Source organism: Rhodococcus sp. 15-649-2-2 (assembly GCF_002258645.1).
Classification (GTDB): domain Bacteria; phylum Actinomycetota; class Actinomycetes; order Mycobacteriales; family Mycobacteriaceae; genus Rhodococcoides.
The window spans coordinates 171,516-228,743 of record NZ_NPFM01000017.1 but is presented as its reverse complement, the minus strand read 5'-3'; the positions used below and the strand labels follow the sequence as shown (position 1 = coordinate 228,743).

Here is a 57,228-nt window from a genome sequence, read left to right as displayed (position 1 = left end):
TGCCCCGAATCCACTCGCAGTCGATTCGCCTCCAGCTGCCGGACGGTCCAGGTGGCGTGAGTGGTGAAACGGCCGAGCGCTGCCACCTCCTCGGTGTAGACACCGCCCGTGCGTGCAGTGCCGTGATGGGTGGTGACCGACCGGACGTCGGTGACCCACTCCGCATAACGACTGGTGTCACTGGTCAGTGCCCACACCTCTTCCGGGCTCACCGAAAGTGTGCGATGGGCCGAAACTACGAAGCGTTGTTCCACGAGAGTTCTCCTTCGGTCGACAGTATTTCTGCTGCTGCGTGTTCACCCGACCGCACGGCGCCGTCCATGTATCCGTTCCAGTAGTCGGAGTGTTCGGCGCCTGCCCAATGCACTCGTCCGAACACGGTGTCTCGCCACCGGCCGAGCTCGGTCAGCACTCCGGGGGCCAGCACCGCGGTGGGCCCGCCGCGGGTCCATTGCTCGCGAGTCCAGTCCAGCTCGATCCATTCGGTCGGTTCCAGGGCGCGCGGCCCCACCGCGGAGGCGAATGCGCGAAGAACCTCACCGCGTCGTTCGGCGTCGTTACCGTCCGACCAGTTCCGGCCGCCCCGGTGGCGTGCACCCCAGGTGCCCACGAATCCCATCAGTACTCCCTGACTTCCGTCGGGCGGCGAGTTGTCGAACATCGAGGACACCGGAATAGTGCTGTCGCGAAAGAGGGCTTGACCGGAGAGCCCACTCGCGCGCCAGAACGGTTCGGGGTACACGGCCTCGCACTTGGCCAGGCCGCCGAAGTTCATCCGCTGGAACAGCGCCTCCTGGGCTGCGGGAAGTGTTGGACTCCAGTCGATTCTGGATGCCAGAACCGGAGGAATCGCGACGACGACCGATCCGGCGATCCACGATTCGGTATCGGTCCGTACCACCACGCGATCCGGATACTGCTCCACCCGGCGCACCGGGCTGTCGAGCCGGACGGCGTCACCGAGTTGCTCGGCCAGTGCGATCGAGATCGCGTGGGAGCCACCGACGAAGCGCCATTGTTGCGCTCCCCCAGCCACACTCATCAATCGGTCCACCGTGCCGGGGGTGTACTCGTTACCCGCCCCGGCCACGTACGCCAAGCCGAAGAGCGCGGACACGTCGGCGGCCGTGCCGCCGAACACCGAGCCGAGCAGGATGTCGAGTAGCTCCACTCCACCGTCGGTGGCCGCGTGGCGACGAGCCCAGGTGGCCAGAGTTTGGGTGTCCCACTCGTGCGCACGGGGTGCATCCCACGGTCTGTCCACGGGAATCTGCCTGGCGGCTCGATCCATTCGTGCAACGAGTATCCCGACGTCGGGTAGCGAGAGGGGGTCGGGTGGGACACCACCGGCGAAGCGTCGGGCGCGTCCGTTCTTGACGTAGACGCTCGATCCGATGTCGTGGGCAGGAAACGTGGCGACGCCGACCGAGGCGGCAAGGCGAAGGATGTGATCCTGCGTCGGACCGACGAACTGCCCACCGGTCTCGACCACAGCGTCTCTGCCGATCGTGTGGTTGACCGTCCTCCCGCCGACCCGATCTCGGGCTTCGAGAACCTGGACGGTCAGGCCCGCTGCTGACAGCTCCCTGGCGGCAGTCAGACCCGCGAGCCCTGCACCGACGACCACTACGTCCACACGCGAGGCTTCCGAACTTTCGGTCATGGGTTCCCCCTTTCAGGGCTGTTCGATGTAGCGGCGACAGTAGCCCAATATTGGCCACTAGGCCAGGATTGACGAAAAGCGCCTGCTGGAGAGCAGTGCGATGGGGGTAGATGACGGCACCCCGGCTACGTTGTATCGATGACCGAAGAGCGCCGTAAGACTCGATACGCGCGTGGCCAGGAGCGCCGCGACGCCCTCGTCGACGCGGCCATCGGCGTGATCGGCACCCGCGGACTCGAACGCGTCTCGTTTCGGTCCGTGGCCGACTCCGCCGGCTTTCCGCCGTCGACCACCAGCTATTTCTTCGGCTCGGTCGGTGAGCTGATCGATGCCGCGATCACTCGAATTGCCGAGAACGTGACGACGAAGGTCACCGCGCTCCTCGAGGTGGCGCATACCGGCGGCCTCACGCGCGACGATCTCGCCGACGCGATCATGGACCTGGTCTCGCTGCTCTCCTCCCCCGAGGACGACGACTCCCTCGTCCAGTTCGAGGCATACCTCGCCGTGCGCAGACGGCCCGAGCTGGCGGATTCGGTGCACCGAATCATGCGGATGATCGAAGAGGCGGCCGAGGCGGCGCTCGGGGCGTTCGGCATCAAAGAACCACATCTACCGGCTCGGCATTTCCTGGCCTTGATCGACGGCTACACCCTGCACGAGATCGCCAGGCCCACACCGGGTGGCAATCGGGCCGAACTGAAGGATGTACTGCTGCGCGTGCTCGACTCGTACGTGCCGCAAGCCTGAGGCCGGAGCTCGCTAGCCAGCACCTACAAGAAGCGGCACGATGCTGCGGTGCGCGAAGGCGAGCAAGTCGTCGTACGTCTCGAGGGCAGCGCCGGCAGCAGGCGTCAACAGAATCGAATGCACAACGCGAACCACGATTTCGGGGGCATCAGGTACTGCGAAACTGTCCGAGTCCACCTCTCCCCGGGCGATCTGCGCGGCAGCGTCTATCGCGGACGCGAGCAATGTCGACGCATTGGTCGTCAACTGTTCGAGCACCAACGCACTCTCGGAATCGAACATCTTGAGCAGAACGGGGTTGGTTCGCACCGAATCGATCGTCGTCGCGAATCCGTGCGCGGCTCGATCCGCACGCGACGACTGTTCGGCGGCCGCTGCCGCCACCGCGACGAACAGCCTCGTCGATTCACGCGCCATGACCGCCCGGACCAGCTCATCCTTGGAGCCGATGCGGCGATAGACCGTCACCCGGTTGATCTTGGCGCGCTTGGCCACGTCGCCGATGGTCGTTCTGGGAATGCCGACCTCGCCGAACAACTCCAACGCGGCATCGAGGATCGGCCCGTCGTCACCGTCTGGATGCATCGTCCGATCCTAACGTCACCCTGGGTCACTGAATGTAACATTGCAACAGTGTTTGTTGCTATGTAGCATCACCGCATCAGCATCTCGACGAATGGAGCTCGAATGTCTCGCGACAGAGCAATCGACCCGAACGCGCGCCACACGGACGAGTCCTACGCGATCGTGGCCCGTGCGGTGACGTTCGACTGGACCGGCGTTCCGCTGCAATACATTCCGCACGAGTGGTACGCCACGCACTTCTGGAACGTGATGCATCTGGTTCTGCCCGAAGGAGAACGGGCGATGGCCGACGTGTTCGCCCTCGCGCTTCCCTACATCGACGACCGCAGACTGCACGAGGAAGTGGTGGGATTCGTCGGGCAGGAGGCCACTCACGCGTCCTCCCACGAAGGCTTCCGCACCTACCTCGTTGCCCACGGAGTCGACATCGAACCGATCCTGCAGCGGATTCGATTCGCGGTGGGCGTGGTGTTCGGCGACCACGGCCTCACCGGCCGGGCAGCCAAGGCATGGCTCAACGAGAGGCTCGGAATCTACGCAGCGGCAGAGCACTTCACCGCCGTGGTAGGTGAATGGCTCTTGGACAACACCGAATTCGACCGCATCGGCGTCGACCCCACGATGCTGGACCTGCTCCGCTGGCACGGTGCCGAGGAACTCGAACACCGCAACGTGGCATTCGACGCATTCCAGTACGTCGACGGTGGTGGATTTCGCCGCGCCCGCACCGCAGTGATAGCCAGCGCGGGGTTGGCGGTGTTGTGGTTCAGCACCGCCGCGTACCTGTACAAGAATTCGGTCGCCACCCCGCGCACCGGGAAACGCCGACTCCGCGCCCCGTGGCCTTTCGCCTTCGCGCGAGCGTCTCGCAAGCAACTCATCCCGGGCCTGTCGTTCCTGTTCGTCCAACTCGCCCTGTACATCCGACCGGGTTTTCACCCATCGAAGATGGGCGACATCGACAAGGCCGTGCGATACCTCGCACAGTCACCCGCTGCACTGGCTGCCCAGCAGTGACGACTACAGCAGTGACGACTACAGCAGTGACGACTACAGCAGTGACGACTACAGCGCCTCCGGTGCACAGCCATCTGGGCGAGGTCACCGTGACCGCACCCGGCCTCGGACTGCGGGCCGTCGGTGCCGCGTCCCGTTTCTACGCCAAGTTGGTCACCGACTCGTCCCTCGTGACCGCCCTGTCCCCGGCCCGACCGCGGCGATGCGTCGGCTACGAATTCGAGACCACCATCGACGAGATCGTCGACGAGGCCGAGGACGTGCGCTCACTGTTGCTCCGTCGCAGCGACGGTGCTGCATTGCCGACCTGGTTGCCCGGTGCACACATCGACGTCACCACCCCGTCCGGTTCGGTGCGGCAGTACTCGCTCGCCGGACATCCCAGCGCAGGTGATCGCTACCGCATCAGCGTCCGCAAGATACCCGGCGGCACGGCCTCCGCAGAGATCCACACCCTCTCCCGCGGCGATGTTCTGCGAGTTCGCGGACCCCGCAACGCTTTTCCTATGGCAGCCGCCGAGCACTACCTCTTCGTGGCCGCCGGCATCGGCATCACCCCCATCCGGTCCATGATCGAACGCGCAGTCGCCGAGGGCACACGGTGGACGCTCTACTACCACGGAAGATCGCGTGCGAGTCTGCCGTTCGTCGCCGAACTGCAACAGATGGCGCTCGCCTCACATGGTCACGTGATCGTCAGAACCGATGACGTCGAGGGACTTCCCATTCCTGCGGACATCGTCGATCTCGGAACGGGATCCTCGGCCCTGTACGTCTGCGGACCCGCGGCTCTCTCGCGCAGATTGCGCGCGGAGGCCGCCGGCAGCACCGCGGTTCGGGAATTCCACACCGAATTGTTCGCGCCTGCACCGGTGGTCGACGGCACCCCATTCGTACTGAAGCTCGACGGCTCCGGCGACACCATCGAGGTCGGTGCGCAGGAGACTGCTCTCGACGCGCTCCGAAAAATTCGGCCGGATCAACCGTTCTCGTGCCGCCAGGGCTTCTGCGGGGCCTGCGTCGTGGGGCTCGTCGGCGGCCGCGTCGAGCACCGCGACCGCGTGCTGAGCACCACCGAGCGCGAGAATTCACTCACCCTGTGCGTCTCACGTGGCGCGGTCGACGGCGAAGTTCTCGTCCTCGATCTGTAGAAGGAGACCCCCATGACTGCAACATATTCCACTGCCGACACGGCCGTGCCGCACATCGACATCGCTATCGTCGGCGCGGGCTTCGGAGGTCTCGGGGCCGCGATCAGGCTCGAGCAGGAAGGCCGCAGCGACTTCTTGATCTTCGAGCGTGATACCGCCGTCGGTGGAACCTGGCATGTCAACACCTATCCCGGTGCCCAATGCGACATTCCATCGGCGCTGTATTCGTTCTCGTTCGCGCCCAATCCCAACTGGACGCGCTTGTATCCGCTGCAGCCCGAGATCGAGCAGTACCTCGACGACTGCACCGACCGGTTCGGAATCCGGAATCGAATCCGCTTCGGACACGAGGTACTCGACGCGACGTGGGACGACGAGCGAGCGCAGTGGGTGGTTCGCACGAGCGGCGGGACATGGACTTCTCGGATCCTGATCGGAGCCCTCGGCCCGTTCAGTGAACCGGCCACTCCCGCTATCGCAGGGCTGGATTCGTTCTCGGGCTCGGTGTTCCACTCCGCGAACTGGGACCACGACTATTGCGTGAAGGGTCGACGCCTCGCCGTCATCGGCACCGGTGCTTCGGCGGTGCAGTTCGTCCCTCGTCTGGCCCCCGAGGCCGGGCATCTCACGTTGTTCCAGCGGACACCGACGTGGATTCTTCCGCACCCCGACCGGCCCATCTCCGACTCCGCCAAATCCGTATTCGAGAAGTTCCCACCGGCTCAGCGCGCCATGCGTCGCATGTTCGATCTGTTCCAGGAAGCGTTGGTGCCGGGATTGATTCGGCACCGTTCTCTGCTGGCCCCACTGACCGCACTCGGGCGCGCGCACCTGCGGCGTCAGGTGAAGGATCCGATTCTTCGCGAGAAGCTCACGCCCTCCTATGCATTCGGTTGCAAACGGCCGACCTTCTCCAACAAGTTCTACCCGGCTCTGTGCCGGAAGAACGTCACCGTCGAGACCACAGGCATCGACGCAATCGTGCCCGAGGGAATCGTCACGACCGACGGAACGGTGCACGAGGTGGATGCGATCGTTCTCGGAACCGGCTTCACCGTCGCCGGCCACTCGGGCTTTCGACGCATCGTCGGGCGAGGCGGAACGTCGCTGGCGGACACGTGGCCGGGCGGCGAGATGTCGTCGTATCGAGGGACCACGGTGCACGGTTTTCCGAACTTCTTCATGCTGCTCGGCCCCAATTCGGTGGTGTACACCTCGCAGGTCGTCACCATCGAAGCACAGGTGAACTACATCCTGGCGGCCCTGCGCGCCATGGACTCCCACGCGATCTCGGCGCTCGAAGTGAGCAGGCGCGCGCAGACCGAGTTCGCCGATCACACCGATGAACTACTGGCAGGGTCGGTGTGGAACTCGGGCGGATGCAGCAGCTACTACCTGAGCCCCTCGGGCCGAAACGTCACCTATTGGCCGGGTTCGGTCCGCAACTTCACTCGACGCATGTCCACCATCGAGCTCGACCATTATCACTGTCGGAGTGCGGCGGCCGGTGTGGATCCGACGCTCGTGACGACGAAGGACCTCGTATGAACAAGTCCATGAACCTCACCGGCAAGGTCGCGTTGGTGACGGGTGGGGCACGCGGCATCGGAGCTGCGACCGTGGCGTCACTACTGTCCGCGGGAGTCCGAGTGGCGGTGGTGGATCGAGACTTTCCACCCGGGACGACCGGTTCCGGCAGGACACTTCACCTCGTCGGTGACGTCACCGATCCGGCAGCGATGGTGGACTGCGTCGCGGCAACGATCGACACGTTCGGCCGCCTCGACATCGTGATCGCCAATGCCGGAATCACGCCGCCGCCCGCCACGATTCGGTCGATCGACCGCGCCGTCTTCGACTCGGTGATGGCAGTGAACTTCGGCGGCGTCCTCAACATCGTGCGCGCCGCTGCCGACGAGATCGTGGCGAGCGGCGGCCACATACTGCTCGTATCGTCCTGTGCTGCATTCACTCCCGGCATGGGCGGGTCTGCGTACATGGTGAGCAAGGCTGCCGTGGAACAGTTGGGACGCGCTCTGCGTATCGAATTCGCTGCCGTCGGCGCATCGGCCGGTCTTGCGTACTTCGGAGTGGTGGACACCGACCTGGCGCGTCACACCCTCGACGACGACCCGATCGGTCAGCGAATCGGTGGATTTCTCCCATGGCCGCTCAGCCGACGTCTGCCGTCTCGGCGGGCCGCAGAGTTGCTCGTCCGCGCGGTCCGCACCCGTCGGGCACGACTGATAGCCCCTGCTGTGTGGACGCCGTACTTCTGGTTCCGCGGAATACTCAACCCGATTCTGGAACGTCGACTCGTCCACGACCGCGCGATCGCGCAGATCATTCGCGATCTGGAAGATGTTCAGGCACTCTGAAGTTGACGGAGTTGGGCGTCGACGATCTTGCTGGCGCGGGGCACGGCAAGCAGGCGTACTGCGGCGAAGTAGGCGACGAAGAGGATGACCGCCGGGATCTGCGATGTGAGCGAAGTTTCGGCGATAGCGTCGGCGGGGGCACGGTAGACGAGGACGATGCGCAGAATGGCCTCGGCCAGGAGCACGGCACCGAACCCGGCCGTCATCACCCGCTGAATCGAGCGGAACTGTGCCGACGCGTGCCAGGAGAGGTCGAATGCTCGCGCGCGGTCGGGATCACCAGCAACGGCCATGGGCCTGCTGGCCTCCATCATGAACGGACGGCTGGTCGGTACGCTGGTCAACGCGACTACTGCAGCCACTAGTGCGTAGAACGCCGGGCGGACGAGGATGAATCGTGGATCGTCGCTGATTGCTACCAGAGCAACGCTGGCAGCAATCTCGGCGAGGACGAGAATCGATATCCCATCCATACCCGTTCTGCTACGTCGACGTGTGACGAGATCGCCGACGAACAGCACGGCGAGCGTCACTGCGCCGACAACCGCTGCGATGACGTCCGACGCACCCAGCGCGACTGCCGCGAGTATCGCGACGCTCGGCAATGTCGCCCCGAATAGCGCTTGAGACCAAAGGAATTCGCCACTGTCGATGCGTCCACCCAGCGCCTTGCCGCCGGCGACTGCACCGCCGATGGACAGCGCCACCGTCGCCGACATTCCGACGTGCGACAGCAACAGGAAGGCGACCGTCGGGAGCAACAGATCGATGGCAATGTTGGCAATGGACGATGCCAGAATCCGAGTCTTGATGCTGTTCGACATGATGTCAGGCTCCAGTTCGCGAGTAGTTCTTGGACCGCGTAAGCGTTTGCTTCGCACGGTTTCTCATCGATTCGCCATAGGCGGCGAGAGCGGACTGCACGTCGCCGGCGGCGGCAATACGGTTCCGAAGATCGTGTGCATCGATGAACGCGGTGTTGGCTCCCTCGCCACCGGCGGGGGACATCGCATGGATGGCGTCGCCGAGAAAAGCGACGGGCGCAACAGAGTCGAACGTCAGCTCCGGCACCCTCTCCATCGCGCGCAGGTCGATGCGGATGGTGTCGTCGACAATGGCGTCGTGCAGAACCGTCGTTGCCCGGGGGTCCCAGGTGGACAATCGTTCTCGGGCGAAGTCCACCAACTCAGCGGGACACTGCGCGCGGGTCGGCAGTTCGTCCACCGGACCGAGAAGCACCCACATCATGTACGGCTCGCTGACCGCGCTCGGCACGTCGTAGGCCCCGAGTGCCAAGGTCGTGGCACCGTCGGTGACCCCGGTGAACCTGCTGTCGAGTACGGTCTTGCCGATCCAGGAACGGTTGCTGTCGGTAAGACGGCTACGCCCGTACAGCGCAGTGATTCCCAATGGCTGCGGATCGTGTCCGGGCAATAATTCGCGACGCAACGCCGAGCCCACACCGTCCGCGGCCACGACCAGATCGAATCCCGCGAGGTCGTCGACCGAGCCGACGGGCGAAGTCCAATGAATCGGAGCGTCCAGCGTTGTCGACAACAGCGTCAGCAACGTGCCGCGATCGATGGCACCGGGAGCTCCGGGAACTTCGCGACGCAGGATCAGTTCCAGGCTCGGTGAGTAGATGTCCACCAACGCAGTCGGCTGCCTATGCACGGTGGCTCGATACTCGGCGAAGTTCTCGGGTGAAAGGCACCCGCGGAGCGCACGGTCTCCGGCCACCGAGACATTGATTCGATAGCCCAGCCCACTCGAGTCGTACTCCTGCCTGGCCTCGAAAACCTCGACGTCCACCCCGATCGACCTCAGACCGTGCGCCGCGACCAGGCCTCCGAGTCCTGCACCCACCACCGCTGCCCTCATCGTTGACCCTTTCTCTTGGTAACTAAGATACTTAGACCGTAAGCTATGCTCGGGGCATGTCGCAACAGGAAGCGGAAACGAGGTCGACACCGGGCGAACTACTCGGCCGGGAGTTCATCACGTCGGTAGTCGTGTTTCACGAGGTCGTGGGCAGAGCAATGGGCCTGAGCCCGGTGGAGCGAAAGTGCATGGACGTGCTCAAGAGGCTCGGACCGGTAACGGCCGGGGAGATTGCCGACCACACCGGGCTGACGAGCGGTGCCGTCACAGGTTTGATCGATCGCCTCGTCAAAGCCGGCTTCGCAGAGCGCACGCGGGACGAGCACGATCGCCGAAGGGTCGTTGTACAGCTCACCACGAACGACGAGATGGACCGCCGCACAGCGTCGATATTCGGTCCACTCGGAGCCGACATGCACGAGCTGATGTCGGCCTATTCGGCCGAGGAGTTGGCGGTGATAGCAGACTTCCAGCGCCGCACAACCGACGTTCTCGTAGCCAACACCCGTCGGCTACAGGAACACCCCACCGACCACGAGGCCTAGTCCAGTTCGTCCCCCACGCTGGGAACGTCACTCATCGGCGGCAGCGGCCGCGAGCACAGGTCCTGGGCATCGCCGTCGGACACTCCCAGCGCGAGCAACACGGTGTACGCCATCCGGTCCACGGCCTCGGCGTCGTCACGATCGGGTTGCTCGAGCAATAACTGGCCCAGACCGAGTAGAGCGCCTGCCACCAGTGCCAGCGCCAGCTGCATGTCTTCTATCCGAAAATATCCCGCACCGATTCCGGCCACGATGTCTCTCGCTGCGCGTGGACCCAAACCGTGCTGCGAGGTGATCAACTCCGGACCGGAGTGGATGAGCACCCGGCTCAGTTCCGGTTGCAGCCGAAAGAGTCGGCCGGCAATACGGAACGATCGAGTGAATGCTTCGGAGGGATCTGCGTCGGCGTCGGTCAGCGAGTCCAGGTAGCGGCCCAGCTGTTCCAATGCACCGTCGACCGCCGACTGGAACAGCTGCTCGCGGCTGACGAAGTGGTTGTAGAAGGAACCCATCCCCACGTCGGCTGCCTGGGTGATTTCCGCAATCGGAGCATTCAGCTCGCCCCGAGCGATGAAGCCTTGCGCCGCCGCAATCAGCGCGCCACGGGTGCGCGCCTTCCGCCGCTCGAGGCGATTCTGGGTCTCCACCATGTTCCCTACCTCTGTCTGCGCTGGCCTACCCCCTGACCCTTCCTCACCGCTGACGAATTTGTCAATTCTCTTGACTGACTCAGTAGTCATAGGTGACGATAGTGTCAACAACGAGGGAGGGCTGATGGGACACGACGTCGACGGCCACAAGAACATGCATGTGGATCAGGGCGCGCTATCAGGCGAACACCCAGGGAAAGCCACCGACCCGATCATCAAGGTGCGCGATATCGCCTGGCTCGAGTTCCGCAAACCAGATCTGGCCAAGGCCGAGGCGTTCGCCGTGGCGTTCGGATTCTCCGTCTCACTGCGGACGTCCGAGGAGATTCACCTTCGTGGCACCCACATCGGCTCACCGTGCGTGATCATCCGACGCGGTAAGCGAACGCGATTCGTCGGTGCAGCGTTCGCCGCCGCCGAGGATGCCGACGTCGTCCGACTCGCCGAGGCCACCGGGCAGCGCGTACACCGACTGCCCGACACCCTCGGCGGTATCGCCGTCACTCTGACCGATCCGGGCGGTCAGCCCGTTCAGGTGGTCTCGGGATACACCGAACACCCGGAGCTTCCGGGCCAGGACACACACACCTACAACTTCGGCGATCCCCGCAACCGGGTGAACGCCACTCAGCGCCCACCGCATCAGCCCGCACGAGTACAACGACTCGGGCATGTGGTGCTGCAGCGAGTGGACTACCTGGAGAACCTGAACTGGTACCTGCATCACCTGGGACTGATCGTCAGCGATTTCCTCTACTACGACGGCCAACGCGATCGAGGCCCGGTGATGAGCTTCATCCGCTGCGATCGCGGCAGCATCCCGTCCGATCATCACACGCTCGCCATGACTCTCGGTCCGTCGAATCGGTACGTGCACTCGGCGTATCAGGTGACCGACATCGATGCCATCGCCGCCGGTGGCGAATTCCTCACCGAGCGTGGGTACAAGCATTCCTGGGGTATCGGCAGACACATCCAGGGCAGCCAGATCTTCGACTACTGGCGTGATCCCGACGGTTTCCTGGTGGAGCATTTCAGCGACGGCGACATGTTCGACAGTTCGCTCGAACCCGGCTGGGCACCGATGACGGCGTCGGGCCTCGCACAGTGGGGCCCACCGGCATCCAAGGACTTTCTCGGAATCGCGCCGAGCAAAGCGTCTCTGCACGAACTGAAATCGATCCTCTCCTCGCTACGCAACAACAACGAATTCGACACCGAACGCCTTCGCGGCCTGATGAAAGTGGCTTCCTCATGAGCATCGCTGTACTACGCACCGCCGACGCCTGGTGGGTCGAGACCCCGAACGGAGCGTCGCGCATCGACACTTCGGCAACCACCACTGCCGAGCTTCTCGCCGATCGCGCGGCCGTGGACGCAGCGCGTGCCGGCACCGATGTTGTTGCGGTGGAGACACTGTCGCTGCTCTCGCCGGTCACCGCACCGTGCCGCGTGATGGCGAACATGACCAATTTCGTCTCGCACGTCAAGGATTCGGGCATGAACCCCGAGACGGTGCCGCTGACGTTCTTCCGGAAGACCTCGGGTTCGATCAGCGGCCCCACCGACGACGTCGTCAAGCCGCCGCACGTGAAACTTCTCGACTACGAGATCGAGATCGGTCTGGTGTTCGGCAAGACTCTGACCGTCGGCACCAAGATCGATGCCACCAATGTGGCCGAGTACGTGGCGGGACTCGTACTCACCAACGACGTCTCGGCGCGTGACGTGCAGCTGCCGAAAACGCAGTTCTACGAGGGCAAGTCGTACCCCACCTTCACTCCTGTAGGCCCACGATTGGTACTGCTGGAGCAGGGCGAGTTCGATCGATTCGGCGAGCTGGCCATGACGCTCCGAGTGAACGGCACTGTCCGACAGGACAGTACGGTCGCAGACATGATCTTCCGGCCGGTCGAATCACTGAAGGCGCTGAGCAAGTTCCAGCGCATCGATCCCGGCGACCTTCTGCTCACCGGCACACCCGGCGGTACCGCCCTCAAGGCTCCCGCCAAGCCGATCGAGATGATCGGTGCTCTGATTCCGCCGTCGGTCAAGTGGAAGGTCTTCTTCAAGAAGCAGGCCAAGAATCCCGACTTCCTGCAGGACGGCGACGTGCTCGAACTGACGAGCTCGACTCCCGACGGAGCCCTGGATCTGGGGGTTCAGCGCACCCGGGTCTCCTACCGATGAGCGAACACGAGCCCGACGGCGCGCACCACCGGGTGGTGATCGTCGGCGCTGGGCCGACGGGGATGACCGCCGCGCTCCAGCTGGCCCGGTACGGCGTACCCACTCTCGTCCTCGACCGCTGGGCAGATGTCTATCCCCAGCCGCGCGCGGTCCACCTCGACGACGAGGTGTACCGAATTCTCCACGACATCGGTGTGGCACAGGATTTCGCCGCCATCTCACGTCCGGCGCGCGGGCTACGACTGTGCACCAAGGACCTGCGGACCCTGGCCGAGTTCGAGCGCGATCCCGACGACAGACCGCACGGCTATCCGCAGGCCAACATGTTCGATCAACCCGAACTCGAGCGTCTGATGCGTTCTCACATTGCTCGCTACGACGGCATTGCGATGCGCGGAGGATGCGAGATCACCGATGTACAGAATCTGAAAGACAGTGTCCGGGTCTCGTACACGTCCACCGAGGACGGAACGCCGCACTGGGTGACCGCCGACTACGTTCTCGGGTGCGACGGTGCCAACAGTGTGGTGCGCAGGTCCATCGGCTCGAAAATGGAGGATCTCGGTTTCGAGCAGCGCTGGCTGGTCGTCGATATCGAGACCGATGTCGACCTCGACCAGTGGGACGGTGTGCATCAGGTGTGCGATTCCGAGAGATCGGCGACGTACATGCGTATCGGAACCACGCGCTACCGCTGGGAGTTCCAGATGCTCGAGGGCGAAACCCTCGACGAGTTCACCGATCTCTCGGCAGTACACCCACTGATCGCACCGTGGTTCGTTGCGGCGGAGATCCCTGAGATGAAGCTGATTCGCAGTGCCGAGTACACCTTCAAGGCACAGATTGCCGATCGGTGGCGTGATCGCCGGGTCTTCGTCCTGGGCGACGCCGCGCATCTGACGCCGCCGTTCATCGGTCAGGGAATGGGAGCAGGATTGCGCGACGCCCGCAACCTGGTGTGGAAGTTGGTCGGCGCACTCGACGGACACGTGCCCCAGTCCGCGTTGGACAGCTACGAGACCGAACGAAAGACGCACGCCAAGGCCATGATCAGGCTGGCCGTGATGATAGGGCGGGCCATGACCGGCGGGAGCAAGCTCACCGGCATCATGCGAACCAACATCGCGCCCGTCCTCGGACATCTTCCGGTCATCGGCGACAAGGTCACCGCGAGCACTACGCCCTCCCTCGTCGGGTCGCAGTACGTTCTGCGATCGCCGATGCAGCCTCGCTCACTCGCCGGACAACTCTGCCCGAACAGCCTGTTGGACAATGGGATGCGACTCGATGATCGCGCACCTGGGCAGTTCCTGTTTCTCGCGTCGACACCCCTGACCGTGGAGCAGCGACGCGAGGTCCAGCGGCGCGGTGCCGCAGTGGTGGAAGTAGCGGCCTCGTCCGATCTCGGCTTGTGGCTGCGGCGCGGTCGCGCTGTTGCAGCGATCGTTCGTCCGGACCGGACGGTGATGTCGGCCGGCAAGTCGGTGCCGTCCCTGCACACAGTGGTGCCGAGCACCACACTGTGCACCGAAGATCGCCCCTCGCCCAACGCGGCGAAACCTGTTCACACAATTAGTTCCACGCGCACAGCAACCAAGAGGCGTAGATGAATACTGCAATTGTCACCGGAGCGACCTCCGGAATCGGCGAGGCGATCGCCGAACTTCTCATCGCTCGCGGCTTTCGCGTCATCGGGACGAGCCGCAACAGCTCGAAGGTGTCCGACCCGATCCCAGGCGTCGACTACCGCGATCTCGATCTGACGGATCCGGCATCGATTCGCGCGTTCGTGGACGGAATCGGCGACACCCCGATCGATGTGCTGATCAACAATGCCGGTGAAAGTCAGTGCGGACCGATCGAAGAACTCCCCATCGAGGCGATCACCCGGCTGTTCCAGCTCAACGTCTTCGGCGCGATCGAGCTGACCCAGGCTGTATTGCCGGCGATGCGCGAGCGTGGACGCGGACGAATCATCAACGTCGGGTCGATGCTGGCGAGTTTCCCCCTGGCCTACCGTTCCTCGTACGCCGCGACGAAGGCTGCAATCAAGGGGTTCGCCACCGCGGCGCGGTTCGAGCTCGAGCCGTTCGGAGTCGACATCACCACAGTCGAACCCGGCTCGATTGCCACCGGGCTCTCGGCGCGTCGCACCAAGTACTGCGGACCGCATTCGCCGTATCTACGCGATTTCACCACCGTGATCGCAAAGCTCGACGCCAAAGAGGCACAGGGCATCTCGGCCGAGACCGTCGCCAAGACGGTGTTGCGAGCCGTCGAGGACAAGAAGACTCTGCCGATCTACGCCGTCGGTAGCAATGCTCCTGCAGTGTTTCTCGCCCAACGATTGCTGCCGCGCACCGTGCTCGAAAAGTTCACGGCTCGGGCGTACGGTCTGCCCAGCAAGCGCCCGGTCACCTAGCGGAACAGTCCTGCGACGAACGGGATGGTGTCGGCCTGGGACTGAACGAGGGCTCCACTGTGGTCGGTGTTGTAGGCCCGGAACGTCACAGGCTGACCGGCGGCCGTGAGACGGGCGACGTAGGCGGCAGTGGTCGGGAACGGAACGTCGATGTCCTGCAGCCCGTTTCCCATGAAGAAGGGCTTGTCGAACCCGGCTTCGGGCATCGCCATGTAGTCGTCGAGCACGGCCGTGAAATTGGGCAGGCTGGTCAGCGGCGCGGTGAAGAAATCGCCGATCTTCACGCCGTCGAGTTGCTCCTCGAGGTCCGACACACACGCCGTCTCGGCCAGGTCTGCGTACTTCTTTCCGAGGGGGGTCAAGATGTTGTCCAGCCCGAGCTCGGGGTGCGCGTAGCGCAACGAAGCGCCGATGTAGGCGACGTACGCAGTCAGGCCGGCCGGTAGCTCCACGGGCGGAACGCCCGGTCCACCGATCGAGACCAACTTCTCGATGTACGCGGGGGTTCCGGTGCCGACTGCCCCGCGATAGTCCAGATCCGGTCCACCGAATTCGGTTGCGTACCGCGCGGTGTAGATGGCGGCTCCACCGCCCTGCGATTGGCCGACGGCCACCCAGGATCGCGAGAGGTCTTCGCTGTAATTGCGGCCGGCCTTGACCATGTCCACGACGTTGTGTGCCGTGGTCCTACCGTCGAGATACGTGGGCAAACCGGGTGTTCCGAGTCCGGCGTAGTCACTGGCGACGATGGCGTAGCCCTGCGCGAGCCAGTTCCCCAGATACGGCAGATCACGTTCGACCAGAGCCGGTCCCGCGACGGACGGTGCGCACGAGTCACCGAGTCCGGACGTGCCGTGGGCCCACGAGATCACCGGCCAACCGCCGTCCGGGGCAGTGCCCTGCGGCAGGAAGACGGTGCCGGTGCTGAGCGCCTTCTCGCCGAACGTGTCGGTGGTGACGTAGGTGAGCACTTCGGCCGAGGACGAACCGGGAATCCAGAAGTCCTGTGGCAGCTCACGACTGGAGACGACGTCGCCGATGTCCTGCGTGATCGCCGGTGCTGCGGAGGCCGGGGCCGCGAGCAGTGTCGAACTCGCCATGCTGGCGGCGAGCGCTGCGACGACTGCGAGGACACCGATCCGACGACGAGCAATCACTGATTCTCCATTGCATTCGAGTGTGCGAGAACGCCACCGCGTTCGTCGATGCGCGCCACCTTGTAATACACGACCGCGCCGATCCAGACAACGAAGAACGTGCCGACGACGAGTTGGCCGGCCAGATTCAGATCGATGACGGCCAGTGCGTCCCACAGGCCACCGGTCAGCTCGAACTGCTCGGCAAGCAGGGTCAGCAGCTGCACCGTCCCGATCACCAGGGCTACGAAGACCGAGAGGCCCGTCATCGTCATGTTGTAGTAGATCTTGCGTACCGGGGTGACGAACGCCCAGCCGTATGCCTTGGACATGAAAATGCCGTCGATCGTGTCCATCGTGGTCATGCCCGCGGCGAACAGGACCGGCAGCGCGATGATCGCCATCGGTGGGAGTCCGCCTGCGATAGCGGTCGTGCCGGCGATGGCGAGCAGACCGACCTGAGTGGCGGTATCGAAACCGAGCCCGAACAACAGGCCGAGCGGGTACATCTGCCACGAGTGGTTGATCATCTTGTCGTAGCGGCCCCGGAACAGTCGATTCATCAAGCCGCGCTTGGCCAGCAGCTCGTCGAGCCCGGCCTCGGTGAACTCACCGCGTTTCGCGCGCCGCCACACCCCGACGATGCCGGCGAGGACCGCGATGTTCAGCGCGGCGATGAGATAGAGGAACGTTCCGGACACCAACGTGCCGATGATGCCGCCGACCCCGGCGAAGGCATCCTGGAATGCCGTCGCCTGCGCGGCGACGAAGGCAATAGCGGCGACGAACACGAACACGACGGTCGAGTGACCGAGCGAGAAGAACAGCCCGACGGCCAACGGCCGCTTGCCCTTCTGCAAGAGAAAGCGGGTGGTGTCGTCGATGGCGGCGATGTGATCGGCGTCGAACGCGTGCCTGAGACCGAGGGTGTACGCCAGCACGCCGGCTCCGGCGTAGACGAGGGTGCCGTCGGCTCCGGTCAGGCCGTGAATACTCGGAATGGAGTCGTAATGGGTGAACAGCCCCCACCCGATCACATGCAACGCGGCAATGAAGCCGGCCATCGCCAGCAGCCGAGGAACCTCGTCGAGAGTGAATCGACTCTGCCGTCTGCCGAGCTCGGCGCGCGATAGTTGGGTCGTCATGTCGATCATTGTCTCCGATCGACGCCGGTATGCCGACTCGACTTCATCGACGGACGCTGTACCGCATCAGAGACGCGCCGGATGCGAACGATCGGCATTCCACGAGGTTCAGAGTCTGTGGCGGAGTTCCGTCGAACAATCGTTCGCCATGACCACGCGCGTAGGGGTACTGGAACAGCCGGTACTCATCGACGAGGTCTGCCGCAATCAGGCTGCGACACAGGGTGATACTTCCGGTACACACGATATCGGAACCGTCCAGTTCCTTCAGTCGCGTGATCTCCTCAGTCAACGGCCCCGACAACACGGTCGAATTCACCCAACCAGGGTCTTTCAGTGTCGAGGACACGACGTACTTGGCAACCCTGTTCAGGTGATCGGTGACCCCCGTGGTGTCGTCGGTCTTCGGTCCCCAATAGTCACGCATACCCTCGAAGGTCACTCGACCTACCAGGAACCCGTCCGACATATCGCGCTGAGCGGCCAACGCAGCATCGATCTCCGCATCGTGACCTGCCTGGGCGAACCAGTCGTCGGTGGCTTCGATGACGCCGTCAACGGTGATGTTCTGCGTGATGACCAAGGTGCGCATCTTCGAGTTCTATCACCTCGCGAGGTAACCGGACTGCGGTATCGAGCGTCGCAGGTGACCTCAGCGCCCACTATTTCGTTCCGTAGGCGGGATCGCGATCGGTGAGGTGAATTGTTGACACTCAGGTCAGTGCCGTACCCCCAGAGCCCCCAGTGCCATTGTTTGCAACACCGGCCGAGCACTTCGTGACGGAGTACGCCCCGCGCTGTAGGGCGTCGAGTTGATCAGGCCGAAGACCGCGTGCGCTGTGGTGCGCGCATCGGCCTCGTTCAACTCCGGGTCGACGGCACACAGCACCTCGACCCACAGTTCCACGTACTCGCGCTGCATTCGGCGCACCTTGCGTCGAGCTCCCTCGGGGAGGCTTTGCAGGTCGCGATCCTGGATGCGAATGAATGCCGGTGTCTCGAAAGCGAAATCGAGGTGAAACTCCACCAAGGCCGACACTGTCCCCGAGTCGACGACCTCTCGGCCGACCACCTCGCGGCCGCCGTCGAGCAGATACTCCGAGATTCCGACCATCAATTCGACGAGCACCGCCTCCTTGTTCGGAAAGTGGCGATAAACGGCGGGACCGCTTATTCCGACTGCCGCACCCAGATCCTCTAGCCGCACGGAGGTGAACCCGCGATCGGCGAACAGCGATGCCGCGGCGTCGAGCAATTGCTGCCGGCGCTCGGCCTTGCGTTGCTCGCGCACGGTAGTCGGCTTTTCCAACTCCTGCACCCCCTCGACCCTGGACACTCAGTTAATCGTAGTTTACTATCATGTCAGTTATCAACCATTAACTGAACTCCTGCGACACCGACGTCCGACCCCTAAGGCGTGCACCTCATGGCGATCGATACCGCTGCCAACCGCGCAGATCACGAGCTTCTCACCAGCGAACTCGCCGACCGGCTCGCCGCCGCGGCCCTGGGCGGCAACGAGAAGTCCCGGCAGCGACACATCGCCCGCGGCAAGCTGCTCCCCCGCGACCGCGTCGACGAGCTGCTGGATCCGGGTAGCCCGTTCCTGGAAATCGCCCCACTGGCCGCCAACGGTTTGTACGACGACGAATGCCCCGGTGCCGGTGTGATCGCCGGCATCGGCCGCGTCTCCGGACGCGAGTGCGTGATCATCGCCAACGACGCGACGGTCAAGGGCGGCACCTACTACCCGATGACGGTCAAGAAGCATCTGCGCGCTCAGGAAATCGCGTTGCAGAACACCCTCCCGTGCATCTACCTCGTCGACTCGGGCGGCGCATTCCTGCCGCGTCAGGACGAGGTGTTTCCCGACCGCGACCACTTCGGCCGCATCTTCTTCAACCAAGCGACCATGAGCGCCAAAGGAATTGCGCAGATCGCTGCCGTCATGGGCTCCTGCACCGCGGGCGGTGCCTACGTGCCTGCGATGAGCGACGAAGCGATCATCGTCAGGAACCAGGGCACGATCTTCCTCGGCGGCCCGCCATTGGTGAAGGCCGCGACCGGCGAGGTCGTCACGGCCGAAGAACTCGGCGGTGGTGATCTGCACTCGAAGGTCTCCGGCGTCACCGACCATCTGGCCGACGACGATCGAGACGCACTGCGACGAGTGCGCCGCATCGTCTCCACTCTCGGACCGCGCACCACGCGGCCATGGGACGTCGTCACCACCCGCGAGCCCGTTGCCGATCAGAGCGAGATCTACGACGTCGTGCCCACCGATCCTCGCACCCCGTACGACGTGCGCGAGGTGATCACCCGAGTGGTCGACGCAGGCGAATTCGACGAGTTCAAGGCCGAATACGGCAAGACACTCGTCACCGGATTCGCCCACCTCCACGGCCATCCCGTCGGAATCATCGCCAACAACGGTGTCCTGTTCGCCGAATCTGCCATGAAGGGCGCACATTTCATCGAACTGTGCGACAAGCGCAGCATCCCGCTCGTCTTCCTGCAGAACATCACCGGCTTCATGGTCGGCCGCGACTACGAGGCAGGCGGCATCGCAAAACACGGCGCGAAGATGGTGACGGCCGTGGCCTGCGCCCGCGTCCCGAAGATCACCGTCGTCATCGGCGGCTCGTACGGTGCGGGCAACTACTCCATGTGCGGCAGAGCATATTCGCCCCGCTTCCTGTTCATGTGGCCCAACGCCCGCATCTCGGTAATGGGCGGTGAACAGGCCGCATCGGTGCTCGCCACCGTGCGCAGCGACCAGCTCGATGCAGCGGGCAAGCCGTGGGGCGACGAAGACCAGGAAGCGTTCAAAGCTCCGATCCGGGATCAGTACGAAAGTCAGGGCAACCCCTACTACTCGACGGCCCGGCTCTGGGACGACGGCATCATCGACCCCGCCGATACCAGGCAGGTTCTCGGACTGGCTCTCTCGGCGTGCGCGAATGCGCCGCTCGAGCCGGTCTCCTACGGCGTTTTCAGGATGTGAGAGACATGACCACGATAGACACCATTCTGATCGCCAACCGAGGCGAGATCGCCGTCCGAGTGGCACGCACGTTGCGTCGCATGGGTATTCGCACCGTCGCCGTCTACAGCGACGCGGACGCCGACGCCCGGCACGTCCGCGAAGCCGATACCGCAGTACGACTCGGCCCCGCCAGCGCTCGCGAGAGCTACCTCGACATCGCCAAGGTGATCGCCGCCGCGAAAGCCACCGGCGCACAGGGAATTCATCCCGGATACGGCTTCCTGTCCGAGAACTCGGAGTTCGCAACCGCTTGTGCCGCAGCGGGAATCGCCTTCCTCGGACCTCCGGCCAAGGCCATCGAAGTGATGGGCGACAAGATCGCCGCCAAGGCCGCCGTCAGCGCCTTCGGCGTCCCGGTCGTACCCGGAATTTCCCGACCGGGCCTGTCCGACGACGACCTCATCGCCGGCGCACCCGACGTCGGCTTCCCCGTACTGGTCAAACCGTCCGCAGGCGGCGGCGGCAAGGGCATGCGTCTGGTCGAGCGCGCCGAGGACCTCCCCGCGGCATTGACCAGCGCTCGCCGGGAAGCGGCCTCGTCCTTCGGTGACGACACTCTGTTCCTCGAACGATTCGTGTTGCGGCCCCGGCATATCGAGGTGCAGATCCTCGCCGACGGACACGGCAACGTCATCCATCTCGGCGAGCGCGAATGCAGTCTGCAGCGGCGGCATCAGAAGGTCATCGAGGAAGCACCGTCACCGCTGCTCGACGAACAGACCCGGGCGCGCATCGGCGAGGCCGCGTGCAACACTGCCCGAAGCGTCGACTATTCGGGCGCCGGCACGGTCGAATTCATCGTCTCGGCGGACAGCCCGGACGAGTTCTTCTTCATGGAGATGAACACCCGCCTGCAGGTCGAGCACCCGGTCACCGAGATGGTCACCGGACTCGACCTCGTCGAATGGCAGGTCCGGGTAGCCGCCGGTGAAGCGCTCACTCTGAGCCAGAACGACATTCAGCTGACCGGCCACGCCATCGAGGCCCGCGTCTACGCGGAGGATCCCGGCCGCGGATTCCTCCCCACCGGCGGCACCGTCGTCGGATTGCGTGAACCCACCGGTCCCGGCATTCGCGTCGACTCCGGCCTCGCCGTCGGAACCGAGGTGGGTAGCAATTACGACCCGATGCTCTCGAAGATCATTGCCTACGGCCCAGACCGCAGCACGGCGCTGCGTACCTTGGATCGGGCGCTCGCCGACACTGCCGTGCTCGGAGTTGTCACCAACATCGAGTTCGCGCGATTCCTGCTCGCCGACAACGACGTCCGAACCGGCAACCTCGACACCGGACTGCTCGACCGCCGGGTCGAGGATTTCGTCGCCGCCGAGGCAACCGACGAGGCACTGATCGCCGCGGCAGCCATTGCCTGGCTCGATGTGTGGCAGGCGGCAGGCCACGACATCTGGGGTACGCCGTCGGGATGGCGTGTGGGAGCGCACGCGCCGTTCCACTGCCGTCTGGCATCGGGAGGGCGCACTGCCCACGTGTCCATCACCGGGACCCTCGATGCGGCGACGGTCGTCGTCGACGACGGAATGCCTCGCACCCTGCGAGCCGAAATCACCAACGATTCCGTGGATGTAGTGCGAGGCGATCGACGCGAGACGATGACGTTCGCCCGAAGCGGCTCGGCCACCTGGGTTTCCAACTCTCGGGGTACCTGGCGTGTCGATCGGATCGCCGAGCCCAGTGTGCGCGAGAACGAAGCGCACTCCGGGGACGCCGAGATCCTCTCACCGATGCCGGGTTCGATCATCGCGATCGGAACCACCACCGGCAGCGCCGTCACCGCAGGCTCGGCCATCGCCGTCGTCGAGGCGATGAAGATGGAACACACCTTGACCACACCGATCGACGGCACCGTCGAACTCACCGTTGCAGTGGGGGATCAGGTCCGCGTAGACCAAATCCTCGCCCGAATCGTTCCCACCGACACCGAACAGGACCAGCCATGACCAACCATCTGTCTTCGTCGAATCTGCCCGACGAGTACCAGCAACTGGTGAAGTCCGTTGCCGACTTCACCCGGACGGTCGTCGCGCCGGTCTCGGCGAAACACGATGCCGAGCACTCGTTTCCGTACGAGGTCGTCGCCGGGATGGCCGAGATGGGCCTGTTCGGTCTGCCGTTCCCCGAGGAATACGGCGGCATGGGCGGCGACTACTTCGCCCTGTGCCTGGCGCTCGAGGAGCTCGGCAAGGTAGATCAGAGCGTCGCGATGACGCTCGAAGCCGGCGTCTCGCTCGGTGCCATGCCCGTCTACCGCTTCGGCAACGATGCACAGAAGGAGCAGTGGCTGCCCAAGCTCACAGCGGGTAAAGCCCTGGCCGCGTTCGGTCTGACCGAGCCCGGTGCGGGTAGTGACGCGGGCGGCACCAAGACCACCGCCAAGCGTGACGGCGGTGACTGGATCATCAACGGCAGCAAGCAATTCATCACCAACTCCGGTACCGACATCACCGAGCTCGTCACCGTCACCGCGGTGACCGGCGTCGACGAGGCAACCGGACGCAAGCAGATCTCCTCGATCCTCGTTCCCACCGACACCCCCGGCTTCGTCGCCGAACCGGCCTACAACAAGGTCGGCTGGAACGCCTCCGACACACACCCACTCAGTTTCACCGATGTCCGCGTACCCCAGGAGAACCTGCTGGGCCAGGAGGGCCGCGGGTACGCGAACTTCCTGCACATCCTCGACGAGGGCCGGATCGCGATCGCTGCGGTATCGGTCGGAGCCGCGCAAGGCTGCGTCGACGAGAGCGTCAAGTACGCCAAGGAGCGTGAGGCCTTCGGTGCTCCGATCGCCCGCAATCAGGCGATCTCGTTCAAGATCGCCCGCATGGAGGCCCGTGCACACACTGCTCGCACTGCCTACTACGACGCAGCGGCATTGATGTTGGCGGGCAAGCCGTTCAAGAAGGCAGCGTCCATCGCCAAGCTCGTCGCCTCCGAGGCCGCAATGGACAACGCGCGCGATGCCACGCAGATCCACGGCGGCTACGGTTTCATGAACGAGTACGTCGTCGCCCGTCATTACCGCGACAGCAAGATCCTCGAAATCGGCGAGGGTACAACCGAGGTCCAACTGATGCTGATCGCCCGGAGCCTGGGACTGTGAGCGACAAGCGCATTCGGCAACGCGGCCTGTGGTTCGAGGAGATGGAACTGGGCACCGTCTACGAACACCGCCCGGGACGGACCATCACCGAGGCCGACAACACGCTGTTCACCACGCAGACGATGAACACTCAGGCCCTGCACCTCGACGCCGCCTACAGCGAGACAACACCTTTCGGCCAGCGCCTGGTGAACTCGATGTTCACGGTCTCGACGCTCGTCGGGTTGTCGGTGACGCAGTTGACTCAAGGCACCATCGTCGCGAACCTGGGTTTCTCTGAAGTGTCCTTTCCCAAGCCGCTGTTCCACGGCGACACGCTGTACGCGGAGACGGTGATCTCGGACAAGCGCGAGTCGAAGTCTCGCCCCGGCGAAGGCATCGTGACGTTCACCCACACCGGTAGAAATCAGCACGGGGACGTCGTCGCCATCGCGGTTCGAAAGACGCTTGTTCGGATGCGCCCCGAGGATGCCGTATGAGTTGGTTACCGCCCGGTCCGGCGTGGCTGTTCTGCCCGGCAGACCGACCCGAGCGATACGAAAAAGCCGCAGCCCGAGCAGATGTGGTGATCCTCGATCTCGAAGATGCTGTCGGTGCCGCGGACAAGGCCGGGGCTCGCGAGTCCGTGGTGTCGACCGCTCTGGACCCGTCGCGCACCATCGTCCGCATCAATGCGCACGGCACCGACGATCAGGCCGCAGATCTTCAGGCGTTGAAGCACGCCGATTACACAACCGTCATGCTGCCCAAATGCGAATCTGCCGAACAGATTGTCGCTCTGGCTCCGTTGAACGTCGTCGCGTTGATCGAGTCTCCGCTCGGCGCGATGACGGTGTTCGACGCACTCGCGGCCGACAACGCCATCGGTGCCATGTGGGGTGCCGAGGATCTGGTGGCCGCCATGGGCGGCAATTCGAGTAGGCACGGCGACGGCTCGTACCGCGATGTGGCACAGCATGTTCGGTCGCAGACGCTACTGGCCGCGAAGGCACGCGGGGTGTTCGCGCTCGATTCGGTGTTCCTCGACATCCCCGATCTCGACGGGGTGCGTGTGGAGGCCGACGACGCCGTGGCCGTCGGCTTCGACGGCAAGGTGGCCATTCATCCGAGCCACATCCCGGTCATTCGCGACGCCTACGCGCCGACCCCCGAGGCGATCGAGTGGGCCACCGCCGTGCTCGACGCTGTGGCACACAACCGCGGCGTCTTCACCTTCCGCGGTCGGATGGTCGACGCACCCGTTCTGGCGCATGCTCGACGCATCATCGCGCGTCGAACCTCGTAGAAGGGTAATTGCAGACGCCGTTAATTGTCGGCGCGGTATGGTGGGTGGTCACGAGTACAGGTACCGAGAGGCACGACCAATGAGCGCACACGACCCCGCCCTGACTGCCCTTGCGCAGAATTGGCTTGCGCTTGCCGTCCTGCACGGACGTATCGAAAGCCGCATCGAGCGAGCGCTGCAGACCAACCACAATCTCAGCGCGCGCGAGTACTGGTTGCTCGACGTCCTGGGCAGGCAGCACGACGGGGTCGGCGGTCACCTCCAGATGAAGCAGGTGGCCGACGCCGTCGTGCTGAGCCAGAGCGCGACGACCCGCCTGGTCACTCGGCTCGAGGATCGGGGGCTGCTCACGCGGTACCTGTGCCCCACCGATCGCCGCGGTATCTACACCGACGTCAGCGAAGAAGGCCTGGCCCTGCTCGAGGCAGCGCGGCCGACCAACGATGCGGCGTTGCGTGAGGCTCTCGACGAAGCATCCGACGAGCCGGATCTCGTCCCGTTGGTCGACGCCGTTCGAGGTGCCGAGGGTTGATTCACTCCACCTGTTCCACGGCTGCTCTGGTCGCGTCGGCTACCAAGGGGTTCATCGCCGGCGAATCTTCCACCCCCGACGTCGTCGCGCTGAGCACGACCAGCAGGATCCTCTGCCCGTCCGGTCCGAAGAGCAGTCCGGCATCGTTCGATACGCCGTAGCTACCGGTGCCGGTCTTGTCGGCCGAAGTCCATTGCGGCGCAATGCCCGCCCGGAAGCGGGCGGTGGACGTCTCGGTATCGCCCATCCACTCGAGCAGCTGCTTGCGCGAGGCCTCGGTCAGAACATCGCCGTCGAGCAGGGATCGGTAGCCGGCGGCCAGCGAGTTGGGTGTCGTTGTGTCCCGTGGATCACCCGGAATTGCCGTGTTCAATTCCGGCTCGGCGCGATCGAGGCGAAATTCGGTGTCACCGAGTGCTCGTGCGAAGTCGGTGAGTGCCGCGGTGCCGCCCGCCTCGCGAATCAGTAGGTTGCCGGATGTGTTGTCGCTCTTGGTCAGTGCGGCCGCTGCCAAGTCTGCGATGGTGACTACCGAGCCTGGGGCCCAATCGACCGCCGATTCGGGCACCTTGTCCTCGGCGGTGATCGTTCTGGTGTCGGTGAGCTGTAACTTGCCTGCATCGACGGCGGCAAGTACGGCACCGACGGCATACACCTTGAAGGTGGAGCAGAACGCGAAACGTTCGTCGCCGCGGTAACTCTGAGTGGAACCGGTCGCGAGATCGAGCACATTGACGCCGAGCCGTGCAGTGTCCCTGGCCTCGAGTTCGAGATAGTTCTGTTCGGCCGAGGCTTGTTCGGTGGTGGACTGGGCGGTGCTCGCGGCCGTCTGCGGCGGTTCGGTGGTGGCCGTCGAGGAACAGGCAACTCCGGCAGTCAGCGCCGCAGCTGCGATCACGGTGATCAGTCGGGTGGATGTCGAAGTACGCATGGGCTCATGCGATCACACCCTCTCGCCTCCGAGCCAAGTCCCGAGGCATGGCTTCGTCATTCCACTTCGGTATCGCGGCAGGTAGACGTGTTTCAATAGGTCGGTGGATCTTGTTCGCCATCTCCAGTACTTTGTCGCCGTCGCCGAGGAACGCCACTTCGGCCGCGCAGCGGCGGCTCTGGGCGTGACGCAGCCACCGGTGTCTCGGGCGATCAAGACCTTGGAGAAGCACCTCGGTGTCGTGCTCGTGGAGCGGACACCCGACGGTGCCGCCATCACCGAGCACGGGGCTGCGCTGTTGCCCCGGGCTCGCTTGATCGTCGACGACGCACGCCGATTGACCACCACGGCAGAGTCACTCACCGCGTCCGAGACGGTCCGCATCGGCCTCATCCCCCAGCTGGACGATGCACTGGCCGCACGTATCGCCGCGTCCGTCGGAGTCCAAGCACGGGTGGAGACCGGCGGTGCAGTGTCTTTGCTGGACCGGGTGCGATCACACGAACTCGACGTTGCCGTGATCGATCACCCGGTGGTACTCGATCGACTGGTGGCCGGACCAGTGATTGCGTTACCCCGGCGGGTCAGCGTTCCTGTCGGTCACAGGTCGGCCCGAGCGGCGCGGCCGCGACTGACCATGTTGTCCGACCTGGCCTTCGCCACCACGCCGCGGGCTGCGAATCCACCTGCACACGACCTGCTGCTCGATGCGTTTCGGCGCCACGCACTCGATCCAGAGGTGTTTGCTGCGAACACCTTTCGCGCCGTCACGATCAGCGTTGCGTCAGGTCGATGTTTCGGGCTCGTACCTGCCGCGAGTCCCGTACTGCCCGGCACCGAACATCTCGACCTCTCGTCCGACGACGTTGCCCTGAGAGTGCGGATCGTGAGCCGCAACGACGAGGCCGAGTCTCTGGTGAATCTCATCGACCGAATCCTGTTGCAGGCCGGCAAGTGAATACGACCGACGAACAGCTGCGCGCCGTATTCGCCGACGCGGGCTGTCGTGGTTGGGTGCGCGCCGAGCGGATCGACGGCACCGGCACGACCGTCGATTACGAGGGAGACGACCCCGTCGTCGCCGCGTCGGTGTGGAAGATCGTGCTGCTCGTTGCAGCTGCGCGTGCGTTCGACGAAGGATCCTTGACTGCAACCGATTCGGTGCGACTCGTTCCGGCACAGTGCAGTCCCGGGCCGACCGGCATCTCGAGTTACGCGGATCCGGTGACCATGAGTTGGCGTGACATCGCACGCTCGATGATCACCGTCTCCGACAATGCCGCTGCCGACGCACTTCTCGGCGCAGTGGGTCTCGATGCACTTGCCCGGGTGATCGACGATCTCGGACTCGAACACACGCGCATCGTGGGTGGCACGAAACAACTGGGTGATCAGATCGTCCGGGATACCGGCCGGTTGAACGCGGACGAAGCGGTGGGCCTACTGGCCAGCAACTACACGGTGGTCGACAGCTCGGGTTTCGATCCGGCGTACACCTCGTGCACCACACCTCGTGACAGCAACACCGTTCTGCGCTCGATCTGGCTGGGCACCGCGGCATCGCCGACGCAGTGCCTCTACATGAAAGAGGTTCTGTCTCAGCAGGTATGGCCGCACAGAATTCGCAGCGGAATCCCGTACCCGGATGTGCAGGTCGCGGGCAAGACCGGAACCATCGGCCCCATTCGCAACGAGGTTGCCGTGGTGTCATTTCCAGACGAGACGCCCGTCGCGGTGTCGGTGTTCACCAGGGCAGCGCGGATGGACCTGTACCTCCCGCTGGTCGATCAGGCCATCGGCCATGCGGCCAGAATTGCAGTGACGGCAGTACGTCAGGCACCGCACTCGGGAACGCCGTGACCGGATCGGCACCACGTGTTGACGCCGGGAGCGTCGCCCAGATCGTAGGTCATCAACACGCGGGTGTCGTTGTACCCGATACTCGGCGAGGCCTCGAATCGTTTGCCCTCGTATAGGATTCCGCCCAGCCCGTCACCGGCCAGGAACGTGCGCTCCAGCAGCGTGACGACCACGCCGTCTTCCTTGTCGTCACCGATCGGTGTGTAGGTGGCCGTCCAGGTTTCGACGTCGCAGCAACTCGCTCCGGTGGTGAATGTGCTGCTCGCCGGGTCGGGATCGAGGTGAAGAATGCTTGCGTGCCGCTGCCAATCCCCCATGATCGTCGACGCCAGGTCTCCATCGGGGTTCGATACAGGAGGAATCTGCGGCTGCACCGGATCCTGAACGGGCGGCTCGACCGCCACAGGCTGAGTAGGGGGCGCAGCAGCGGTCGGTGCAGGTACCGACGCGTCGATCGGCCCTGATCCATCGCCGGTGCCCGGTTCATCGGCCGCCGGACTCTCCGATGGCGCGTTCTCGACCGGAGACCCTGGTTGGGCACCGCCCACCTGGGTGGACGTCGCCACTGCCTGCGAGGCGGGCCGAGCGTCATTGTCGCCGCAGGCCGTCAGGGCGGCCATGGCCACCACCGTCAACAGGGCGGATCCGATCGAAGAACGCACTCTCATGACGACTCCCCACTCGCGACGAACATCGTGCCCGGTCTATCGCCTCGGGCACGACTCCGTTACTTGCGCTAAGCAGGTCACGCTTGGGTAACAGTGTTCCTCAGCGCTGAGCGCTCACTGCGCGGTCCATGTCGGATCCCGTTTCTGCAGGAATGCGGTGATTCCTTCGACGACGTCCTGGGTGGTGGCCAGTCGATCCAATTCCCGACGGTTCTGCTGCCACGATTCTTCCTCGTGCGCGATGGTGCCGTCGGAGATGCGTCGAGCGAGCCGCTTGGATGCGCGCACCGCGAGCGGCGCGCCCTCTGCGCAGAGGCGAGCGAGACCGAGTGCCGTCGCGAGAACGTCGTCGGGCGCGACAACCCTGTTGACCAGACCCCATCGTGCGGCCTCCTGTGCGGAGATCGGCTGACCCGTCAAGATCGTCTCCAGCGCAACGTGTTCCGGCACCGCAGACATCAGTCGAAAGGTACCGCCCGCACCGGCGACGAGTCCGCGGCGGATCTCGGGCAGGCCGAATACGGCCGTGTCCGAGGCGACGACCATATCCGAGGCCAGAGCGATCTCGGTTCCACCTCCCATCGCGGACCCGTTCACCGCCGAGATGACGGGAACCGAAATCGGGTGTTGGACAATCCCGGCGAACCCCCAATGCTCGGTCTCGGGCGGGGTCACCGCGCCGGGGCCTCCGGTGCCGAGGGCTTTCAGATCGGCACCCCCGCAGAAGGTCGCCGATCCCGCGCCGGTCAAGACGATGGCACGGATGTCGCGGTCGGCCTCGGCCGACTCCCAGGCTCGCCCGAGCAGCGTATGCACGCGTGCGTCGATGCTGTTGGCGGCCTTCGGTCGGTTGATCGTGACGACGAGTACATGACCTTCACGCCTGGTCAGTACAACAGGTTCGATGCTATCGGCCTCGGACACGAATGTTCCCCTCGTTCGACTCGACACTGACTGTTGCTCCGATGATTTCGCGTGCAGGTTCGCCTCGATGGAGGGACAACGCATGCGCACTGGCCGTATCGCCGGGAGCCGTCTGTGCGGCAACGCGTCGTCCGCGCTCGTCCCTCCCGACGAGGAAAGCCTGGTTCGGTTCCCGCTGCCGTGAATGCTCGACGGAGACAGTCTCCACCACAAGATCCCCGTCCTCGACAGGTGCTCGAGGCGGCGGATCCGAGGCCAGCACTGCGGGTTCAGGATCTCCGATGTAGCCGAGCGGATGCTGTTCGGCACCCAACAGCACGGAGTGGTGGTAGGTCAGGTAGCCACCGTTCGCGTGCACCAGCGCACAACTCTTCCCGCCACGAATTTCCCGAACCGATGCGGTGATCGAATGCAGCGAATGACTACTGAGAGGTCCGCCGAAGGACGAATGGCCACCGGTCACTGTGGGAATCAACGACTTCGGCGTTCCGAGGTGACGTGTGGCCAGGGTCGGCACGATCGGAAAGCAGCTGTAGACGTCCAACACGTCCACTTGCTCGACCCCGATCTCCGCGCCATGCATTGCGCGATCCATCGCGCCTTCCATCGCTCGGGACCGGCCGAAACTACTGCGGTCGAGAATGTCGACCGTGTCCTCGGCACCAGCACCGCCCCAGACGTACACGATGTCGCTCTCGGGCACGCCGCATTCGCGGGCTTCGGCCAAGCTCGTCACCACGATGCACGCTGCCTGGTCGACGAACGGCATCGCGTTCATCGACAGCGGATACGGCTCGCACACGATGCGGTTCTTCGGCGACGGCGTGCCGATGTCGGCAGCCGTCCGCGCTCGCCCGTTCCACGAATACGGATTCTGCTCGGAGACAACGGAGAACGTCGCATACAGCTCGCTGCACTCGGCCTGCCGGGCCACCGGATCCAAGCCGGACTCGAAGCGAAATCGGCTCTCGAACAATGGATAGATCCGGACCGGTGAGATCAGACCGGCCTCTTGCATTGCAGCGCTGCCGAGTTGGTCGAGGTCGAAGGTGGGTGGACCGCCCGGATTTGTGCTCCACCCGCCGTCGTCGACGGGGTCTCGACCGGCCTTGACCAGCGCGCTCATCGAGGCCTGGGCTTCACCGCCCGCGATCACCGCCACCGTCGACTCTCCGGAGGCGATGCGCGCGGCTGCGCGATCGACGAGCCGCGCAGGCCATTGCCCACCGATCGGAGCGTCGAACAGATCTGCTGGTGTGGCACCGAATCCACGTGCCAGTGCCGCGGCGGGACTGGCGTATGCCCAGCTGGCGATATGACAGAACGCGATGCTGTCCGCGCGGCGAATCCACGGCTCCGACGTCGGCGAGTCCCGGAGTGCCGCAGTCGCAGCGAGCGTGATCAGTTCCATGGGTTCGACGCCCATGGGTTCGCCCCGGCCGCTTGTTTCACCGACAGCCACGATCACCGGAACACGTGTCGGATCCACCGTCGACGCCTCGTGGCGTGCAGAACTCATGACCGGAAACCTAATACAGACAGAGATTGTCTGCAATGCCGTCAGGTGCGACAATTCGGGGGTGACCGACGAAGCCACGAGCCGACGGGGACGTCCTCGCGATCCACATCTGGAAGACCGCGTCTACGACGCGGTGCTCGAGGTGTACTGGGAAAAGGGATGGTCAGGCTTCACACTCGACGCCGTTGCCCGCCGCGCTTCGGTCGGGAGAGCCGCGCTCTACCGACGCTGGGAATCGAAGGGAGCCTTGGTCGTCGACGCGCTGGAAGCCCGAAGTCCACTCGCGACGCCGATCGACCTCGGCACGCTGCGGGCAGATCTCGTCGAGCTCGCAGTGCAGCTTCTGCAGGGTTACCGAGGGACAGCCGGTCTGGTCAGCCTGAGGGTCGCTCTCGATGCGCGGGTGCACCCCGACCTACTCGGCCGAATGATGGAGACGCTCAACAAGAGCCGTCTGGTCGCGGCGCGGCTCATCGTGCATCGAGCTCAGAGTCGAGGCGAATTGCCCGAGTCCGCCGATACCACCCGAATTCTCGAACTGGTGACCGGAGCGGTGTTCAGCCACGTCATCTTCTCGCATCGCACCGATTCCGATCGCGCCGAGACCGACCGCGTCTACGCAGAGAATCTGGTCGACGCAGTCCTCGATGGTGTCGGCACGGCATGACCTGAACGGCCGCCGAGTCCCACGGACTCGGCGGCCGCGAATGAGGTGGTTCTTCTATTCGTTGTAACCGAAAATCGCGTTCCACGCCTCTTGGTCGTCGGCGGAGTTCTCTATCGATTCCGACTGTGTGATGCGGTTGACCTTGGGGTCGGTGAACTCTGGTAGCTCGATTCCGCGGATCACCGGCGGGTCGATGTCGTTGCGAACCGAGTATTCACCGAGATCGCTGAACACCTGCTGACCCCTCTTGGAGAGGTTCCAGTTCATGAATACCTGCGCGGCTGCAGTGTTTTTCGCTGTGGATGCAACACCGGTGTAGTAGTCGTAGGCGGTGAGTCCCTCCTCCGGCACCACGAAGTTGACCGGCGCATTCTCGTTGTTGGCGATGTTGACGCTGCTCACCACGACGGTCCCTGCTTCGATCTCACCGCGGGCGAGCGCATCGAGCTGAGCTCCGATGGAGTCGAACACCCGTGCCTCCGAGGAGTATTCACGGAGGTAGTCGTCGCCGAGTACCTCACGCTGAAACCGAGTCAGTGCCAGTGCACTACCGCCGGCTCCGGCCTGAGCGATACCCAGATTGCCCTTCCACCGATCGTCGAGAAGATCTGCCCAGGACATCGGCCTGTCGTCACCCTCGATGAGCGCACTGTTGTAGCCCATCGTGTAGATCGGGTCGAAGGTCCGGTAGTAGTTGCCGCCGTCGAACACGACGTCGTCCTGCAGCTCCGTCGCCGTCGGCGGCGTGTAGGGCTGGAACACACCGCGCTCGCTGAGGCCGCTGACGAAGCCGGCATCGGAGATCCGCACGACGTCCGCGTCGAGCCGTCCTGCGCCGTACTCGGCCACCAGTCGCTCGTACAGACGGTTCGGGGTGAGCCGCACGAGCTTGACGTCGAGTCCGGTGTCCTTCTCGAAGTTCTTCAGCACCGTGGCCTCGGTGACCGCGGTGTAACCGCTGTAGAGGGTGATGCCACCTTCGGCCTGGGCCTGCGTCCACAGATCGGGATCTGCGATCTGCTCACCGTCGATGACGAGGCCGTTGTCGGTGACGATCTCCTCGGCTGCCCGAGCCAAGGCGGGACGTTCGGGTGGCGGCGAGCAGGCCGCGGCAGTTGCCACTGCGACGCCCAGCGCGATTGCTGTTACCAATTTTCTCATCAGACAGTTTCCTTGGATCCGAAGCGACGCGAGAGGATTGCGAGCACACCGATCACGACGCAGTACAGCAGGCTCAACTCGGCAGCCGACTGGAACGAGCCGTTGTCGTAGGCGTCGAAGATCGCGATCGAGAGCAACCGGGTGTCGGAGGTGAACAGGAACAGCGCGGCGGTGAGCTCACGCATGGACAGCATCAGCAGCAACAGGAAGGTCGAGGACAGACCGACCTTGAGCAGCGGCGCGGTGACGAACGAAATCGCCCGGTGCCGCCGTGCACCCAACATGACTGCGCTGTCTTCCAAGTCCTTGTCCAACTGGATAATCGACGCAGAGACACCGCGGTAGCCCTGCGGAATGGTGACGGCAACGAACGCGATCACCAACACCGCGAGTGTTCCGTAGATCGGCAGCGGAAGCGCCAGCCACGTCCACAGCAGACCCAGGCCGAGCACGATGGCAGGAACAGCCAGCGGCAACATCGCCAGGTATTCCAACAGCTTTCGGCCTGGAGCATTCGTGCGGTACCTCGTGTACGCCAAGGCGAAGCAGAACGCGGTACCGATAGCGGCGGTGGCGACACCGACGATGACGCTGTTGGTCATCACGCTGTGGAAGTCGGTACTGCGCAACGTCTCTCCCAGTCCCCAGAACGACAGCGCTCCCGAATCGAAGAGTTGACCGATGTTCGCGACGTACGGGCTGGTCTGGAGAGCAGCCAACACCAGGGCGACAAGCGGCAGGAGGACGGCCAGGGCGAAGTACACCCAGGCGAACACTGCAGCCGGGATGCGCCATGCCCGCAGCGGAACCTGACGCGCCCGAACACCTTTGCCGCTGACGGTGGTGTATTCCTTGCTGCTCATCGCGCGCTGCTGGAAGGCGACGACGGCGACCAGCAAGACGGTGAGAACCACTGCGACAGCGGCGGCGTCGTTGCCGCGGGCAGGCGATGCGTTCATCAGTCGATAGATCAGGGTCGGCAGGGTGTCGACTCCGCCGGGCACGCCGATCACCTGAGCCACCGGGAAGTTCTCCACGGTGAGCGCGAAAACCAGGATTCCCGAGCCGATCACGGCGGGCATGACGAGCGGGAACGTGATCTTGCTCAGCATTTTCGTCAACTTCGCACCGTGCAGACTGGCGGCGTCCTCGAGGTCCGGATTCATCAACGAGAGCGCGGAGTGGACCATCAGGAACGGATACGGCGCGTAATAGATGCCGAGGATGAAGATCATCCCGCCGAAGCTGTAGATGTCGATGAAGCCGGGAAGACCGATCGCGGTCAGAACCAGGTTGATGTAACCGGTGGCCGGCCCGGCCAGCAATGCCCACGCCAGTGCCCCGACGAGCGCCGGGAGGAAGAGCGGCGCAATACCGATGCCGTAGATCATCTTTCGGCCCGGAACGTTGGTACGTGCTGCCAGGAAGGCGAGCGTGCACCCGATCGTCAGCGCGACGATCGAGGACCCGATGCCGACCAGAGCCGAATTCCACAGGGCGCTCTGCGCGGTCGAGGACCCGAGCAGCGAGAAGTTGTCGAGGGTGAAGTTACCGAAGTCGAACAGCGATGTGCGCTCGGCGTTGTCGGTGAATGCGCCCATCACGATGAAGAACATCGGGAACAGCACGATCACGGTGAGCAGAGCCAACTGCAGAAGCGTCGGAATCCACTTCTTCAGACCCGGCCTGCGTTGGGGTGTCGGAGTGTCGACCGGCGGCTTCGTCGTGGTGACGGGCCGATTGTCGGTGGGGGCGCTCATACCGGCACCGCCTCGGAGGCGACGCGATCGTCGACGAGAACCTGAGCTCCGCCGGCTACTGCTGTGACCCGTGCGCGTTCTCCCATACCCAGGATTCGGCTGGCGTGTCCGGTGGCGACGGCTTCGATCTCCGGGCCGTCGTCCAGTGTGACGCGGTACCGAATGGACGCCCCCTGGTAGCTCGCGACGTCGACTGTGCCCATCCAGGACTGGCCCTCGGGCTCGGCATCGTCCAACGGGGTGACCAACAGATCCTCGGGCCGCAGGCACACCACGACGGGCCCGTCGGCCGCCGACGCTGCATCGACCGACACTGCAATCTGTCCGAAGTCCGTCAGCTCCATCGTCGATCGCGGTCCCGACGCAGGCGTGGCGCGGAAGATGTTGCCGACACCGAGGAACTCGGCCACCGAGGCGGACATCGGCGAGGTGTAGATGTCTTCGGGGGTGCCGATCTGCACGATTCGGCCGTTCTGCATCAGCGCGATTCGGTCGGCAAGGGCGAACGCCTCGACCTGATCGTGCGTGACGTAGACGGTGGTCAGTCCGAGTCGGAGCTGAAGCTCTCGCAATTCCATCCGAAGTCGTTCGCGCAGTCGGGCATCGAGGTTCGACAGCGGCTCGTCGAGGAGCAGCACGCTGGGGCGCATCACCAGGGACCGAGCCAGCGCCACCCGCTGCATCTGACCACCACTGAGCAAGCTCGCTCCTCGGTGCGCCATTTCGCCCAACCCGACGAGGTCGAGGGCCTCGAGGACGCGCTGGTTCATCTCGGTCTTGTTGACCTTCTGCATCTTCAACGAGAAGGACACGTTGTCGAACACAGTCCGGTGCGGCCACACCGCGTAGGACTGAAAGACCATGCCCACGTTGCGTTTGTGCGGCGGGATCGTCTTGTTCGTGTTCGAGTCGTGGACGACGCGGTCACCGATGGTGATGCGGCCGGCGCTGGGGGTCTCCAGCCCTGCCACACAGCGCATCGTGCTGGTCTTACCGCAGCCTGACTGACCCAGCAACACCAGGGATTCTCCGTCGGCGATCTCCAGGTCGAGGTCGCGGACAACAGTGTTTCCCGAGTAAGCGAGGCTCAGATTCTCGATGCTAACCTTCATGATCTTCCTTTTCTTCAGTCGTCGAAGCCGTGTTCACAGGTCGAGCTATCTGATCGAAAGTGCCTTCGCAGCAACGGAAACGAACAATTCTGCCGTCGCGATCCGTCGTGCAGCGCGGTGCAGGGTCACGCTGGTGAGGTTGCCGTCCGCAGCGATGTCGACATCGACGGCCAACACACCTGCCGGCGTCCCCAGCCGTAGGGTCGAGCTGGCGGCACCGCGGATGACCCGATCCACCACACCGCCGCGCACCGTTGCGGCGGCGGCCACCGCCACCGCCGACGTCAGGCCGATCGACGGATGCGGTGCCATCATCGAGAGCATGCGCACGCAGACGTCGTATTCACCGGCCGAGACGAGTGTTCCGTCTTCGAGGCGGTAGTCCACCGGCGGCGCGATGATGCCGACCTTCGGCACCGCGTGCGTGATCGGATCCTGCGGGCGCGACAGCCCCATGAGCAGTGCTGCACTGCGGCGCAATTCGACCAGTCGCGGAACACGTTCCGTCAGCTCGGCAGCGGTCTCGGCCCCGGTCATACCGAGGTCGGATGCATCGAACAATGCAGCGGGAGCGCCGGCGACCACCATCGTGCCGCGGTGCTGCGACCCATGTAGCTCCACGGTGTCCTCCACTGACCCGGTGGGGAGCAATCGAGTGCGATCGGCACCGAGGTCGATGAACGTCAGTCCGACCGGAACGCCGAGAGCCGACGTTCCGGCAACCTGAGCCGACCCTTCGGACGGAACGACGCCGCCCGGGGTATCGATCTCGGTGAGCACCACCGCACCGGTATTGCGATTACGCAGCCGCACGACGGTGGTGATCGGATCGATCGCCACCAGGCCTTGTTGGAGTGCGTACAGGCCGATCGCGGTGGCACAGTTACCACAGTTGCTTCCCCACTCCACCTTTCGATCACCGATGGCGACCTGAGCGAAGAGGTAGTCCACGTCGATTCCGTCCTCGGAGGACCTGCTGACGATGGCCGCCTTCGAGGTGGTCGAGCTGCCGCCACCGACGCCGTCGAGCTGGCGGGGGTCGCCGGATCCGAAGGCGGAGACCAGAATCTCGTCGAGAGATCCTGCTTGTTCGATCAGTGGCTCGACGTCGACGGAGCTGAAGAGCCAGCACTTGCTGGTCCCGCCCCTCATCCACGTGCCACGCAGTGAATACATCCTCGGATACCTTCCGGTCGTTACTCTCGAAAACGTTCTTGGAGTTGAACATTCGAGGAGCCAGTGCGGTCATGTGACGCAGCTCTCGTGCGGTCGCTGTACATAGCCTGCATCACACAGCCGTCGAGTACAATTACGAAAAAGTCGAGATCCCTTAACTTTCACTTAAAGGTGGTTCGATCATGTTCGACACCCGACGCCTGCTGCTCCTGGTCGAGGTGGTGCGCACCGGATCTATCACCGGGGCAGCAACTCGGTTGAGCTTCACCACATCTGCGGTGTCGCAGCAATTGAGCAAGCTCGAGCTCGAAGCCGGCCAACCCTTGCTGGAACGGCATGCTCGCGGGGTGCGCCTGACCGAGGCAGGCGAAGTCCTGGTCCGGCACGCCGAGCGCATCGAAACTCAATTGCTCGCTGCGCGTAACGAACTCGAAGATCTGTCCGGCCTACGCGCAGGTACTTTGAGAATCGGCACGTTCCCGACGGCCGGTGCCAGCCTGCTACCACCGGTGGTGAAGCTGTTCAAGTCGCGCCATCCGGCAGTCGCACTGACAGTGCGCAGCTCGCGATTCGCCGGGCTGCGGGGAATGCTCGACACCCGCGAGGTGGAGCTGTCCCTGCTCTGGGATTACGAGTGGGCCAGAATCACCGACTCGGATCTGACGGTGCACCAGCTCATCGTCGACCCACCGATGCTGGTTGTCTCAGTCAATCATCATCTGGCCGAACGTGATTCGGTGGACATGACGGAGCTCGAACACGAGCAGTGGATCACCCGGGAAGACACTCATCCGGTCGGCGCTGCGCTCGAGCGAGCGTGCCACGCTGCGGGTTTCTCCCCCACCGTCTCGTTCGCCGCGAACGACTACCAGGAGGCGCAGGCAATGGTGGCAGTGGATCTGGGCGTCTCGTTCGCACCGCGCATGGCGCTGTCGAACATACGAGACGATGTGCGATTGGTCCCGTTGACGGGCGCACCATCACGTCGAATACTGCTGGCGCACTTGGCAGAACAGAAGCTCTCGCCGAGCGCGACCGTACTACTGAGAATTTTCCAGGACGTCGCCGCTCGGTTCTGAGGCCACGAACTCAAGCGGAGTGTGCACCGACCAGAGCGGGCATCGGCACCACGAAGAGGTCTGCGGTTGCGATACGTCGGACTGCGCGATGAAGTGTGACCGCGTGCAGCAATCCGTCGTGGTCCACGGTGTAGTCGACGTCGAGCACCCCGGCCGCCGTTCCGATGCGGAGTGATCCGGGCCAACCGATGCGGGCGTTGGTGGTGACCACACCGCCCTCGACCGTGGCGGCCGCCGCCACTGCCACCGCCGAGGTCAGTCCGATCGCCGGGTGCGGTGCCATCATCGACAGCATGCGTACCGAAATGTCGTAGTCGGCGGCGGCAACATGCTCACCCGTGGTGGTCACGTAGTCTCGCGGCGGGCCCACGATCCCGACCTTCGGAATGGCATGCGAGACAGGTTGTTCGGGCTTGCTCAACCCCATCCGCAGAGCTGCCTGCCGGCGTAGCGCGATGAGGGTGGGGACGTGCGAGGCGACGACATCGTTGGTCTCCGACGCGGTCAGCCCGAAATCGGCGGCATCGAACAGTGCGGCGGGCGCACCCGCCCGAACGAACGTTCCTCGAAAGCCTCTGTCGCCGAGAGTGACTCGATCGATCTCTGCACCGGTGGGGAGCATCGTCACTCGGTCCGAGGCCGGATCGGTGAAGGTCAATCCCACCGGGACACCGAGAGCGGTGGTTCCGGGGACGGACGCGTCGCCCTCCGCAGGAATGCGTCCGCCGGGAGTTGCGATCTCCGCCGCCAGAATCGCGCCGGTGTTCTCGTTACGCATCCGCACCACGGTGACGTGGTCGTCGACGGCGACGAGACCGGTCTGCACGGCGTAGAGACCGATCGCGGTCGCGCAGTTTCCGCAGTTGCTGCCCCACTCCACGGTGCGGTTCTCGATGGCGACCTGAGCGAACAGGTAGTCGACATCGATACCGGGTGCGCCCGAGCGTCGCACGATGGCTGCCTTGGAGGTGGTGGAGCTGCCGCCCCCGACCCCGTCGAGCTGCCGCGGGTCGCCGGAACCGAAGGCTGCGGTCAGGATGTTGTCGAGACCGCCGGCGTCGGCGATGTACGGGTCGATGTCGACCGCGTTGAACAGCCAGCACTTGCTGGTGCCTCCACGCATCCACGTTCCACGAAGAGTGAACATCTGGTGTGCCTTCCGATCAGGATCCGATGCTTCCACCCTGCGACAGAGGATGTTCAAGCACAATTACGAAATATGTTCATGTCGTGCAGCAGCGCTTAACGCATGTGCTCGGTCAGAACAGGGCAGGAACGACGACCAGGATCAACCAGCACAGGGCGGGCGCGACGGCCACGACGACTCCCGCATTGAGCAGCAGCTGACGGTAGAAGCGCGGGCGCTCGATGTTCTGTGCGTTGGCCAGCACGAGCGCACCGTTGGTCGAGAACGGCGAGACGTCGACGACGGTGGCCGAGATGGCGAGGGCAGCGACGACGCCGACGACCGGCAGTGCACCGGTACCCAGCAGCGGCATGGCCAGCGGGATGACGGCGGCCAGCAGCGCAGTGGAGGACGCGAACGCCGAAGTGATGCCGATGACGTAGCAGAGCACGATGGCCACGATGATCGGCGCGCCGATGGTGATCGCCATTTCGGCGAGATGATCGATGGTGCCGACTTCCTGCAGGATCGAGATGTAGGTGACCATGCCTGCAACCAGCAGAACCGTCGACCAGCTGATGTCTGCGATGGCTTCGTTCTGCTTCTTCAGATCCGTGAACGCCAGGACTGCTCCGGCTCCTATGGCGATGAAGCTGATCGGCAGGTGCAGGACGAGAACGAGCACCAGGAGAGCGCCGATGAGGAACAGCGTGAGCTTCTGTACGAACGTGACCGGGGCCGGCGCGTCGACCAGCGTGGTTGTTTTCGGACGAGTGAGCACCGCAGTGCTGCCGCCCGCTGAGCTGCCGCCGCCGGTACCGCCGCCGGTGGGGACGGACGTCTTGACCGGTGATCCGCCCACCGGGCCACTGCCGGGCGCGGGGTCGGTGGAGCCGGTTGCGGTGTACTCGAAGCCCTTCATGCGGGCCAGTGCTGCGTAGCCGACGACCGTCAAGACCGAGAGCAGCAGGTTGATGCCGTAGCTGGCGAAGAACAGCGTCCACGGGCTGAGCGCGAGGCCGTTGTTCTCGACGATGTCACGAACCAGAACGCCGGAAACGGAAATCGGGGAGAACGCTCCTGCGTGGGCACCGTTGATCACCATGATGCCCATGACCAGCGGGCTCATGCCGGTTCGCGCTGCGAACGCCATGGCTGCAGGCACGATCAATGCGACCGCGGCGGGGCTGAAGGTGCCCAGCGCCGTCAAGACCGAAGCGACGAAGAAGAACACCCACGGAACTACTGTCACTCGGCCGTGTACCGCTCGGATGCAGCTGTTCACCAGCAGATCGATGGTGCCGTTACGTTTGGCCATACCGAAGAAGTAGGTGACGCCGACGATGGTCAACACTATCGAGCTGGGGAACTCGTTCAGGATTTCCTTGTCGTCGAATCCCAGTGCGAAGTACCCGACAACAAAGGCACCGATGAAGCCCAGGATGCCGATGTTGATCGGAAAGAAGGTTGCGATCACGAACATCGCAACCAGTGCGATGAGCGGGAGGATCTCGATGGAAGTCATGGGCGTCTTTCAGGTGGTGGTAAGTGCTCGGTTACATCCGCACTCGAACGTTGTCCCTGTCACATTATTGACGCCTGGCTTTTAGGACAATATCGTTTTGCTACCTAGTCGTTTAGCTGAGCTGAAAGATATCCGCATGAACCACACGTTCGACGTCGTGACGTTGTTCCTTCTGCTGGACATCGCCGAGGCCGGCTCGCTGACCGCAGGTGCCGAGCGGGCGAACATGACCCCATCCGCGGCGTCTCAGCGCATCAGCAAACTCGAACACGGCATCAAGCAGCCGGTACTGACCCGCCTGCCACGCGGTGTGCAGCTCACCGAAGCCGGCGAGATTCTCACCAGCCGCGCCCGACTGTTCAGACGGGAGATGCGGGCAGCGAGCGGTGACCTCGAAGCAATCCGGGGGCTCGAACGCGGTTCTGTCCGGCTCGGCTCGTTTCCCACCGTCAGTGCGTCGCTGCTCTCCGACGCGTTGAAGGACTATCACTCGCGATGGCCCGATGTCGACGTTCGGGTTCGTTCGGCGGTGCGCCCACAGTTGCTCGACATGCTGCATTCGAGCGAAATCGACTTGGCGCTGCTGTGGAGCTACGCCTGGACGGAGGAGGCCGAACGATCGCTGTCACTCGAGCCACTGATGGAAGACCAGACCGTGCTGCTGCTACCGATCGACGACGATCGACTGGAGCACGACGTCTCGCTGCACGATCTCGAAAGCGCGCGGTGGATCATCCGCAGCAACGACCACCCCGCTGCCGAAGTTCTCTATCGCAGTTGTCGCGTAGCAGGATTCGAGCCCGACGTCGTGTACGAGGCCCACGACTACCAGGAGATCGAGGCCATGGTGGCCGCAGGCGTCGGCATCGCGATGGTTCCTCGTTTGTCGGTGGTGCATCACCGACCCGACGTGACCGCGGTCGCCTTCCCGGAATCGGACCGGGTTCCCACCCGCGTCATCTATATCGCGTCACTCGCTCGGCGTCAGTACACCCCGGCGATGTACGCGATCTCGACCGCATTGAGAGGTGCGGCCGAGCGTATTTCGGCTGCTACTACAGCAGTTCCCTGATGGCGTTCTCGAACCCGGTGACGTGTTCGAGGGTCAGTTCCGCTGCGGTGTCGGCGTCGCCGTCGATGATGGCCTGCAGCAGCACGACGTGTTCACGAACATGGCCGGCGACGTTCGGCAGTCGGTCGAGAAACAGGCACCAGATGCGGGTGGCATGTGCGTCGAGGCTGACCAGAATGTCTTCGAGGTGGGGATTTCCCGACGCCCGATAGATTTCCCGATGCACTGCAACATCTTTGCGCAGCACCTCACGTGAGTCGTCGGTGTCGTCGATGCTCGCAATGGAGGCCGCGAGTTCCGCCAGCCGGTCTCGTGCTGCCCGGGTGGCCGTCCGCGCCGCACGCGCCGAGGCCGCGGGCTCGAGCTGCTTGCGAATCTCCGAGATGTTGGCCAGGTCGGTCATGTCGACGGCAGTCGCGAAGGTTCCACGACGGGGGTACGCAACAACGAGCCGCTCCCGCTCGAGTCGTTTGAGACCCTCACGAATCGGCGTTCGACCCAGTCCCAATTGCTCGGCCAGGCGATCGTCGTTGATGGGTTCACCCGGACGAATTTCCAGCATGATCAGCTGCTCACGCACTATTTCGTACGCTCGATCGGCGTTGGTACCGACGGACTGCGCTGCATCGATCACCGGTGGAATTCCGATTGTCATCTTCTCTGCTCACTCCCGGTCGATGCCCCGCCCTTGACGGCTCTGCTTTGTGATCTTACTCTATTGGCATCTTGATATATCAGTTCCAGATCATTGATCTTCCAGAAGGGCGGCCATCTTGACGCAGGACTTCGCACCGACGGCGACGGCACCGCACCCGAGGGGCGTGACGAACCGCGTACTCGCCGATCTCGATCCCGAGGTGCACCGCGCGATCAGTGCCGAGCTCGGCCGTCAGCAGAACACGCTCGAGATGATCGCCAGCGAGAACTTCGCGCCGCTGGCCGTGATGCAGGCACAAGGTTCGGTTCTGACGAACAAGTACGCCGAGGGTTACCCCGGCAGGCGTTACTACGGTGGTTGCGAAAATGTCGACGTCATCGAGCAACTCGCCATCGACCGACTCAACGCCTTGTTCGGATCGACGTTCGCCAACGTTCAGCCGCACTCCGGAGCCCAGGCCAACGCCGCTGCGATGGCAGCACTCCTGCAGCCGGGCGATTCGATTCTCGGTCTCGCACTCGCCCACGGCGGACACCTCACGCACGGCATGAAGCTGAACTTCTCGGGCAAGCTCTACGACGTATCGGCCTACCACGTCCGCGAACACGACCATCTCGTCGACATGGAAGAGGTCGAGCGCCTCGCCCACGAGCACCGCCCCAAGCTGATCATGGCCGGGTGGTCCGCCTACCCGCGTCACCTCGACTTCGCCGAATTCCGCCGTATCGCAGACGACGTCGGCGCATACCTGATGGTGGACATGGCGCACTTCGCCGGCCTGGTCGCCGCCGGCCTGCACCCGTCACCCGTACCGCACGCCCACGTGGTCACCTCGACGACGCACAAGACACTCGGCGGCCCACGCGGTGGCGTGATCATCACCAACGATGCCGCTCTGGCGAAGAAGTTCAACTCGTCGGTCTTCCCCGGCCAGCAGGGCGGACCGCTAGAGCATGTCATCGCAGCCAAGGCGGTGTCCTTCAAGCTCGCTGCCGAAGAGGACTTTCGGGAACGACAGCAGCGCACCCTCGACGGTGCGAAGATCCTGGCCGATCGACTGCTGACCGACGACGCAGCGGCCGCAGGCATCGACGTGGTCTCGGGCGGCACCGACGTCCATCTCGTTCTCGTGGATCTGCGCACGTCCGAACTGGACGGCAAGCAGGCCGAGGACAGGCTGCATCACGTGGGAATCACCGTGAACCGCAACGCAGTTCCGTTCGATCCACGGCCGCCCATGGTGAGCTCAGGCGTCCGCATCGGCACCCCGGCCCTCGCGACCCGCGGCCTGGACGCCACCGCGTTCGCCGAGGTAGCCGACGTCATTGCCCACGCATTGCGTCCCGACACCGACGACCGCGGACTCGATGCACTGCGAATCCGGGTCGAATCCGTCGCCGCGCAGTTCCCCCTCTACCCCGACCTGACGGAAGGCTACCGATGACCGCCCCCGCAACCCCACCGGGCGCACATCTGCCCGATCACCCGGACTTCCTGTGGCGCAACCCCGAGCCGAAGAAGTCGTACGACGTCGTGATCATCGGCGGCGGCGGACACGGCCTGGCCACCGCGCACTACCTGGCCAAGAACCACGGCATCACCAATGTGGCTGTGCTGGAGAAGGGATGGCTCGCCGGCGGAAACATGGCGCGCAACACCACCCTGATCCGGTCGAACTACCTGTGGGACGAGAGCGCCCGCATCTACGAGCATTCCCTGAAGCTGTGGGAGGGGCTCGCCGACGACCTCGACTACCCCATCCTGTTCAGCCAGCGCGGCGTCCTCAACCTCGCGCACAGCCTGCAGGACGTGCGTGACAGCGTGCGACGCGTCGAGGCCAACCGGCTCAACGGCATCGACGCTCAGTGGGTCGACCCCGACGAGGTCAAGAAGCTGTGCCCGATCGTCAACATCTCCAGCGACATTCGCTACCCGGTACTCGGTGCGACGTACCAGCCGCGCGCCGGCATCGCCAAGCACGACTACGTCGCCTGGGGATTTGCCCGACGCGCCGACGCGGCCGGTATCGACATCATTCAGAACTGCGAAGTCACCGGTTTCACCACCGACGGCAACCGCGTCACCGGGGTGAAGACCACGCGCGGCGACATCGCCACCGGCCAGGTCGCTCTGTGCGCGGCCGGGCACACCTCCACTCTGACGGACATGCTCGGCATCAAGACTCCGCTGCAGAGCCATCCGCTGCAGGCCCTCGTCTCGGAGTTGCTCGAGCCCGTACATCCCACGGTGGTCATGTCGAATGCCGTGCACGTGTACGTCTCTCAGGCGCACAAGGGCGAACTGGTGATGGGCGCAGGCGTTGACTCCTACAACGGCTACGGCCAGCGCGGCGCGTTCCACATCATCGAACGGCAGATGGCAGCTGCGGTCGAGTTGTTCCCCGTCTTCGCTCGCGCACATCTGCTGCGCACCTGGGCCGGCATCGTCGACGTCTGCCCCGACGCCTCCCCCATCGTCGGGCGCACGCCGTTCGACAACGTGTTCCTCAATTGCGGTTGGGGTACAGGCGGATTCAAGGCCACCCCCGGTGCCGGTTGGTGCCTGGCCGACACCATTGCCAACGACGAGGTGCACGAGTACATCGCACCGTTCAGTCTGGACCGATTCGTCACCGGCGCGCTGGTGGACGAGCACGGTGCCGCAGGCGTGGCTCACTAGTTTCTCCGCCCCGACACACGCAGCACCCGAACGAGAAATCTTGGAGTGGCAATGCAATTGATCGAATGCCCGTGGTGCGGGAGTCGAGAAGAAACCGAGTTCCACTACGGCGGCCAGGCACACATCGCCTATCCCGAGGAGCCCTCGGCTCTCACCGACGAACAGTGGGCGCACTTCGTGTTCTTCCGCGACAACCCCAAGGGGCTCTTCGCAGAACGGTGGAGTCACAGCGCGGGCTGCAGGCGTTGGTTCAACGCAGTACGAGACACCGCCACCTACCGCATCCACAGTGTCTATCGCCTCGACGACCCGAAGCCGGTGAACCCATGACCGCATTCCGCACCGCATCCGGCGGCCGCATCGACCGCACGAGCACCTTCGACTTCACGTTCGGCGGTTCTGCTCTGCAGGGACATCCCGGCGACACGCTGGCATCTGCGTTGCTCGCCAACGGCATTCATCAGGTGACCACCAGCATCAAGCTCGGCAGGCCCCGTGGATTCACCGCCGCATGGGCCGAGGACACCGGCGGACTCGTACAGATCGAGGAGCCGTTCCCCGAGCCCATGCTGCTCGCCACCACGATCGAGCTGTACGACGGTCTGGTCGCCCGCGGCATCCCCGGGCAGGGGCGTCTCGCCGAGATCTCCGACTCCGCCAAGTACGACGCCATGCACGCCCACGCCGATCTGTTGGTCGTCGGCGCAGGCCCGGCCGGTCTGACGGCCGCCCTGATCGCTGCCCGCAGCGGCGCTCGGGTGATCGTCGTCGACGATCAGAGCGAGTTCGGCGGTTCCCTGCTCGGCTCCGACGACGTCATGGACGGCCGGCCCGCTCTGGACTGGGTAGCCGACGCACTGACCGAGTTGTCGACCTTCCCCGACGTGACACTGCTGCGCCGCACCACCGCGTTCGGTTCCTACGACGACGGCTTCGTCCTCGCGCTCGAGCGCCGCACCGATCACCTGGGATTGGATGCGCCTGCAGCACTGAGCCGTCAGCGCGTCTGGCGCATTCGATCGCGTCACGTCCTGGTGGCCACCGGTGCCCACGAACGTCCGGTCGTCTTCACCGACAACGACCGCCCCGGAATCATGCTGGCGCACAGCGCACGGACGTTCCTGCATCGCTACGGCGTCACAGTGGGCACCGACGCCGTGGTCTTCACCACCAACGACAGTGCGTACAAGGCAGCCGTCGATCTGCACGACGCAGGGGTCCGCATCACGAGCATCGTCGATGCCCGCGCCGCGGCACCCGAGTACTGGATCGGTCTGTGCCGCGAACGCGGCATCGAGGTGCGCACCGGGAGCGTCGTGTCCGGCACCCGCGGCGACACCCGCGTCACCCATGCACTGGTGACCGGGGCCGACGGTTCCACCGAAGCTCTCGGCTGCGACGTACTGCTCGTCAGCGGTGGTTGGAACCCCGCGGTGCACCTGTTCAGCCAGGCTCGCGGAAAGTTGCGCTACGACGGTGAACTCGGCGCATTCGTGCCTGCGGACGACGTCGAGGGCATCAGTGTCGCCGGGTCGGCATCGGGGGTCTTCGATCTGGCCGGATGTCTACGTGACGGCGGCTCGGCTGCGGCAGGCGCGCTGACCCGTCTCGGCTTCGATGCTCCCGAAACCTCTCTTCCTGTGGTCGATTCCGTGCCCAGCAGCGAGTCTCTGGTGCTGTGGCGGGTGCGCGACGACGCAGGTGCCGACAGCCAGTTCGTCGACGTCCAGCGCGACGCGACGGTGGCCGATCTGGTCCGCGCCGTCGGTGCGGGCATGTCGTCGATGGAACACATCAAGCGCTACACGACGATCGGTACCGCGCACGATCAGGGCAAGACCTCCGGTGTGGTGTCCTCGGGCATCGTGGCGGAACTGCTCGACAAGCCGGTGGAGAACCTGGGCACCACCACGTTCCGACCCCCGTACACCCCGGTGGCGTTCGCGGCATTGGCCGGGCGTAATCGCGGCATGGCATTCGACCCGGAACGGGTTACTGCAGTACATGATTGGCACGTCGAACGCGGTGCCGTCTTCGAGGACGTCGGGCAGTGGAAGCGGCCCCGCTACTACCCACTTCCCGGTGAGGAGATGCACGACGCCGTGCTCCGCGAGTGTGCGGCCGTGCGTTCGGGCGTCGGCATGCTCGACGGTTCGACTCTCGGCAAGATCGACGTGCAGGGCCCCGATGCGGGTGTGGTGCTGGACATGTTCTACACGAACATGATGAGCACGTTGAAGGTCGGCATGGTGCGGTACGGCGTGATGTGCGGTGCCGACGGCATGGTGATCGACGACGGCACCGTGATGCGTCTGGCGGACGACCGGTTCCAGGTGTTCACCACCACCGGCGGCGCAGCAGGGATGCTCGACTGGATGGAGGAGTGGCTGCAGACCGAGTGGCCGCACCTGGCGGTTCGGCTGACGTCGGTGACCGAGCAGTGGGCCACGTTCCCCGTCGTCGGACCGCGATCTCGCGATCTCGTCGGCGAGATCTTTCCCGAACTCGACGTGTCCAACGAGGCGTTCCCGTTCATGGCCTGGCGAGATGCCTCGATCGACGGGGTACCGGTACGCGTGGCACGCATCAGCTTCTCCGGTGAACTGGCCTTCGAGGTGAACATCGATTCCTGGCACGCGCACGCACTGTGGTCGCGGCTGATCGACGCGGGCGAGAAGTACCACATCACCCCGTACGGCACCGAGACCATGCACGTGCTGCGCGCCGAGAAGGGCTACCCGATCGTCGGCCAGGACACCGACGGCACCGTCACCCCGCAGGACCTCGGCATGAGCTGGGCGGTGTCGAAGAAGAAGCTCGACTTCATCGGAAAGCGGTCGTTCGACCGCGCCGAGAACCGAAACCCGTTGCGCAAGCAGTTCGTCGGCCTCCTGCCGGTCGACCGGGAGACCGTCCTCCCGGAGGGCTCGCAGATCATCGAGCATTCCGACAGCGGCGTCCTACCCGAACTTCCGGTGCCGATGCTCGGCCACGTCACGTCCAGTTACGCCAGCGCAGAATTGGGCCGCCCGTTCGGGTTGGCCCTGCTCGAGGCCGGACGTGACCGACTCGGCGACATCCTGCACGTCCCGGTGGGCGACACCCTGATCGCCGTGGAAGTCACCGGCTCCGTACTCGTCGATCCGGAAGGTAACCGCCGTGATGGCTGACCGACTCGCCACCAGAAGCCCACTCGCACAGACAGTCCTGCCGGACTCGCCTGCTGTCCGCATCGTGGAGGAACCGTTCCTCGCCGGGATCGACCTGTGGGTCGACCCGAGCGGACCGGGCGGGGCCGCTGCCTCGGCCGAGCTCGGCACCCAACTCCCGGGCCCCGGCCGCGTCGCCGAAGGAACGAACACCACCGCCATCTGGCTCGGTCCCGAGGAGTGGCTGGTGATCGGAGCCGGCATCGACCCGGTCGACCTGGAACACCGTCTCGGTTCGGCCGTTCGCGCGCACCGGGGCGCGGCAACCGACGTGTCCGCTCAGCGAACCAGTCTGCGGCTGAGCGGTTCTCGGGCCCGCGATGTCTTGGCGAAGGGATGCTCGATAGATCTGCATCCCGGCATTTTCCCGGCGGGATCGACGGTCCAGACGATGCTGGCGATGGCAGGCATGATCCTGATTGCCTGTGACGACACGGGAACGGACTACCGCATCCTCGTGCGCTCGTCGTTCGCACGCTATCTCGCAACCTGGTTGATCGACGCGGCCGAGGAATACACCGACGTCTGATCGACCCGTTGGACTCGCGCGAGAGAAAAGGTGACCGCAGTGCTCACGACCGTCTCCACAGCAACACGGGCAGCCGATGCCCGCGATCGACTGCTGACTCGACTGACCACCTCACATCCCGTGGTCTGTGGGATCGTCAACGTGACCCCGGATTCGTTCTCCGATGGAGGTCTGTTTCTGGACTCGGATCGTGCTGTGGCACATGCACTGTCGATGGTCGACGACGGAGCCGAGTTGCTCGACATCGGCGGTGAATCGACCCGGCCCGGGGCTACCCCGCCTACTGTCGAGGAGGAGATCGCCCGAGTCGTCCCGGTGATCGACGCATTGTCCAGACGTACGTCGACACCGCTGTCGGTCGATACCTCACGCCCCGAGGTCATGCGGGAAGCGGTGCGCGCCGGGGCGAGCGTCATCAACGACGTTCGTGCCCTTCGCCTTCCGGGTGCACTCGATGCAGCAGCCGAGCTGGGCGCCGCCGTGTGCCTGACGCATATGCAGGGCGAGCCGTCGACGATGCAACATTCCCCTCGCTACGGCGACGTCACCGCGGAGGTGTGCGAGTTTCTCGAAGACCGGGCTGCCGAATGCATCCGGGCCGGGATACCGCCGTACCGCATTCTGGTAGATCCCGGGTTCGGATTCGGCAAGACCCTCGAGCACAATCTGCAGCTGCTCCAGGGCCTTCGGGCGCTCACCGCGTCCGGCAGGCCGATCATGGCGGGTGTGTCCCGAAAGGGAATGATCGGTGCCATCACCGGCAGAGAGGTCGACGACCGGCTCGCCGGATCACTCACCGCCGCGATCATTGCGGCCCAGCACGGGGCGTCACTCCTCAGGGTTCACGACGTCGCCGCCACCATCGACGCACTGGCCGTGATGCGGGCACTGCGTTCACTCGACTCGATTCCAGGTCAATCCACGAAGAATGCCGAGGCCACCTCATGACTGCAGCCCTCTCCTCTGCCCGCCGACTCTTCAGCACCGAACACAGCTGGATGGCCGTCGACCCGTTCGGCTCACCTGCTCAGACCCCCAGTCGAGTGGGCGTGACGCCGACGGCATTGGGCGGCGCGGCCGACATTCTCGGTGTCGACCTGCCGACGGTACGTACGGTGCTCACCGCAGGCGATGCGTGCGGCACCATCCGCACGTCCACTGGGACGGTCACGGTGTTCGCCCCGGCGAGCGGCATGGTCACGATCGTCAATCCCGCTGTGCACGAGGACCCGTCGATCGTGGCCGCAGACCCGCTCGGTGCCGGCTGGCTGTTCGCCGTCCTGACCCCCGCTGCCTCGTCGTTCGACGATCTCACCACGCGCGAGCCGACCGACGCAGCTCGGGTGGGCTCATGACGATCAGCGTGTTCGACCTCTTTTCCGTCGGGGTCGGACCCTCGAGTTCGCACACGGTCGGTCCAATGCGTGCGGCTGCTCGGTTCGTCGACGACCTGCGCACCATGTCTGCCTTCGAAGACGTCCGTGAGGTGGCCGTGGACCTGTACGGTTCGCTGGCCGCGACCGGAGCGGGACACGGCACCATGACCGCAGTGCTGCTCGGCTTGGAAGGGCTTCTGCCCGAAACCATTTCCACCGAGGTGATGGAACAGCGGCAAGCGTCGATGGCGGCCACCGGGCGCATTCTGTTCGGCGGTACCCGCGAGATCGACCTCGCGGTGGACGACATCGTGCTGCGCCCGCTGACAGTCTTGCCGTTCCACCCCAACGGAATGAAACTGACTGCGCGCGCCTCGGATTCGACCGAACTGCACACCGAGACCTACTTCTCGGTGGGTGGCGGCTTCGTGGTGACCGAGGCCGAAAGCGTCGAGGCCGTCGCGCCACTCGCCTCCGCGAACGGGTTCGCGTCGGCCAAGGAACTGCTCCAGATCTGCGAACGGCGACGCTGCAGCATCAGCGACGTCATGACCGAGGTCGAGCTCGAACGCCGCACGCTCGACGCGATACGAGATGGGCTGCTGCACATCCGGGACGTCATGGTCGAGTGCGAGGTTCGCGGCATCTCCCGCGACGGCTATCTCCCGGGCGCGCTGCAAGTGCGGCGCCGAGCCAGGGACTGGTTCCTGCGACTCGACGCCGAGGATCCGAACCGTTCGAGCGAATTCGCCGAGGACTGGGTCAATCTCGTCGCGCTCGCGGTCAACGAGGAGAACGCGTCGGGCGGGCGAATCGTGACAGCCCCCACCAACGGCGCGGCCGGCATCATCCCGGCCGTGCTGCACTACGCCACTCGCTACACCGCCAACGGGGTCGCCGATCCCGATGGCAGCACAGTGCGCTTTCTGCTCACCGCAGGCGCGATCGGGTCGCTGTACAAGGAGATGGCGTCGATCTCCGGTGCCGAAGTGGGCTGCCAGGGTGAGGTGGGTTCGGCTGCGTCGATGGCCGCAGCCGGCCTGGCCGAGGTACTGGGCGGCACACCCGAACAGGTGGAGAACGCCGCCGAGATCGCCATGGAACACAGCCTCGGTCTCACGTGCGACCCCATCGGCGGGCTGGTTCAGATTCCCTGCATCGAGCGCAACGCCATCTCGGCGGGTAAGGCGATCAACGCGGCTCGAATGGCATTGCGTGGTAACGGCACTCATCGCGTCAGCCTGGATCAGGTGATCGAGACCATGCGCTCCACCGGGGCAGACATGCACTCGAAGTACAAGGAGACCTCCAGCGGTGGACTCGCGATCAACGTGCCGGTCAACTTCGTGGAGTGCTAGAGCGTGGAGTGCTAGAGCGTGGAGTGCTAGAGCGTGGAGTGCTAGAGCGTGGAGTGCTAGAGCGTGGAGTGCTAGACCCCGGGGACCTCACACCCCTTTTCGAGGGTGCGCGCCGATTCTCTACAGAGGGAACCAGCGCGCACTCGGCAGAAAGGGTGTGAGGTTCACGCGCCACCGCACCAGATGACCGAGGGGCCCGTACCGATTCGGTACGGGCCCCTTGTGTGTGGTGGCTCAGCTGAAGATGACCGTCCGGTGTCCGTGCAGCAGAACGCGATTCTCGCAGTGCCAGCGCACCGCTCGCGAGAGTGCGAGAGCCTCGGCATCCTGTCCGACGGTGGCCAAACGAGACGGGTCGTGAGTGTGGTCGATGCGAATGACCTGTTGCTCGATGATCGGGCCCTCGTCGAGATCGGGGGTGACGTAGTGCGCCGTCGCACCGACCTGCTTGACGCCCCGGTCGAAGGCCTGGTGGTAGGGCTTCGCGCCCTTGAAGCCGGGCAGGAAGGAGTGGTGGATGTTGATTGCCTTGCCGTGCAACGCTCGACACGTCTCATCGGAAAGCACCTGCATGTACCGGGCCAGCACCACCAGGTCCACCTCGTACTCGGCGACGAGGTCCAGCAGACGCTGCTCGGCCTCGGCCTTGGTACCCGGGGTGACGGGGACGTGGACGAACGGCAGCCCGGCGGCCTCCGCCATCGGCCGTAGCACCTCGTGATTGCTGACCACGGCCACCAGTTCGCCACCGAGATTCTGTGAACGCCAACGGAAGATGAGGTCGTTGAGGCAGTGCCCCATCTTGGAGACCATGACGAGCACGCGCGGCTGACTGCAGCCGTTGAAGGTGTACATCATCGCGAATCGATCGGCCACCTCCCGGAAACTCTCGGTCAGCTTCTCGATGTCGGTGGTGCGGCTGGCCACGAACGACGTGCGAAGGAAGAACGAGCCGTCCGTCGAGTCGTCGAACTGTTGGTGCTCGGCGATGTCGCAGTCGTTGTCGAAGAGGAACGCACTGACGGCCCGGACGATGCCCGGCCGCTGTCCACAGCTGAGCGTGAGAGTGAAGTTCTCGGTCATCGAATCTCCTGGTACTGGTGGGTCGTCAGCTGCGGATCTTGGCCATCTCGGGGTCGACGAGGGGCTCGGCCACGACGGTGGCGGACACGAGCCGATCGAAGTATCGAATCTGTACTGCTGCACCGGGTTCTGCGCTCCGTGCCGGCACCCAGGCGTAAGCGATCGGCGCGCCGACGGTATGCCCGAACGAAGCGCTGGTGACGTAACCGGCGGGTTCGCCGTCCACCAGGACGGGCTCGTGGCCGAGCACCACCGACGTGCCGTCGTCGATCTTCAGGCAGACCAACTTCTTCGAGACGGTGTCGTCGGACATTTCGAGGACGGCATCGCGGCCGCGGAATTCGCCCTTCTGCGGACGTACCGCGAAGCCGAGGCCGGCCTCGTAGGGGTTGTGTTCGGTGGTCATGTCGGAGCCCCACGACCGGTAGCCCTTCTCCATGCGCAGACTGTTGAACGCAGCGCGGCCGCCGGCGATGATCCCGAACTCGGAACCGGCCTGCCACAACATGTCCCACAGCCGCTGGCCGTAGTCGGCAGTGGTGTACAGCTCCCATCCGAGCTCGCCCACGTACGACAGCCGCATCGCGGTGACGGGCACTCCCCCGATTCGAACCTGCTTGCAGCGGAAGTACTTGAAGTTCTCGTTGGAGAAGTCGTCCTGGGTCAGCTTCTCGACCACGTCGCGGGCGTGCGGACCCCACAGACCGATGCAGCAGGTGGAGCCGGTGATGTCGTCGACGGTGACGCTGCCGTCGCTCGGCGCTTCGCGGCGCAGGTAGTCGTAGTCGAGATTGCCGTTGGCGCCGACCTGGAATTCGTCCGCCGACAGCCGCGCAACGGTGAGATCGCTTCGCACGCCGCCCTTCTCATCGAGAGCGAGGGTGTAGGTGACGGCCCCGACGGTCTTGTCCATCTTGCCGGACGTCAGTCCTTCCAACAATGCCAGCGCACCGGGGCCACGCACGCGCAGCCGCTTGAGCGGGGTCATGTCGTACATGGCGACGGACGTACGGGTCTTCCAGGCCTCGGCTGCGGCGATGGGCGAATGGAACATCGATGCCCACTCGTCGCGCTTCGGCGGCTGCCACTCGGCCGGAAGCTGCTGCACCAGATCGGCATTGGCCTCGTACCAGTGCGGGCGTTCCCACCCGCCGCCTTCGAGGAACACCGCACCGAGTTGGTGCTGCCGCGCATTGAAGGGGCTGACCCGAACATCACGCGGGGACAACCGCGGCTGCGCGGGATGGAGGACGTCGTAGATCTCGACGAAGTTCTGCTGCGAGGTCTCGCTGACGTACGCGGGATCGAGTTGGAAGTCCTCGAAGCGGTTGACGTCGCATCCGTGCAATTCCACCTCGGAGCGTCCGTCGACCAGCAACTGCGCGATGGCCCTGCCGACTCCGGCCGAGTGCGTGACCCACACGGCCTCGGCGATCCAGAAGCCCTTGACGTCCGGGGACTCACCGAGCAACGGTCCGCCGTCCGGCGTGAACGAGAAGACTCCGTTGAAGCCGTGGTCGATCTTGGCAGTCTCGAGGCACGGCAACAGCAGTTTGGACTGCTCCCACGACGGCGCGAAATCCTCCTGCGTGAAGTCGAGCATGGACGGCATGGCCTCGTCGGACACACCGTCTCCGCCCGGCAGGGTCTTGGTGTCGACGGGCATCGGGCGGTGCGCGTAGCTGCCGATGCCGAGGCGATCGACGTGCTCGCGGAAGTACAGGTCCTGATCCTGGTGACGCAGGATGGGCATGCCCGCCTCGGCGGCTTCGGTGTTGCGTCCCACCAGTTCCGGGATCTGGTCGGTCTTGGCGTACTGGTGCGCCAGCGGCAGCAGCGGCACCTTCATGCCGACAAGTTCGCCCACATCGGGTCCCCAGAAGCCGGCGCACGACACCACGATGTCGGCTTCGATGACGCCGTTGTCCGTTGCCACACCGGTGACTCGGCCACCCGTCTGTTCGATGCCGATGACCTTGGTGGAACCGCGGAACACTGCTCCGCGCGATTCTGCGCGTCGGGTCAGTGCCACGACGGCGCGGGACGCCTTGGCTAGACCGTCCGTCTCGACGTACAGACCGCCGAGGACACGCGAACGATCCAGCAGCGGGTGCAGTTTGGCGCATTCGGACGGGTCGATGACCGATCCTTCGATTCCCCAGGACGTGGCCCAACCCTGCTTGCGGTGCAGGTCGGCCAGTCGCTCCTCGGTGGTCGCCACTTCGAGGCCACCGAGCTGGTTGAAGCACCACTGCCCGTCCACCTCGAGGCCCATGAACTTCTCGACCGTGTACCGGGCGAGTTCGGTCATCGTCTTGGATGCGTTGGTCTGGAACACCAGTCCCGGTGCGTGCGAGGTGGATCCACCCGTGAGAGGGAGCGGCCCCTGATCGAGCACGGTGATGCGATCCCAACCGCGCGCGGTGAGCTCGTCGGCCACGTTGGTACCGACGATGCCGGCGCCGATGATGACAACTCTCGGTGAACCCATGGTGGTCCTTCCGTATCGGGGTGGAGAGATGGAGCTCGGCCGGGACGATCGACGGCCTGCACGACAACTAACCATAGATTGATATATCAAGAGTATGGGCAGGGATGGTTGCGGTCAACCCCCGAAATACCGATGGTGCGGGACGCGTGTGTACGCGTCCCGCACCGACGGCTCACTTCACTTGTCGGACTTTACTTTCGGCGGAGCCTTGGGGCTCTTGACGATGAACGGGTCGTTCGTGACGTCCTTGTACAGCGAGACACACGTACCGATCATCACCAGCACGAACGGTGCCGCCACGATGATGGTCATCGTCTGCAACCCGTTGAGGGCGTCCGATCCTCCCGTCCACAGCATCAGGATCGCAATGCCGCCGGTGACCACACCCCAGAAGGCGACGACCCCGCGGGACGGATCCAGGGTGCCTCGTTGCGACAGGGTGCCCATCACGATCGAGGCGGCATCGGCCCCACTGACGAAGAAAATGCCGACCAACACCATCACCAGCACGGACGAGATGCCTGCCAACGGGAAGTGGTCGAGAACCGCGAACAGCTGCGATTCCGGCTTACCGAGGGCCACCAGGTCTTCGGTCCCCTTCTGCTGCTCGCCGATTGCCGCTCCACCGAAGATCGAGAACCAGACCAAGCTCACCGACGTCGGGATGAGAATGACGCCGATGACGAACTGGCGGATGGTGCGGCCACGACTGATGCGAGCGAGGAACATTCCGACGAAGGGGGTCCACGAGATCCACCATGCCCAGTAGAAGATCGTCCAGGACGAGAGCCAGGACTCGGTCTCGGGACCACCGGATGCAGCCGAACGCGCCGACATGCCGGCGATGTGCGCGGCGTAGTCACCGAGGGTGGTGGGCAGCAGGTTCAGAATCAACACCGTCGGTCCGAGGACGAACACGAACAGCGCCAGCACGAGGGCCAGCACCATGTTGATGTTGGAGAGCCACTGAATTCCCTTGGAGATCCCCGACACTGCCGAGGCCACGAACGCAAGCGTCAGGATGGCGACGACGGCCACGAGCAGAAGAGTCCCTGCTTGGTTGACCCAGCCGAGAACCTCGATACCCGAACCGATCTGGAGTGCACCGAGACCGAGCGACGCCGCGGTGCCGAACATGGTGGCGAAGATCGCCAGAATGTCGATGACCTTGCCGATGGGGCCCTCGGCATGACGACCGATCAGCGGGATGAACGAGGAACTGATGAGCTGCTTGCGGTCCATTCGGTAGGTGCCGTAGGCGATGGACAATCCGACCACGGCGTACATCGACCACGGATGCAATCCCCAATGGAAGATGGCCGTCGACAGTGCCGTTCCCACAGTCGAATCGGTGATTCCGGGCGGCGGGGTGACGAAGTGAGTGAGCGGCTCGGCCACTCCCCAGAAGATCAAGCCGATTCCCATGCCGGCGCTGAACATCATCGCGATCCAGCTGACAGTGTTGAATTCGGGCTTCTCGCCGTCTTTGCCGAGCGGAATCTTTCCGTATCGGCTGAGCGCGAGCCACAGCGCGAAGATCACGAACCCGGTGGCCGAGAAGATGAACAGCCAGCCGACGTTCGTCACCACCCAGTCCAGTACGGACGCGTTGACGGACTTCATGCTCTCGGTGCCGAGGATGCCCCACGTCAGAATCGCGATGACGATGGCGGCGGTGATACCGAACACCACCTTGTCGGTGCGCGGTTTGCCCTCCTCTCCGTGGTGATAGACCTCGAGGGGGCCGTACTGATGAGGGGCATGTTCT

Annotated in this window: 53 protein-coding genes (1 of these 53 cut by a window edge); 29 read left to right on the top strand and 24 right to left on the bottom strand. The window is 64.4% G+C overall.

The window, feature by feature from the left end; translation table 11 throughout:
• A protein-coding gene (locus CH305_RS10415) for an SRPBCC family protein (protein WP_094703608.1) crosses the window boundary here: on the bottom strand, nt 1–254 show its 5' portion. It extends 226 nt beyond the left edge of the window; the window shows 254 of its 480 coding nt (coding positions 1–254); the start codon lies at nt 252–254; its stop codon lies beyond the left edge, outside the window.
• The gene (locus CH305_RS10410) at nt 236–1,663 is read right to left on the bottom strand and encodes an FAD-dependent oxidoreductase (RefSeq protein WP_094703607.1); all 1,428 of its coding nucleotides are present in this window, start codon (nt 1,661–1,663) and stop codon (nt 236–238) included. Before CH305_RS10410 ends, CH305_RS10415 begins: the two co-directional genes overlap by 19 nt.
• 138 nt (nt 1,664–1,801) lie before the next feature.
• On the opposite strand from CH305_RS10410, the gene CH305_RS10405 reads away from it, so the two are divergent.
• On the top strand, nt 1,802–2,413 hold the full coding sequence (locus CH305_RS10405; RefSeq protein WP_094703606.1) for a TetR/AcrR family transcriptional regulator: 612 nt from the start codon (nt 1,802–1,804) through the stop codon (nt 2,411–2,413).
• Nucleotides 2,414–2,425: 12 nt separating this feature from the next.
• On the opposite strand, the gene CH305_RS10400 is transcribed toward CH305_RS10405, so the two are convergent.
• On the bottom strand, nt 2,426–2,998 hold the full coding sequence (locus tag CH305_RS10400; RefSeq protein WP_094703605.1) for a TetR/AcrR family transcriptional regulator: 573 nt from the start codon (nt 2,996–2,998) through the stop codon (nt 2,426–2,428).
• A 102-nt stretch (nt 2,999–3,100) separates the two neighbouring features.
• Between CH305_RS10400 and CH305_RS10395 the strand changes: the two genes are divergently transcribed.
• The 4 genes from CH305_RS10395 to CH305_RS10380 are packed head-to-tail and all read left to right on the top strand — an operon-like array spanning nt 3,101 to nt 7,544.
• Entirely contained in the window at nt 3,101–4,015 is a 915-nt protein-coding gene (locus CH305_RS10395; RefSeq protein WP_094703604.1) for a metal-dependent hydrolase, read from the top strand.
• An 11-nt stretch (nt 4,016–4,026) separates the two neighbouring features.
• Entirely contained in the window at nt 4,027–5,166 is a 1,140-nt protein-coding gene (locus CH305_RS10390) for a PDR/VanB family oxidoreductase (protein ID WP_179278253.1), read from the top strand.
• 12 nt (nt 5,167–5,178) lie between these two features.
• Nucleotides 5,179–6,714, top strand: a complete 1,536-nt coding sequence (locus tag CH305_RS10385) for an NAD(P)/FAD-dependent oxidoreductase (protein WP_094703602.1) — start codon at nt 5,179–5,181, stop codon at nt 6,712–6,714.
• The gene (locus CH305_RS10380) at nt 6,711–7,544 is read left to right on the top strand and encodes an SDR family NAD(P)-dependent oxidoreductase (RefSeq protein ID WP_094703601.1); all 834 of its coding nucleotides are present in this window, start codon (nt 6,711–6,713) and stop codon (nt 7,542–7,544) included. Before CH305_RS10385 ends, CH305_RS10380 begins: the two co-directional genes overlap by 4 nt.
• On the opposite strand, the gene CH305_RS10375 is transcribed toward CH305_RS10380, so the two are convergent.
• Entirely contained in the window at nt 7,532–8,368 is an 837-nt protein-coding gene (locus CH305_RS10375; RefSeq protein ID WP_094703600.1) for a VC0807 family protein, read from the bottom strand. The genes CH305_RS10380 and CH305_RS10375 overlap by 13 nt on opposite strands.
• A 4-nt stretch (nt 8,369–8,372) precedes the next feature.
• A complete protein-coding gene (locus tag CH305_RS10370; RefSeq protein ID WP_094703641.1) occupies nt 8,373–9,425 on the bottom strand; it encodes an NAD(P)/FAD-dependent oxidoreductase in 1,053 nt (350 codons plus the stop codon).
• Between the two features lie 56 nt (nt 9,426–9,481).
• Between CH305_RS10370 and CH305_RS10365 the strand changes: the two genes are divergently transcribed.
• Nucleotides 9,482–9,970 carry a MarR family winged helix-turn-helix transcriptional regulator gene (locus tag CH305_RS10365; RefSeq protein ID WP_094703599.1) on the top strand — a complete coding sequence of 163 codons (489 nt, stop codon included), beginning with the start codon at nt 9,482–9,484 and terminating at the stop codon, nt 9,968–9,970.
• On the opposite strand, the gene CH305_RS10360 is transcribed toward CH305_RS10365, so the two are convergent.
• Complete coding sequence (locus CH305_RS10360; protein WP_094703598.1) at nt 9,967–10,620, bottom strand: TetR/AcrR family transcriptional regulator; 654 nt, start codon at nt 10,618–10,620, stop codon at nt 9,967–9,969. The genes CH305_RS10365 and CH305_RS10360 overlap by 4 nt on opposite strands.
• 124 nt (nt 10,621–10,744) lie before the next feature.
• On the opposite strand from CH305_RS10360, the gene CH305_RS10355 reads away from it, so the two are divergent.
• Genes CH305_RS10355 through CH305_RS10340 form a run of 4 tightly spaced genes read left to right on the top strand, consistent with a single transcriptional unit; the run spans nt 10,745 to nt 15,232 of the window.
• Nucleotides 10,745–11,878, top strand: coding sequence for a VOC family protein (locus CH305_RS10355; protein WP_094703597.1), 1,134 nt, complete (start codon nt 10,745–10,747; stop codon nt 11,876–11,878).
• A complete protein-coding gene (locus tag CH305_RS10350) occupies nt 11,875–12,810 on the top strand; it encodes a fumarylacetoacetate hydrolase family protein (RefSeq protein ID WP_032377676.1) in 936 nt (311 codons plus the stop codon). The genes CH305_RS10355 and CH305_RS10350 overlap by 4 nt, the downstream gene beginning before the upstream one ends.
• Complete coding sequence (locus CH305_RS10345) at nt 12,807–14,420, top strand: bifunctional 3-(3-hydroxy-phenyl)propionate/3-hydroxycinnamic acid hydroxylase (RefSeq protein ID WP_094703596.1); 1,614 nt, start codon at nt 12,807–12,809, stop codon at nt 14,418–14,420. Before CH305_RS10350 ends, CH305_RS10345 begins: the two co-directional genes overlap by 4 nt.
• Nucleotides 14,417–15,232, top strand: a complete 816-nt coding sequence (locus tag CH305_RS10340) for an SDR family oxidoreductase (protein ID WP_037153044.1) — start codon at nt 14,417–14,419, stop codon at nt 15,230–15,232. The genes CH305_RS10345 and CH305_RS10340 overlap by 4 nt, the downstream gene beginning before the upstream one ends.
• Here CH305_RS10340 and CH305_RS10335 read toward each other — a convergent pair.
• From CH305_RS10335 to CH305_RS10320, 4 genes are all read right to left on the bottom strand, one after another.
• Complete coding sequence (locus tag CH305_RS10335) at nt 15,229–16,332, bottom strand: lipase family protein (protein ID WP_094703640.1); 1,104 nt, start codon at nt 16,330–16,332, stop codon at nt 15,229–15,231. The genes CH305_RS10340 and CH305_RS10335 overlap by 4 nt on opposite strands.
• A gap of 53 nt (nt 16,333–16,385) precedes the next feature.
• Entirely contained in the window at nt 16,386–17,513 is a 1,128-nt protein-coding gene (locus tag CH305_RS10330) for a HoxN/HupN/NixA family nickel/cobalt transporter (protein WP_094703639.1), read from the bottom strand.
• Nucleotides 17,514–17,556: 43 nt separating this feature from the next.
• Entirely contained in the window at nt 17,557–18,105 is a 549-nt protein-coding gene (locus tag CH305_RS10325) for a dihydrofolate reductase family protein (RefSeq protein ID WP_094609158.1), read from the bottom strand.
• A 126-nt stretch (nt 18,106–18,231) separates the two neighbouring features.
• The gene (locus tag CH305_RS10320; protein WP_094703595.1) at nt 18,232–18,849 is read right to left on the bottom strand and encodes a TetR/AcrR family transcriptional regulator; all 618 of its coding nucleotides are present in this window, start codon (nt 18,847–18,849) and stop codon (nt 18,232–18,234) included.
• 90 nt (nt 18,850–18,939) lie between these two features.
• On the opposite strand from CH305_RS10320, the gene CH305_RS10315 reads away from it, so the two are divergent.
• The 6 genes from CH305_RS10315 (at nt 18,940) to CH305_RS10290 (ending at nt 25,497) form a co-directional block, all read left to right on the top strand.
• Nucleotides 18,940–20,517 carry a carboxyl transferase domain-containing protein gene (locus tag CH305_RS10315; RefSeq protein WP_094703594.1) on the top strand — a complete coding sequence of 526 codons (1,578 nt, stop codon included), beginning with the start codon at nt 18,940–18,942 and terminating at the stop codon, nt 20,515–20,517.
• Nucleotides 20,518–20,522: 5 nt separating this feature from the next.
• The gene (locus CH305_RS10310; RefSeq protein ID WP_094703638.1) at nt 20,523–22,517 is read left to right on the top strand and encodes an acetyl/propionyl/methylcrotonyl-CoA carboxylase subunit alpha; all 1,995 of its coding nucleotides are present in this window, start codon (nt 20,523–20,525) and stop codon (nt 22,515–22,517) included.
• Nucleotides 22,514–23,680, top strand: coding sequence for an acyl-CoA dehydrogenase family protein (locus CH305_RS10305; RefSeq protein WP_094703593.1), 1,167 nt, complete (start codon nt 22,514–22,516; stop codon nt 23,678–23,680). Before CH305_RS10310 ends, CH305_RS10305 begins: the two co-directional genes overlap by 4 nt.
• Nucleotides 23,677–24,159, top strand: a complete 483-nt coding sequence (locus CH305_RS10300; protein ID WP_032405088.1) for a MaoC/PaaZ C-terminal domain-containing protein — start codon at nt 23,677–23,679, stop codon at nt 24,157–24,159. Before CH305_RS10305 ends, CH305_RS10300 begins: the two co-directional genes overlap by 4 nt.
• The gene (locus CH305_RS10295; protein ID WP_094703592.1) at nt 24,156–24,965 is read left to right on the top strand and encodes a CoA ester lyase; all 810 of its coding nucleotides are present in this window, start codon (nt 24,156–24,158) and stop codon (nt 24,963–24,965) included. Before CH305_RS10300 ends, CH305_RS10295 begins: the two co-directional genes overlap by 4 nt.
• Nucleotides 24,966–25,044: 79 nt before the next feature.
• On the top strand, nt 25,045–25,497 hold the full coding sequence (locus CH305_RS10290; protein ID WP_094703591.1) for a MarR family winged helix-turn-helix transcriptional regulator: 453 nt from the start codon (nt 25,045–25,047) through the stop codon (nt 25,495–25,497).
• A gap of 1 nt (nt 25,498) precedes the next feature.
• Here CH305_RS10290 and bla read toward each other — a convergent pair whose 3' ends face one another.
• Nucleotides 25,499–26,428: a class A beta-lactamase gene (gene bla, locus CH305_RS10285; protein ID WP_094703590.1), complete on the bottom strand. Its 930-nt coding sequence runs from the start codon at nt 26,426–26,428 to the stop codon at nt 25,499–25,501.
• Between the two features lie 103 nt (nt 26,429–26,531).
• On the opposite strand from bla, the gene CH305_RS10280 reads away from it, so the two are divergent.
• Together CH305_RS10280 and CH305_RS10275 are read left to right on the top strand one after the other, a co-directional pair.
• Complete coding sequence (locus CH305_RS10280) at nt 26,532–27,386, top strand: LysR family transcriptional regulator (RefSeq protein WP_094703589.1); 855 nt, start codon at nt 26,532–26,534, stop codon at nt 27,384–27,386.
• Nucleotides 27,383–28,288, top strand: a complete 906-nt coding sequence (locus CH305_RS10275) for a serine hydrolase (protein WP_179278241.1) — start codon at nt 27,383–27,385, stop codon at nt 28,286–28,288. Before CH305_RS10280 ends, CH305_RS10275 begins: the two co-directional genes overlap by 4 nt.
• Here CH305_RS10275 and CH305_RS10270 read toward each other — a convergent pair.
• The 3 genes from CH305_RS10270 to CH305_RS10260 all read right to left on the bottom strand — a co-directional run bounded on the left by CH305_RS10270 (nt 28,261) and on the right by CH305_RS10260 (nt 31,399).
• Nucleotides 28,261–28,956, bottom strand: coding sequence for a hypothetical protein (locus tag CH305_RS10270; protein WP_094703587.1), 696 nt, complete (start codon nt 28,954–28,956; stop codon nt 28,261–28,263). The two genes, CH305_RS10275 and CH305_RS10270, sit on opposite strands and share 28 nt — an antisense overlap.
• A gap of 114 nt (nt 28,957–29,070) precedes the next feature.
• The gene (locus CH305_RS10265; protein WP_256983661.1) at nt 29,071–29,880 is read right to left on the bottom strand and encodes an enoyl-CoA hydratase/isomerase family protein; all 810 of its coding nucleotides are present in this window, start codon (nt 29,878–29,880) and stop codon (nt 29,071–29,073) included.
• Nucleotides 29,864–31,399, bottom strand: a complete 1,536-nt coding sequence (locus CH305_RS10260) for an acetyl-CoA acetyltransferase (protein ID WP_256983660.1) — start codon at nt 31,397–31,399, stop codon at nt 29,864–29,866. Before CH305_RS10260 ends, CH305_RS10265 begins: the two co-directional genes overlap by 17 nt.
• Before the next feature lie 61 nt (nt 31,400–31,460).
• Here CH305_RS10260 and CH305_RS10255 point away from each other — a divergent pair, with 61 nt between their 5' ends.
• Nucleotides 31,461–32,066 carry a TetR/AcrR family transcriptional regulator gene (locus CH305_RS10255; RefSeq protein ID WP_094703637.1) on the top strand — a complete coding sequence of 202 codons (606 nt, stop codon included), beginning with the start codon at nt 31,461–31,463 and terminating at the stop codon, nt 32,064–32,066.
• 54 nt (nt 32,067–32,120) lie between these two features.
• On the opposite strand, the gene CH305_RS10250 is transcribed toward CH305_RS10255, so the two are convergent.
• The 4 genes from CH305_RS10250 to CH305_RS10235 are packed head-to-tail and all read right to left on the bottom strand — an operon-like array spanning nt 32,121 to nt 37,275.
• A complete protein-coding gene (locus CH305_RS10250; RefSeq protein WP_094703584.1) occupies nt 32,121–33,227 on the bottom strand; it encodes an ABC transporter substrate-binding protein in 1,107 nt (368 codons plus the stop codon).
• On the bottom strand, nt 33,227–34,987 hold the full coding sequence (locus CH305_RS10245) for an iron ABC transporter permease (RefSeq protein ID WP_094703583.1): 1,761 nt from the start codon (nt 34,985–34,987) through the stop codon (nt 33,227–33,229). The genes CH305_RS10250 and CH305_RS10245 overlap by 1 nt, the downstream gene beginning before the upstream one ends.
• Nucleotides 34,984–36,099, bottom strand: a complete 1,116-nt coding sequence (locus CH305_RS10240) for an ABC transporter ATP-binding protein (RefSeq protein ID WP_032405080.1) — start codon at nt 36,097–36,099, stop codon at nt 34,984–34,986. The genes CH305_RS10245 and CH305_RS10240 overlap by 4 nt, the downstream gene beginning before the upstream one ends.
• A gap of 45 nt (nt 36,100–36,144) precedes the next feature.
• Complete coding sequence (locus CH305_RS10235) at nt 36,145–37,275, bottom strand: PrpF domain-containing protein (protein ID WP_094703582.1); 1,131 nt, start codon at nt 37,273–37,275, stop codon at nt 36,145–36,147.
• 182 nt (nt 37,276–37,457) lie between these two features.
• On the opposite strand from CH305_RS10235, the gene CH305_RS10230 reads away from it, so the two are divergent.
• Nucleotides 37,458–38,354 (top strand): LysR family transcriptional regulator, encoded by an 897-nt coding sequence (locus CH305_RS10230; protein WP_094703581.1) that lies wholly within the window; start codon nt 37,458–37,460, stop codon nt 38,352–38,354.
• 10 nt (nt 38,355–38,364) lie between these two features.
• Here the strand turns inward: CH305_RS10230 and CH305_RS10225 are convergent, their stop codons facing one another.
• A complete protein-coding gene (locus CH305_RS10225) occupies nt 38,365–39,501 on the bottom strand; it encodes a PrpF domain-containing protein (RefSeq protein ID WP_094703636.1) in 1,137 nt (378 codons plus the stop codon).
• 112 nt (nt 39,502–39,613) lie between these two features.
• Nucleotides 39,614–41,005: an SLC13 family permease gene (locus tag CH305_RS10220; protein WP_037153084.1), complete on the bottom strand. Its 1,392-nt coding sequence runs from the start codon at nt 41,003–41,005 to the stop codon at nt 39,614–39,616.
• A gap of 136 nt (nt 41,006–41,141) precedes the next feature.
• Between CH305_RS10220 and CH305_RS10215 the strand changes: the two genes are divergently transcribed.
• Nucleotides 41,142–42,077 (top strand): LysR family transcriptional regulator, encoded by a 936-nt coding sequence (locus CH305_RS10215; protein ID WP_094703580.1) that lies wholly within the window; start codon nt 41,142–41,144, stop codon nt 42,075–42,077.
• On the opposite strand, the gene CH305_RS10210 is transcribed toward CH305_RS10215, so the two are convergent.
• Entirely contained in the window at nt 42,061–42,732 is a 672-nt protein-coding gene (locus CH305_RS10210) for a GntR family transcriptional regulator (protein ID WP_032405075.1), read from the bottom strand. The genes CH305_RS10215 and CH305_RS10210 overlap by 17 nt on opposite strands.
• Nucleotides 42,733–42,898: 166 nt before the next feature.
• Between CH305_RS10210 and glyA the strand changes: the two genes are divergently transcribed.
• The 8 genes from glyA to CH305_RS10170 are packed head-to-tail and all read left to right on the top strand — an operon-like array spanning nt 42,899 to nt 51,886.
• On the top strand, nt 42,899–44,179 hold the full coding sequence (gene glyA, locus CH305_RS10205; RefSeq protein WP_094703579.1) for a serine hydroxymethyltransferase: 1,281 nt from the start codon (nt 42,899–42,901) through the stop codon (nt 44,177–44,179).
• Nucleotides 44,176–45,414 carry a sarcosine oxidase subunit beta family protein gene (locus CH305_RS10200; protein ID WP_032367894.1) on the top strand — a complete coding sequence of 413 codons (1,239 nt, stop codon included), beginning with the start codon at nt 44,176–44,178 and terminating at the stop codon, nt 45,412–45,414. The genes glyA and CH305_RS10200 overlap by 4 nt, the downstream gene beginning before the upstream one ends.
• A 51-nt stretch (nt 45,415–45,465) precedes the next feature.
• Nucleotides 45,466–45,744: a sarcosine oxidase subunit delta gene (locus CH305_RS10195; RefSeq protein WP_032377699.1), complete on the top strand. Its 279-nt coding sequence runs from the start codon at nt 45,466–45,468 to the stop codon at nt 45,742–45,744.
• A complete protein-coding gene (locus CH305_RS10190) occupies nt 45,741–48,584 on the top strand; it encodes a 2Fe-2S iron-sulfur cluster-binding protein (RefSeq protein ID WP_094703578.1) in 2,844 nt (947 codons plus the stop codon). Before CH305_RS10195 ends, CH305_RS10190 begins: the two co-directional genes overlap by 4 nt.
• Nucleotides 48,577–49,152 (top strand): sarcosine oxidase subunit gamma, encoded by a 576-nt coding sequence (locus CH305_RS10185; protein ID WP_094703577.1) that lies wholly within the window; start codon nt 48,577–48,579, stop codon nt 49,150–49,152. The genes CH305_RS10190 and CH305_RS10185 overlap by 8 nt, the downstream gene beginning before the upstream one ends.
• A gap of 39 nt (nt 49,153–49,191) precedes the next feature.
• Nucleotides 49,192–50,100: a dihydropteroate synthase gene (gene folP / locus CH305_RS10180; protein WP_256983657.1), complete on the top strand. Its 909-nt coding sequence runs from the start codon at nt 49,192–49,194 to the stop codon at nt 50,098–50,100.
• Nucleotides 50,097–50,507, top strand: coding sequence for a glycine cleavage system protein H (locus tag CH305_RS10175; RefSeq protein WP_094703576.1), 411 nt, complete (start codon nt 50,097–50,099; stop codon nt 50,505–50,507). The genes folP and CH305_RS10175 overlap by 4 nt, the downstream gene beginning before the upstream one ends.
• Nucleotides 50,504–51,886: an L-serine ammonia-lyase gene (locus CH305_RS10170; protein ID WP_094703575.1), complete on the top strand. Its 1,383-nt coding sequence runs from the start codon at nt 50,504–50,506 to the stop codon at nt 51,884–51,886. The genes CH305_RS10175 and CH305_RS10170 overlap by 4 nt, the downstream gene beginning before the upstream one ends.
• A gap of 234 nt (nt 51,887–52,120) precedes the next feature.
• On the opposite strand, the gene purU is transcribed toward CH305_RS10170, so the two are convergent.
• The 3 genes from purU to CH305_RS10155 form a co-directional block, all read right to left on the bottom strand.
• Nucleotides 52,121–52,969 (bottom strand): formyltetrahydrofolate deformylase, encoded by an 849-nt coding sequence (gene purU / locus CH305_RS10165; protein WP_037175562.1) that lies wholly within the window; start codon nt 52,967–52,969, stop codon nt 52,121–52,123.
• A 25-nt stretch (nt 52,970–52,994) separates the two neighbouring features.
• Nucleotides 52,995–55,460, bottom strand: coding sequence for an FAD-dependent oxidoreductase (locus tag CH305_RS10160; RefSeq protein ID WP_094703574.1), 2,466 nt, complete (start codon nt 55,458–55,460; stop codon nt 52,995–52,997).
• 177 nt (nt 55,461–55,637) lie between these two features.
• On the bottom strand, nt 55,638–57,149 hold the full coding sequence (locus tag CH305_RS10155; protein ID WP_052058634.1) for a BCCT family transporter: 1,512 nt from the start codon (nt 57,147–57,149) through the stop codon (nt 55,638–55,640).
• Nucleotides 57,150–57,228: the final 79 nt, after the last annotated feature.

What these genes read in the sequence shown, in the direction of transcription:
- CH305_RS10160 (WP_094703574.1), bottom strand. Translation starts at nt 55,460, where the DNA reads ATGGGTTCACCGAGAGTTGTCATCATCGGCGCCGGCATCGTCGGTACC.
- CH305_RS10225 (WP_094703636.1), bottom strand. Translation starts at nt 39,501, where the DNA reads ATGTTCACTCTTCGTGGAACGTGGATGCGTGGAGGCACCAGCAAGTGC.
- CH305_RS10295 (WP_094703592.1), top strand. Translation starts at nt 24,156, where the DNA reads ATGAGTTGGTTACCGCCCGGTCCGGCGTGGCTGTTCTGCCCGGCAGAC.
- CH305_RS10310 (WP_094703638.1), top strand. Translation starts at nt 20,523, where the DNA reads ATGACCACGATAGACACCATTCTGATCGCCAACCGAGGCGAGATCGCC.
- CH305_RS10175 (WP_094703576.1), top strand. Translation starts at nt 50,097, where the DNA reads ATGACTGCAGCCCTCTCCTCTGCCCGCCGACTCTTCAGCACCGAACAC.
- CH305_RS10380 (WP_094703601.1), top strand. Translation starts at nt 6,711, where the DNA reads ATGAACAAGTCCATGAACCTCACCGGCAAGGTCGCGTTGGTGACGGGT.
- CH305_RS10355 (WP_094703597.1), top strand. Translation starts at nt 10,745, where the DNA reads ATGGGACACGACGTCGACGGCCACAAGAACATGCATGTGGATCAGGGC.
- CH305_RS10395 (WP_094703604.1), top strand. Translation starts at nt 3,101, where the DNA reads ATGTCTCGCGACAGAGCAATCGACCCGAACGCGCGCCACACGGACGAG.
- CH305_RS10405 (WP_094703606.1), top strand. Translation starts at nt 1,802, where the DNA reads ATGACCGAAGAGCGCCGTAAGACTCGATACGCGCGTGGCCAGGAGCGC.
- CH305_RS10375 (WP_094703600.1), bottom strand. Translation starts at nt 8,368, where the DNA reads ATGTCGAACAGCATCAAGACTCGGATTCTGGCATCGTCCATTGCCAAC.
- CH305_RS10210 (WP_032405075.1), bottom strand. Translation starts at nt 42,732, where the DNA reads ATGACAATCGGAATTCCACCGGTGATCGATGCAGCGCAGTCCGTCGGT.
- purU (WP_037175562.1), bottom strand. Translation starts at nt 52,969, where the DNA reads ATGACCGAGAACTTCACTCTCACGCTCAGCTGTGGACAGCGGCCGGGC.
- CH305_RS10305 (WP_094703593.1), top strand. Translation starts at nt 22,514, where the DNA reads ATGACCAACCATCTGTCTTCGTCGAATCTGCCCGACGAGTACCAGCAA.
- CH305_RS10345 (WP_094703596.1), top strand. Translation starts at nt 12,807, where the DNA reads ATGAGCGAACACGAGCCCGACGGCGCGCACCACCGGGTGGTGATCGTC.
- CH305_RS10385 (WP_094703602.1), top strand. Translation starts at nt 5,179, where the DNA reads ATGACTGCAACATATTCCACTGCCGACACGGCCGTGCCGCACATCGAC.
- CH305_RS10250 (WP_094703584.1), bottom strand. Translation starts at nt 33,227, where the DNA reads ATGAGAAAATTGGTAACAGCAATCGCGCTGGGCGTCGCAGTGGCAACT.
- CH305_RS10270 (WP_094703587.1), bottom strand. Translation starts at nt 28,956, where the DNA reads ATGAGAGTGCGTTCTTCGATCGGATCCGCCCTGTTGACGGTGGTGGCC.
- CH305_RS10230 (WP_094703581.1), top strand. Translation starts at nt 37,458, where the DNA reads ATGTTCGACACCCGACGCCTGCTGCTCCTGGTCGAGGTGGTGCGCACC.
- CH305_RS10315 (WP_094703594.1), top strand. Translation starts at nt 18,940, where the DNA reads ATGGCGATCGATACCGCTGCCAACCGCGCAGATCACGAGCTTCTCACC.
- bla (WP_094703590.1), bottom strand. Translation starts at nt 26,428, where the DNA reads ATGCGTACTTCGACATCCACCCGACTGATCACCGTGATCGCAGCTGCG.
- CH305_RS10200 (WP_032367894.1), top strand. Translation starts at nt 44,176, where the DNA reads ATGACCGCCCCCGCAACCCCACCGGGCGCACATCTGCCCGATCACCCG.
- CH305_RS10260 (WP_256983660.1), bottom strand. Translation starts at nt 31,399, where the DNA reads ATGAGTTCTGCACGCCACGAGGCGTCGACGGTGGATCCGACACGTGTT.
- CH305_RS10185 (WP_094703577.1), top strand. Translation starts at nt 48,577, where the DNA reads ATGGCTGACCGACTCGCCACCAGAAGCCCACTCGCACAGACAGTCCTG.
- CH305_RS10370 (WP_094703641.1), bottom strand. Translation starts at nt 9,425, where the DNA reads ATGAGGGCAGCGGTGGTGGGTGCAGGACTCGGAGGCCTGGTCGCGGCG.
- CH305_RS10245 (WP_094703583.1), bottom strand. Translation starts at nt 34,987, where the DNA reads ATGAGCGCCCCCACCGACAATCGGCCCGTCACCACGACGAAGCCGCCG.
- CH305_RS10240 (WP_032405080.1), bottom strand. Translation starts at nt 36,099, where the DNA reads ATGAAGGTTAGCATCGAGAATCTGAGCCTCGCTTACTCGGGAAACACT.
- CH305_RS10365 (WP_094703599.1), top strand. Translation starts at nt 9,482, where the DNA reads ATGTCGCAACAGGAAGCGGAAACGAGGTCGACACCGGGCGAACTACTC.
- CH305_RS10290 (WP_094703591.1), top strand. Translation starts at nt 25,045, where the DNA reads ATGAGCGCACACGACCCCGCCCTGACTGCCCTTGCGCAGAATTGGCTT.
- CH305_RS10220 (WP_037153084.1), bottom strand. Translation starts at nt 41,005, where the DNA reads ATGACTTCCATCGAGATCCTCCCGCTCATCGCACTGGTTGCGATGTTC.
- CH305_RS10400 (WP_094703605.1), bottom strand. Translation starts at nt 2,998, where the DNA reads ATGCATCCAGACGGTGACGACGGGCCGATCCTCGATGCCGCGTTGGAG.
- CH305_RS10235 (WP_094703582.1), bottom strand. Translation starts at nt 37,275, where the DNA reads ATGTATTCACTGCGTGGCACGTGGATGAGGGGCGGGACCAGCAAGTGC.
- CH305_RS10190 (WP_094703578.1), top strand. Translation starts at nt 45,741, where the DNA reads ATGACCGCATTCCGCACCGCATCCGGCGGCCGCATCGACCGCACGAGC.
- CH305_RS10330 (WP_094703639.1), bottom strand. Translation starts at nt 17,513, where the DNA reads ATGACGACCCAACTATCGCGCGCCGAGCTCGGCAGACGGCAGAGTCGA.
- CH305_RS10195 (WP_032377699.1), top strand. Translation starts at nt 45,466, where the DNA reads ATGCAATTGATCGAATGCCCGTGGTGCGGGAGTCGAGAAGAAACCGAG.
- CH305_RS10170 (WP_094703575.1), top strand. Translation starts at nt 50,504, where the DNA reads ATGACGATCAGCGTGTTCGACCTCTTTTCCGTCGGGGTCGGACCCTCG.
- CH305_RS10340 (WP_037153044.1), top strand. Translation starts at nt 14,417, where the DNA reads ATGAATACTGCAATTGTCACCGGAGCGACCTCCGGAATCGGCGAGGCG.
- CH305_RS10325 (WP_094609158.1), bottom strand. Translation starts at nt 18,105, where the DNA reads ATGCGCACCTTGGTCATCACGCAGAACATCACCGTTGACGGCGTCATC.
- CH305_RS10335 (WP_094703640.1), bottom strand. Translation starts at nt 16,332, where the DNA reads ATGGCGAGTTCGACACTGCTCGCGGCCCCGGCCTCCGCAGCACCGGCG.
- CH305_RS10360 (WP_094703598.1), bottom strand. Translation starts at nt 10,620, where the DNA reads ATGGTGGAGACCCAGAATCGCCTCGAGCGGCGGAAGGCGCGCACCCGT.
- CH305_RS10350 (WP_032377676.1), top strand. Translation starts at nt 11,875, where the DNA reads ATGAGCATCGCTGTACTACGCACCGCCGACGCCTGGTGGGTCGAGACC.
- CH305_RS10410 (WP_094703607.1), bottom strand. Translation starts at nt 1,663, where the DNA reads ATGACCGAAAGTTCGGAAGCCTCGCGTGTGGACGTAGTGGTCGTCGGT.
- CH305_RS10215 (WP_094703580.1), top strand. Translation starts at nt 41,142, where the DNA reads ATGAACCACACGTTCGACGTCGTGACGTTGTTCCTTCTGCTGGACATC.